Source organism: Streptomyces sp. NPDC015220 (assembly GCF_043079345.1).
Taxonomy (GTDB): domain Bacteria; phylum Actinomycetota; class Actinomycetes; order Streptomycetales; family Streptomycetaceae; genus Streptomyces.
In genome coordinates, this window is record NZ_JBIBUK010000002.1 from 736,088 (window position 1) to 793,478 (window position 57,391).

Annotated in this window: 51 protein-coding genes and 4 tRNA genes (2 of these 55 cut by a window edge); 17 read left to right on the top strand and 38 right to left on the bottom strand. The window is 69.5% G+C overall.

Going from position 1 to position 57,391, the window contains the following annotated elements; translation table 11 throughout:
• From ACF061_RS08190 to ACF061_RS08200, 3 genes are all read right to left on the bottom strand, one after another.
• Positions 1-1,101 carry the 5' portion of a hypothetical protein gene (locus ACF061_RS08190; protein WP_392265972.1) on the bottom strand. 213 nt of this gene lie to the left of the window's left edge, so 1,101 of the gene's 1,314 nt are visible here — the first part of the coding sequence; it begins with the start codon at positions 1,099-1,101; the stop codon falls past the left edge of the window.
• A gap of 76 nt (positions 1,102-1,177) precedes the next feature.
• On the bottom strand, positions 1,178-1,564 hold the full coding sequence (locus ACF061_RS08195) for a hypothetical protein (RefSeq protein WP_392265973.1): 387 nt from the start codon (positions 1,562-1,564) through the stop codon (positions 1,178-1,180).
• Positions 1,565-1,912: 348 nt separating this feature from the next.
• On the bottom strand, positions 1,913-2,728 hold the full coding sequence (locus ACF061_RS08200; protein ID WP_392265974.1) for a DUF4333 domain-containing protein: 816 nt from the start codon (positions 2,726-2,728) through the stop codon (positions 1,913-1,915).
• Positions 2,729-2,810: 82 nt separating this feature from the next.
• Here ACF061_RS08200 and ACF061_RS08205 point away from each other — a divergent pair, with 82 nt between their 5' ends.
• Complete coding sequence (locus ACF061_RS08205; protein WP_392265975.1) at positions 2,811-3,287, top strand: hypothetical protein; 477 nt, start codon at positions 2,811-2,813, stop codon at positions 3,285-3,287.
• A gap of 124 nt (positions 3,288-3,411) precedes the next feature.
• Here the strand turns inward: ACF061_RS08205 and ACF061_RS08210 are convergent, their stop codons facing one another.
• From ACF061_RS08210 to ACF061_RS08225, 4 genes are read right to left on the bottom strand one after another with little or no spacing between them, the layout of a single operon-like run.
• Entirely contained in the window at positions 3,412-3,621 is a 210-nt protein-coding gene (locus ACF061_RS08210; protein ID WP_392266189.1) for a DUF397 domain-containing protein, read from the bottom strand.
• Positions 3,618-3,827, bottom strand: coding sequence for a DUF397 domain-containing protein (locus tag ACF061_RS08215; RefSeq protein WP_392265976.1), 210 nt, complete (start codon positions 3,825-3,827; stop codon positions 3,618-3,620). The genes ACF061_RS08210 and ACF061_RS08215 overlap by 4 nt, the downstream gene beginning before the upstream one ends.
• The gene (locus tag ACF061_RS08220) at positions 3,824-4,033 is read right to left on the bottom strand and encodes a DUF397 domain-containing protein (RefSeq protein ID WP_392265977.1); all 210 of its coding nucleotides are present in this window, start codon (positions 4,031-4,033) and stop codon (positions 3,824-3,826) included. Before ACF061_RS08220 ends, ACF061_RS08215 begins: the two co-directional genes overlap by 4 nt.
• The gene (locus tag ACF061_RS08225) at positions 4,030-4,914 is read right to left on the bottom strand and encodes a helix-turn-helix domain-containing protein (protein WP_392265978.1); all 885 of its coding nucleotides are present in this window, start codon (positions 4,912-4,914) and stop codon (positions 4,030-4,032) included. Before ACF061_RS08225 ends, ACF061_RS08220 begins: the two co-directional genes overlap by 4 nt.
• A gap of 155 nt (positions 4,915-5,069) precedes the next feature.
• On the opposite strand from ACF061_RS08225, the gene ACF061_RS08230 reads away from it, so the two are divergent.
• The 3 genes from ACF061_RS08230 (at position 5,070) to ACF061_RS08240 (ending at position 7,619) form a co-directional block, all read left to right on the top strand.
• Complete coding sequence (locus tag ACF061_RS08230) at positions 5,070-5,549, top strand: ATP-binding protein (RefSeq protein WP_392265979.1); 480 nt, start codon at positions 5,070-5,072, stop codon at positions 5,547-5,549.
• 214 nt (positions 5,550-5,763) lie between these two features.
• Entirely contained in the window at positions 5,764-6,705 is a 942-nt protein-coding gene (locus ACF061_RS08235) for a helix-turn-helix domain-containing protein (RefSeq protein WP_392265980.1), read from the top strand.
• A 17-nt stretch (positions 6,706-6,722) separates the two neighbouring features.
• Positions 6,723-7,619 (top strand): hypothetical protein, encoded by an 897-nt coding sequence (locus ACF061_RS08240; RefSeq protein WP_392265981.1) that lies wholly within the window; start codon positions 6,723-6,725, stop codon positions 7,617-7,619.
• A gap of 293 nt (positions 7,620-7,912) precedes the next feature.
• On the opposite strand, the gene mycP is transcribed toward ACF061_RS08240, so the two are convergent.
• Positions 7,913-9,406, bottom strand: a complete 1,494-nt coding sequence (gene mycP / locus ACF061_RS08245) for a type VII secretion-associated serine protease mycosin (protein WP_392265982.1) — start codon at positions 9,404-9,406, stop codon at positions 7,913-7,915.
• A gap of 1,195 nt (positions 9,407-10,601) precedes the next feature.
• Between mycP and ACF061_RS08250 the strand changes: the two genes are divergently transcribed.
• Positions 10,602-11,108 (top strand): hypothetical protein, encoded by a 507-nt coding sequence (locus tag ACF061_RS08250; RefSeq protein ID WP_392265983.1) that lies wholly within the window; start codon positions 10,602-10,604, stop codon positions 11,106-11,108.
• A 6-nt stretch (positions 11,109-11,114) separates the two neighbouring features.
• On the opposite strand, the gene ACF061_RS08255 is transcribed toward ACF061_RS08250, so the two are convergent.
• Entirely contained in the window at positions 11,115-11,681 is a 567-nt protein-coding gene (locus ACF061_RS08255) for a hypothetical protein (protein ID WP_392265984.1), read from the bottom strand.
• A 278-nt stretch (positions 11,682-11,959) separates the two neighbouring features.
• Here ACF061_RS08255 and ACF061_RS08260 point away from each other — a divergent pair, with 278 nt between their 5' ends.
• The gene (locus ACF061_RS08260; RefSeq protein ID WP_392265985.1) at positions 11,960-12,334 is read left to right on the top strand and encodes a hypothetical protein; all 375 of its coding nucleotides are present in this window, start codon (positions 11,960-11,962) and stop codon (positions 12,332-12,334) included.
• 162 nt (positions 12,335-12,496) lie between these two features.
• On the opposite strand, the gene ACF061_RS08265 is transcribed toward ACF061_RS08260, so the two are convergent.
• A complete protein-coding gene (locus ACF061_RS08265; protein ID WP_392265986.1) occupies positions 12,497-15,640 on the bottom strand; it encodes a glycosyl hydrolase 115 family protein in 3,144 nt (1,047 codons plus the stop codon).
• Between the two features lie 225 nt (positions 15,641-15,865).
• On the opposite strand from ACF061_RS08265, the gene ACF061_RS08270 reads away from it, so the two are divergent.
• On the top strand, positions 15,866-16,867 hold the full coding sequence (locus tag ACF061_RS08270) for a LysR substrate-binding domain-containing protein (protein ID WP_392265987.1): 1,002 nt from the start codon (positions 15,866-15,868) through the stop codon (positions 16,865-16,867).
• Positions 16,868-17,173: 306 nt separating this feature from the next.
• Positions 17,174-18,568 carry a carbohydrate-binding protein gene (locus tag ACF061_RS08275; protein ID WP_392265988.1) on the top strand — a complete coding sequence of 465 codons (1,395 nt, stop codon included), beginning with the start codon at positions 17,174-17,176 and terminating at the stop codon, positions 18,566-18,568.
• 379 nt (positions 18,569-18,947) lie between these two features.
• Here ACF061_RS08275 and tuf read toward each other — a convergent pair whose 3' ends face one another.
• The 15 genes from tuf to ACF061_RS08350 all read right to left on the bottom strand — a co-directional run bounded on the left by tuf (position 18,948) and on the right by ACF061_RS08350 (position 38,049).
• Complete coding sequence (tuf, locus tag ACF061_RS08280; RefSeq protein WP_392265989.1) at positions 18,948-20,141, bottom strand: elongation factor Tu; 1,194 nt, start codon at positions 20,139-20,141, stop codon at positions 18,948-18,950.
• A 157-nt stretch (positions 20,142-20,298) separates the two neighbouring features.
• Positions 20,299-22,425, bottom strand: a complete 2,127-nt coding sequence (fusA, locus tag ACF061_RS08285) for an elongation factor G (RefSeq protein WP_392265990.1) — start codon at positions 22,423-22,425, stop codon at positions 20,299-20,301.
• A 39-nt stretch (positions 22,426-22,464) separates the two neighbouring features.
• The gene (gene rpsG, locus ACF061_RS08290; protein ID WP_003992340.1) at positions 22,465-22,935 is read right to left on the bottom strand and encodes a 30S ribosomal protein S7; all 471 of its coding nucleotides are present in this window, start codon (positions 22,933-22,935) and stop codon (positions 22,465-22,467) included.
• Between the two features lie 2 nt (positions 22,936-22,937).
• Positions 22,938-23,309 (bottom strand): 30S ribosomal protein S12, encoded by a 372-nt coding sequence (rpsL, locus tag ACF061_RS08295; protein ID WP_003948652.1) that lies wholly within the window; start codon positions 23,307-23,309, stop codon positions 22,938-22,940.
• An 818-nt stretch (positions 23,310-24,127) separates the two neighbouring features.
• Positions 24,128-28,027 carry a DNA-directed RNA polymerase subunit beta' gene (locus ACF061_RS08300; protein WP_392265991.1) on the bottom strand — a complete coding sequence of 1,300 codons (3,900 nt, stop codon included), beginning with the start codon at positions 28,025-28,027 and terminating at the stop codon, positions 24,128-24,130.
• A gap of 97 nt (positions 28,028-28,124) precedes the next feature.
• A complete protein-coding gene (gene rpoB, locus ACF061_RS08305) occupies positions 28,125-31,610 on the bottom strand; it encodes a DNA-directed RNA polymerase subunit beta (protein ID WP_392265992.1) in 3,486 nt (1,161 codons plus the stop codon).
• A 641-nt stretch (positions 31,611-32,251) separates the two neighbouring features.
• On the bottom strand, positions 32,252-32,638 hold the full coding sequence (gene rplL / locus ACF061_RS08310; protein ID WP_392265993.1) for a 50S ribosomal protein L7/L12: 387 nt from the start codon (positions 32,636-32,638) through the stop codon (positions 32,252-32,254).
• 116 nt (positions 32,639-32,754) lie between these two features.
• On the bottom strand, positions 32,755-33,285 hold the full coding sequence (gene rplJ / locus ACF061_RS08315; protein WP_392265994.1) for a 50S ribosomal protein L10: 531 nt from the start codon (positions 33,283-33,285) through the stop codon (positions 32,755-32,757).
• Between the two features lie 295 nt (positions 33,286-33,580).
• Entirely contained in the window at positions 33,581-33,925 is a 345-nt protein-coding gene (locus ACF061_RS08320) for a hypothetical protein (RefSeq protein ID WP_392265995.1), read from the bottom strand.
• Positions 33,926-34,140: 215 nt separating this feature from the next.
• The gene (locus ACF061_RS08325) at positions 34,141-35,052 is read right to left on the bottom strand and encodes a hypothetical protein (protein ID WP_392265996.1); all 912 of its coding nucleotides are present in this window, start codon (positions 35,050-35,052) and stop codon (positions 34,141-34,143) included.
• 168 nt (positions 35,053-35,220) lie between these two features.
• Entirely contained in the window at positions 35,221-35,946 is a 726-nt protein-coding gene (gene rplA, locus ACF061_RS08330) for a 50S ribosomal protein L1 (protein WP_392265997.1), read from the bottom strand.
• 97 nt (positions 35,947-36,043) lie between these two features.
• Complete coding sequence (gene rplK / locus ACF061_RS08335; RefSeq protein ID WP_037858373.1) at positions 36,044-36,478, bottom strand: 50S ribosomal protein L11; 435 nt, start codon at positions 36,476-36,478, stop codon at positions 36,044-36,046.
• A gap of 168 nt (positions 36,479-36,646) precedes the next feature.
• Positions 36,647-37,498 (bottom strand): transcription termination/antitermination protein NusG, encoded by an 852-nt coding sequence (gene nusG, locus ACF061_RS08340; protein WP_392265998.1) that lies wholly within the window; start codon positions 37,496-37,498, stop codon positions 36,647-36,649.
• A gap of 81 nt (positions 37,499-37,579) precedes the next feature.
• The gene (secE, locus tag ACF061_RS08345) at positions 37,580-37,867 is read right to left on the bottom strand and encodes a preprotein translocase subunit SecE (protein WP_392265999.1); all 288 of its coding nucleotides are present in this window, start codon (positions 37,865-37,867) and stop codon (positions 37,580-37,582) included.
• Between the two features lie 109 nt (positions 37,868-37,976).
• Positions 37,977-38,049 (bottom strand) — tRNA-Trp (locus tag ACF061_RS08350).
• Positions 38,050-38,330: 281 nt separating this feature from the next.
• Here ACF061_RS08350 and ACF061_RS08355 point away from each other — a divergent pair.
• Both ACF061_RS08355 and ACF061_RS08360 read left to right on the top strand, forming a co-directional pair.
• Positions 38,331-39,557 (top strand): pyridoxal phosphate-dependent aminotransferase, encoded by a 1,227-nt coding sequence (locus ACF061_RS08355; protein ID WP_392266000.1) that lies wholly within the window; start codon positions 38,331-38,333, stop codon positions 39,555-39,557.
• Between the two features lie 225 nt (positions 39,558-39,782).
• Positions 39,783-40,823 (top strand): adenosine deaminase, encoded by a 1,041-nt coding sequence (locus ACF061_RS08360; RefSeq protein WP_392266001.1) that lies wholly within the window; start codon positions 39,783-39,785, stop codon positions 40,821-40,823.
• A gap of 36 nt (positions 40,824-40,859) precedes the next feature.
• Here ACF061_RS08360 and ACF061_RS08365 read toward each other — a convergent pair whose 3' ends face one another.
• From ACF061_RS08365 to ACF061_RS08390, 6 genes are all read right to left on the bottom strand, one after another.
• Positions 40,860-41,915 carry a UDP-N-acetylmuramate dehydrogenase gene (locus ACF061_RS08365; protein ID WP_392266002.1) on the bottom strand — a complete coding sequence of 352 codons (1,056 nt, stop codon included), beginning with the start codon at positions 41,913-41,915 and terminating at the stop codon, positions 40,860-40,862.
• A 192-nt stretch (positions 41,916-42,107) separates the two neighbouring features.
• Complete coding sequence (locus ACF061_RS08370; RefSeq protein WP_392266003.1) at positions 42,108-42,536, bottom strand: MaoC family dehydratase; 429 nt, start codon at positions 42,534-42,536, stop codon at positions 42,108-42,110.
• A gap of 7 nt (positions 42,537-42,543) precedes the next feature.
• Positions 42,544-42,996: a MaoC family dehydratase N-terminal domain-containing protein gene (locus ACF061_RS08375; RefSeq protein ID WP_392266004.1), complete on the bottom strand. Its 453-nt coding sequence runs from the start codon at positions 42,994-42,996 to the stop codon at positions 42,544-42,546.
• A gap of 209 nt (positions 42,997-43,205) precedes the next feature.
• Positions 43,206-43,370 carry a 50S ribosomal protein L33 gene (gene rpmG / locus ACF061_RS08380; protein WP_003948671.1) on the bottom strand — a complete coding sequence of 55 codons (165 nt, stop codon included), beginning with the start codon at positions 43,368-43,370 and terminating at the stop codon, positions 43,206-43,208.
• A gap of 89 nt (positions 43,371-43,459) precedes the next feature.
• Positions 43,460-43,532 (bottom strand) — tRNA-Met (locus tag ACF061_RS08385).
• 46 nt (positions 43,533-43,578) lie between these two features.
• Positions 43,579-43,651: transfer RNA gene (locus ACF061_RS08390), tRNA-Thr, on the bottom strand.
• A gap of 457 nt (positions 43,652-44,108) precedes the next feature.
• Here ACF061_RS08390 and ACF061_RS08395 point away from each other — a divergent pair.
• Both ACF061_RS08395 and ACF061_RS08400 read left to right on the top strand, forming a co-directional pair.
• Entirely contained in the window at positions 44,109-45,362 is a 1,254-nt protein-coding gene (locus ACF061_RS08395; RefSeq protein ID WP_392266005.1) for an amidohydrolase family protein, read from the top strand.
• A gap of 152 nt (positions 45,363-45,514) precedes the next feature.
• The gene (locus ACF061_RS08400) at positions 45,515-46,171 is read left to right on the top strand and encodes an SDR family oxidoreductase (protein WP_392266006.1); all 657 of its coding nucleotides are present in this window, start codon (positions 45,515-45,517) and stop codon (positions 46,169-46,171) included.
• Positions 46,172-46,523: 352 nt separating this feature from the next.
• On the opposite strand, the gene ACF061_RS08405 is transcribed toward ACF061_RS08400, so the two are convergent.
• Entirely contained in the window at positions 46,524-46,736 is a 213-nt protein-coding gene (locus tag ACF061_RS08405) for a hypothetical protein (RefSeq protein WP_392266007.1), read from the bottom strand.
• A 347-nt stretch (positions 46,737-47,083) separates the two neighbouring features.
• On the opposite strand from ACF061_RS08405, the gene ACF061_RS08410 reads away from it, so the two are divergent.
• Genes ACF061_RS08410 through ACF061_RS08420 form a run of 3 tightly spaced genes read left to right on the top strand, consistent with a single transcriptional unit; the run spans position 47,084 to position 49,120 of the window.
• Entirely contained in the window at positions 47,084-47,761 is a 678-nt protein-coding gene (locus ACF061_RS08410; protein WP_392266008.1) for a hypothetical protein, read from the top strand.
• 31 nt (positions 47,762-47,792) lie between these two features.
• Positions 47,793-48,350: a SigE family RNA polymerase sigma factor gene (locus tag ACF061_RS08415; RefSeq protein ID WP_392266009.1), complete on the top strand. Its 558-nt coding sequence runs from the start codon at positions 47,793-47,795 to the stop codon at positions 48,348-48,350.
• Entirely contained in the window at positions 48,347-49,120 is a 774-nt protein-coding gene (locus ACF061_RS08420) for a hypothetical protein (RefSeq protein ID WP_392266010.1), read from the top strand. The genes ACF061_RS08415 and ACF061_RS08420 overlap by 4 nt, the downstream gene beginning before the upstream one ends.
• A gap of 515 nt (positions 49,121-49,635) precedes the next feature.
• On the opposite strand, the gene ACF061_RS08425 is transcribed toward ACF061_RS08420, so the two are convergent.
• Together ACF061_RS08425 and ACF061_RS08430 are read right to left on the bottom strand one after the other, a co-directional pair.
• Positions 49,636-52,077 carry a hypothetical protein gene (locus ACF061_RS08425; protein WP_392266011.1) on the bottom strand — a complete coding sequence of 814 codons (2,442 nt, stop codon included), beginning with the start codon at positions 52,075-52,077 and terminating at the stop codon, positions 49,636-49,638.
• Between the two features lie 339 nt (positions 52,078-52,416).
• Positions 52,417-52,498 (bottom strand) — tRNA-Tyr (locus ACF061_RS08430).
• Between the two features lie 456 nt (positions 52,499-52,954).
• Between ACF061_RS08430 and ACF061_RS08435 the strand changes: the two genes are divergently transcribed.
• Positions 52,955-53,443, top strand: a complete 489-nt coding sequence (locus ACF061_RS08435; protein ID WP_392266012.1) for a YajQ family cyclic di-GMP-binding protein — start codon at positions 52,955-52,957, stop codon at positions 53,441-53,443.
• Between the two features lie 89 nt (positions 53,444-53,532).
• Here ACF061_RS08435 and ACF061_RS08440 read toward each other — a convergent pair whose 3' ends face one another.
• Positions 53,533-53,799, bottom strand: coding sequence for a GlsB/YeaQ/YmgE family stress response membrane protein (locus ACF061_RS08440; RefSeq protein ID WP_392266013.1), 267 nt, complete (start codon positions 53,797-53,799; stop codon positions 53,533-53,535).
• A gap of 133 nt (positions 53,800-53,932) precedes the next feature.
• Here ACF061_RS08440 and ACF061_RS08445 point away from each other — a divergent pair, with 133 nt between their 5' ends.
• Positions 53,933-55,195 (top strand): APC family permease, encoded by a 1,263-nt coding sequence (locus ACF061_RS08445; protein WP_392266014.1) that lies wholly within the window; start codon positions 53,933-53,935, stop codon positions 55,193-55,195.
• 41 nt (positions 55,196-55,236) lie between these two features.
• Here the strand turns inward: ACF061_RS08445 and ACF061_RS08450 are convergent, their stop codons facing one another.
• The 3 genes from ACF061_RS08450 to ACF061_RS08460 form a co-directional block, all read right to left on the bottom strand.
• Positions 55,237-55,629, bottom strand: a complete 393-nt coding sequence (locus ACF061_RS08450) for a YccF domain-containing protein (RefSeq protein ID WP_392266015.1) — start codon at positions 55,627-55,629, stop codon at positions 55,237-55,239.
• Complete coding sequence (gene htpX / locus ACF061_RS08455) at positions 55,626-56,489, bottom strand: zinc metalloprotease HtpX (protein ID WP_392266016.1); 864 nt, start codon at positions 56,487-56,489, stop codon at positions 55,626-55,628. Before htpX ends, ACF061_RS08450 begins: the two co-directional genes overlap by 4 nt.
• Before the next feature lie 271 nt (positions 56,490-56,760).
• Positions 56,761-57,391 carry the end of an NADH-quinone oxidoreductase subunit N gene (locus ACF061_RS08460; protein ID WP_392266017.1) on the bottom strand. Its footprint extends 893 nt past the window's final position, so 631 of the gene's 1,524 nt are visible here — the last part of the coding sequence; its start codon lies off the right edge, out of view; it ends in the stop codon at positions 56,761-56,763.

Consider the following 57,391-nt stretch of genomic DNA (forward strand, 5'->3'; position numbering starts at 1 on the left):
ACCGGCCCACCCCTCGGCCGTCCCCCCGATGCCGATTCCGGCGATCTCTCCGCCCCCGGCGACGGTGCCCTTGGCCCCGGCGAACGCCTTCGCGCCGACCGTCAGCTCCTCCTTGGTCGCCTTGACGTTCACTCCGGCCTCGGCTCCGGCGAATCCCTCGGCCCGCCCGTAAGCACCGGCATAGGGCCCGTATTCGGCCCGGCCTTCGGCCAGGGCCCGCAGCCCTGCGGACGCTTCGGCCTTGCCGACGACGCCCTTGTTGTTGAAGCCGTAGTTCGCAGTGGCCCTGGCTCCTCCGTAGCCGTCGGCTATCCCGGCCAGCTTCCAGTTCTCCTTGGTCAGCGTCCCCTGGGCGGTCAGGTGGAAGAGGTCTGCGTATGCCTTGACCGAGCCCTCCTTGCCGTACTTGGGGTCGGTGGTGACGGAGAAACCAGCACCGGGTCCGGTCGCCGAGGTCTTGCCCTCTGACTTCCAGCCGTCGGTTCTCGTGTGGGTGTCCTGGCTCGTGTACTTGTCGATGTCGCTTTGGGCATGGCCGTTGAAGCCGCCCAGGGTGCCGTCGCTGATGTCCGTGTCGATCACCACGGCGGTGAGGGCGGTCTGGACGTCGGCGTCCGCGACGCCGACGTCCTTCACGAGCTGGTCGATGTACGTCTGCCACGAGGTCACAGACGTGCGCACGGACTGCTCGTAGTCAGGGTCGTGATGCAGGGCCATCCGCTCGCCCTCACTGAGTCTGGTGGTGTCGTAGGACACCACGCCCTGATCCGAGACCGCCATGCCGGCCTTCACCGCGTCCGCCCGGCCCGACTCCAGCTCCTTGCGGAGATTCACGAATCGGGTGTGCGCCTCGCGCAGTAGTGAAGCGACTGCCTTCGCCTCCACCTGGGCGTTCCGGAACTCCTGGAGCGTGACGGCGAAACGCCCCGCGGCCGCCTCGGCGCTGAGCCCGATCCAGGCCGGCCCCATGGAGATACTGGCCACATCCCGCTGGTAAGCGACCTCTTGCTTGTGGAATTCCTTCGCCATCCCGTCCCAGCGGTCCGCAGCCATAGTGAGTGCGGACAGATCGGTCGTCGTGATCTCGTGATACGTCGGCATGGGTCCCCGTTGTGTTCGCCGTGTCAACCTGTCGGCGCAGGTGGTCGGTGGGCGTCGAACGTGTGGAACGACGCGTTCAGTACTCGTCGATCACTGATACCGAGCGCGCCTTCGCCCCGGCTGCGCTGTCGGTCTTCTGCAGTGTGGTGTTGGCGCCCCGCAGTGCGCCCTTGTCCGATGCCAAGCGGTTCATGAGGTTCCGGACCTGCTCGTCCCACGTGTCGTGCGCCTTCTTCAAAGCCCCCGATGTGAGCCATCCGTGGCTGAACGCCTTGACCGCGGAGACTGTTTCCTCGTCGGCCCCGTCACCGGCCTTGCGGGTGTCGGGTTCGATGTGCTGCTCGATGGCTCTGGCTGCGGCTTGCTTCTCAGCCGGTGAAGAGGCGAGATCCTTCTGTCCTCCGGAGGTGCCCAAGAGGCCGGTGGAGCCGCCGAGGTCGCCCGGGACCTGGTTCAGTTGCATCCCGGCGGGCTGTGCCCCCGCTGTGTTCCCCATCTGGTCCAGTGCCGGCCCTGTCATAGCTTCGCCCTTCCAGCGCGTCGCGAGCGTTCACGGCAGTTCGACGTCAACAATCGGCCCTCACATTAACCTTTTTGGGGCATGCGTCTCATGGACTCTGCTCGTGGCTCGTTAGGCGCTGTCGCGTCACGGGCTACGTCGACATATCTCTCGGCTCCCTGGGCCTCCGTGCGCGCGGCGTCAGCGGTCACGGCCCGGCGGTGCCTTCCGGCTACACGGCGCGGAGCATACGAGGCCGGCCCGACGGCGGGGTGTGGTGGAGAGGGGTGCGGTGGAGCCCGGCCAGGCCGATCAGTTCGGAGCCGGTGTGGGCGTTTCGTCGGCCTGATAGTCAAAACCGATCCGCTGTCCCTTGACGGACGACACGGTGACCGTCACACCCAGGGTGCTGCCGTCGTCGGCTGTGAGCGTGCACCGGGTTTTCGCACCGACCTTGCCGACGAGGTCTTCGGGACAGGAGATACGGGGCTTCGGCTGCCCTGTCGTGGCAGCCAGTTTCTCGGCCAACGTGGAGGCCAGTTTGCTCGCGGACATCTTGGGCGCGGAGTCGCCCACGTGGACCGAGGCCGAGCAGCCGACGAGCAGTGCCCCGGCTGCCAGGACGAACAGGGCGGAGAGCGGTGCAGGAAGCCGTCTTGCAGGCATCGTGGACTCCGGTCTACTGATCGCGGCAATGGGCATGCCAAGCATACGTGGGTGCTGCGACAGCGGTCCCGCACCGCACCCCTCCCTGGGACGCACCCCGCACTTACGAATTCCGTCCGGCCGATCACCGACAACACTGGCGAGGCGGTCGGCCGCTACGTCGATCCACGGTCCTGGACGGCGCGCGGCTACGAGGCGGTCACGGGCGCGAAGAACCTGTACACGGAAGGCGTGCGCATCAGCACCGAGCCGGTCCAGTACGGACCCGAGAAGATCGGCCAGGCGCGTGAAACGGCGGGCGACGTCCTCGGCCGCCTGGCGGACGCTAACCCGCTTGGATGGCACCGTGGACAACAGCGCGCATTCGTTCCAGGTATCCGTGAACAACCCCGTTCCGGTGTCCGACCCGCTACTGGCGTACCTGCCGCCCGACGCCGAAATGACTTCGACGATCCGGCTCACGACCGCTGGCAGCCCTGGGGACTCCCCACTGGCTCGGATCTACGCTCCACGCACCGCTCAGCGTCTCCGCGGCCGGACGCCCGTGCCCTTCTGGATCCATCTCGGACCGGACGGCAGCTCGTGGTGCTCGGTCCGTCCCGCGGCTCCCGACGTCTACGACGTCCACACGGCCGACGGCGCGTCCCTGGCCCGCATCACCCGCCGACCCTCGCGCCTGCTGCCCGGTCCGCGGCGCGCCCGGTGGTCGGCGCAGTTCACCGACCCGCCGCAGTCGGTCACGGGCCCCGTGGGCACCTGGTACGCCTGGCTCGCCTATGTGGTGACCGCCCCCGTCTGGATCCTCTTCGCGCTCTGCGTGGTGGCGTACTCGTTGTTCGACGGCACTGCGGACGACTTCACGTTCCGGAGCCCGGCCCGAACCCGCTGGCGCACATCCGGCGCGGGTACGGTCCTGGACTACCGAGGCATCAGCAAGGTCTACCGCGTCAGCCACGCACGACTGGACGTTCGAGTCGCATACGCCCTGGCAGTCCTCCAGACCTGGGAACGCCAACACTGAGAGCCGGTCCACAGCGGCACCGCGGAGGGCGGCTGCCGTCAGCAACGGATGCTCCCCGTCCGAGCCGGACACCAACACGCCCCGCGCCCGGTTCCAGCCGGGGCCGGGGCGTGCTGCTGTGAGGTCAGCCTTCCGAGGCGTACGTCACGAAGTGAGCCCACGCGCCGGGCGTGAGCGCCAGCCGAGGGCCCTCGACCTGCTTGGAGTCGCGGACGTGGACGGTGCCGGGGGTGAAGGCGAGCTCGACGCAGGAGTTGCCGTCGTTGTCGCTGCTGTAGCTGCTCTTGAACCACGCCGGCTCGGAGGCGTCCTCGGCGGGAGCCTTGGGGATCACGATTCCGAGGCGTACGGGACGAAGCTCGCCCATGCCTCCGAGGGGAACGCGAGCCGGGGGCCCGCCGTGTCCTTGGAGTCACGGATGTGGACGGTGCCGGGGGTGAGGGCAAGCTCGACACAGGAGTTGCCGTCGTTACCGCTGCTGTAGCTGCTCTTGAACCACGCCAGCTCGGAGGCGTCCTCGGTGGGCGCCTTGGGGATCATGATTCCGAGGCGTACGGGACGAAGCTCGCCCATGCCTCCGGGGCGAGCGCCAGCCGGGGGCCTACAATTTTCTTGGAGTCGCGGACATGGACGGTGCCCGGGCTGGTGGCGATCTCGACGCAGGACTCGCCATTGGTTCCGCCGCTGTAGCTGCTCTTGTACCACGCCAGTTCGGAGCCGTCCCCGACGGATACCTTGCGCATCATGTCTCTCCCAGCAGTTGCTTGATGAAGGCCAGCGACTCCCGTGGAGGGAGGGCCTGCGCCCGGATGGTGCCATATTGCAACTCCAGGATGCGGAGGTGCTTCGGGTCAAAGACTGGCCGGCCGTTGAACAGGCCATCGGAGCGTCCTACCGCCGTACCATCCGGAAACTTCAGGACCTCAATCCTGCCGTCCAAACCTGGGTGTGCATCAGTGTTCGTCGGCATGACCTGAAGCGTGACGTTGTTCAACACCCCCACCTCCAGCAGACGTTCGAGCTGCTGTCGCCACGCCATTGTGCCCCCAACCTGCCGACGTAGCGGTGCCTCTTCCAGCACGAAGCGCATCGACGGGGCTGGGTCCCGTTCGAAGACCGACTGTCGCGCCAAGCGAGCCGCCACCATGCGCTCCACGTCATCTGGCGAGTACGGAGGCTGGGCGGCCTGGATCAAGGCATGTACGTGCTCGGGCGTCTGCAACAACCCGGCGATGATGTTGCACTCGTACACGCCGATCTCGACCGCCTTGCCCTCCAGCTTCCCCAGCTCCCGAACCTTCTTCGGGTACCGGACCCTCTTCACGTCCTCCCACGTCGCCACGATGAGCCCACCGGCGTCCAATACCTGGTCGGACATGACGAGATAGTCGCGCCGAGGGATCCGCTTGCCGCCCTCGACCTTGTAGACCATGTCCTCGCCGTAGCCGATGGCCTTGCCGAACTCGGCGGCCCGCAGCCCCGCCGCCTCCCGCCGCAGCTTCAACTGCCGCCCCACGGTGGTGATGACGGCGACACCCCACTCGTCGTCCGGGTCCACCCCCCACCCCGGCTCGTCCGCCCCGCCCGCCTCAGTCCCGGCCCGTACCGCCTCGCCGTCCACCGACATGCCGCACCCCGCCGTAGTCCCGCGTCGTACCGCGACGCCCTGCCCGGAGCAACGACGCCGACAGCCCGGACAGCACCGGACAACGAGCCGACAGTCACGGTACGCGACCGCTCGATCACTCCTCACGGTAAGCGCATGCGGCCACGCTGAGTGATGTGAATCAGGAAATCACCGCAACCGAGACCCCGGCCCGACCGGACGGTCAGATCCCCAACTTCACGGTGCTGCTGTCCTCCACCCGGCGCGGAGCCCGCCTGGCCCGGCTGCTCACGGAGGCGCAGCTACGCCGCTGGGGACTGCCCACCGACAGCGCGAGCCACATCGTGGCCGAGCTGGCGGCCAACGCCGCGACGCACGGCCGCGTCCCCGGACGCGACTTCCGGCTGACGCTCTACGTGATCGGCGGCACGCTCCGTATCGAGGTCGCCGACACACGCGGTGACCACCTCCCCGCCCTGCAACGACCCGCCGACGACGCGGAGTCGGGGCGCGGTCTGCTCCTCGTGGACGCGCTCGCGGACCGCTGGGGCGTCGCCGAGGACCGGTTCCCGCGCAAGACAGTGTGGGCCGAACTGCGCTGCTCACCGCCGGAACCCGCACCCACGGGCTCCGGCGCCGAAGGCCGTGACCACTGAGAGAACCCGGGGGAGAAAGCACCCCACCAAGCCCCACCCCTCCCGCCCGAGGTCGGCACTCACTCGGGCGGGTGAACATCACCGGCTCGGCTGGATTTCGGGACCCTCGACTGCCCTACTCTCAGCCCAAACAACCGCACACATGCATCGGCCCCCGGCCGGGACTCGCAATCCCGATCGAGGGCCTGACCACCGAGGAAGAGGAAGCTTCCCGATGGGTACCCAAAACCCTAGCGTGCCCCCGCACGCCCAGTCAGCCGTAGCCGCCAACGAACCCCCCGCCCGGGCGAATTCACGCACACACATCCGCCCCGGCAGGCACACCTACGGCGTCACCCACGACAACACCCGCCACACCACCCGCTTCACGGTGATCGGCAACCACCTCGCCCAGCACCCCGAGCTGTCCCTGGTGGCCATCGCGCTGGCCGTGCACATCCAGTCGCTGCCGACGCACGCCCCCGTGGACATCAAGACCCTCGCCGACCGCTTCCCCGAGGGCCGCACCCGCATCGCCGCCGGCCTGCGCGAACTGGAATCCCACGGCTACCTGCGCCGCGTACGCGAACACACCCCCACCGGCCGCATCGTCACCCGCACCATCAGCTGCAACCAGCCCGGGGCCGCCGTACACCGGCACGCCCCCACTTCCGCTCCGGCCGTCACGGACGAGGACGCGACCTCCGAGCAGCCCCCGAGCACGACCGGCAAGCCCCGCGAACCCCGCCCCCGCAAGAAGCATCGGCACCCTCTTCCCCCGGTCCCCCAGCCGGCGTTCTCCTCCCCCGCCCTCCTCCAACAGGCCACCGGCCTCCTCGCCACCCTCCACCGCGAGGACCCCCGCCTCCTGCTCTCCGCCTGCGACACGGCCCACCTGGCCCCCGGCGTCGCCGCCTGGCTGCTGCACGACGTGCCCCCCGGCGCCGTACGCCGCGCCCTGACCACCGACCTCCCACCCGAGGCCCTGCGCCGCCCGGCCGCCCTCCTGGCCCACCGCCTCACCGCCCAACTTCCGCCCCCACCCCCGTTCCGCGCCCCGGCAGCCGCACCACCCGTACGGCACCGCATGCAGAACTGCGACGGCTGCGACCGAGGCTTCCGCGCCCCCGGACCCGGTCGCTGCGCCGACTGCCGCACAGCCGCCTTCCGCCCCTGAACCCGAACAGGAACCACATGGTCACCTCGTCCCACGAGGCGATGCACCGCATCTTCCAGGCGTACCCCGGACTCTTCTCCCGCGTCTCCGAAGCGCTGAGCATCCCTTTCCCCAAGGCCACCGCAGTCAGCGTGTTGCCCAACGACGTCACCGAGACGAAGCCCGTCGACCGCCGCATCGACACGCTGCTGAGAATCGAAACGGAAAATCACGGATCCTTTCTCCTCGCGATCGAGGCGCAGAAGAAGAAAGACCCGGAGAAGCCGGCCAGGTGGGGTTACTACCTCGCGTACCTGCGCAACAGGTACCGCCTGCCCCCACTGCTGCTCGTGGTCTGCCAGGATCCGGTTACGGCCGAATGGGCGACCCGGCCCGAGCCCATCGAATTCTTTTCATGGCCGTCACTGACCGTACGTCCGATCGTCGCCGGACCGCACAACATGCCGGTGATCACCGACCCCGACGAGGCTCGTACCGACCTGGCGCTGACTGCCCTGGCGGCCATCACACACGCGGCCGACCCGGCCATCGGTGCCATACTGAAAGCACTGTCCACCGCGCTGCGGGACGTTCCCGAAGACGTCGCAGACCCCATCATCGAATTCACCGCTCAAGGGCTGGGTAACCGCCCGGCCAGAAATATCTGGAGGAACCTGGTGGCCGTGGACCTCTCCTTCTACAAGTCCTACATCTCCGAGGAAATCCGCGACGAAGGCCGCGAGCAGGGCAGGGCCCAAGGCAGGGTCCAGGGCAGGGCCGAGGACATCCTGCTCGTCCTCGAGCAGCGCGGCATCGATATCTCCGAGGAGGTCCGCAGCCGCGTGACGGGCTGCGGTGACCCCGAAGTCCTGCGGACCTGGTTGCTGCGAGCCGTGACCGCAGCAACCATCGACGAAGTGTTCGACAGCGAGTAGCGGTCGGCCTGGCACTGCCCGATTCCAGAGCGACGAGTACTGGCTGTCCGGAGCCCCGGACAGAACTGACGCGCTTGTCCCCACCCAGCTTCCGACAGCGATCCGTGCCGTGGTCCGGACCGCGGTACAGCCACAGGGCGATCCCACAGACCAGGAGCACGCACAGGGACACGACAACCACAAGAAGCATGCGTCCAGGGCGACGCAGGAGACGGTGCGTTCACGGAAACGACGCCGCCCTCAGGGTACGGCGTGCCGGTCAGTTGTCGACGAGGCCCACGGTGTCCTGCGTCTCACCGGTTCTGCACTGAAGGCTGGTTTCCCGCGGCGCACAGCTCCATGTACTGAGCTGTGGAAAGGTGCGTCGGCGGGAAGTGCGGGGCCTCTCCGGAGTGCGGGACGACGATGACGTAACCGGGTGACGTATTCGCCGGGGGAACCGTCTGCATCTGGGGTGCCCCGAAGCCGAACTGGAACGTCCAGCCGTAGGCGTACTCGACTCCCGAATCCGGGAGGGCGATGACGGTGCCGGCACGGTCCGGATAGGCGACCGTGTTCAGGTACCGGGTGGCCGCCGCCACGGCGTTCTCCTTGCTCACCTTTCCCGCCGCACCCGCGGACCGCCGTCGCCTGGCGAGCGCGAAGGCCGCAGCGGCTCCGCCGAGGACCACGACCACCCCGACGCCCGAGCCGATCCACAGCATGCTGTTGCCGTCGTCGTCCTTCGCGGCGGACGGGGCGGTGGTCGGGGCGCCCTTCCGCGCGGAGCCGTTCTTGTCCTCGGGTCCGGGACTTTGCGCGGTGGGCGGCGGCGACGCCGCGGCCGCCAGATCCGGGAGCGGGTAGACGTCGGCCGGCCCCGGGTCGCCGGGGGTCTTCAGCGCGATGCGCGGACGGACGATGCCGTAGCCGATGGAGTCGTTACGCTTGGCACCGTCGGTGGGGCCGCCGATCGTGTTGAGCATGACGCGCAGGACCTGGTTGTTGGTCCACGTCGGATGCTTGGACCAGATCAGGGCGGCACTGGCGGAGGCGAGGGCGGTGGCGTCACTGGTTCCGTGCCCCTTACAGAGGCCGGTGCTGCCCCCGCACGCATGGACCATCTGGTCGCCGGGTGCGGCTATGTCGACTTGGGGTCCGAACTCGGACTCGGTGGTGCGGCGGAGGTCTTTGCCCACAGCGGCGACGCCGACTACGCCGGGGGTGGCCGCGGGGTACTGAACCGGGTTTCCCCTGTCGCCGTCGTTCCCGACGCCTGCGAAGACGAGCGAGCCGTGAGACAAGGCGTATTTCACCGCAGCAGCGAGCTCCGGAGCGTCGAGGCGTTCTCCCATGGAGATGTTGATGACCTGCGCGCCCGAATCGGTCGCGTAACGGATGGCCTTGCTGAAGTACGAGGGTCCCGCGAAACCGTTCATATCGCTCGGTGCAGGCATGCGGACTGGGAGAATCTTGGCGCCTGGGGCGAGCCCGAACGCTCCTTTTCCTCCGCCGTACGCACCCGTGCCCGCGATGAGTCCAGCCATCCCCGTGCCGTGGCCGTCATAGTCCGTGTGTTCGTCACCAGCACGTTGTGCGGGAGCCAGATCTTTTCCATCCAGCACCCGCCCCTTCAGATCTGGATTGGTGGGGTCGACTCCGGTGTCGATCACCGCGACAGTGATGCCCTTGCCTGTGCTCGTCCGCCACATCTCCTCCGCGTGCATGGCGTCCAGGTGCCACTGCTGGGAACGAGTGGAGTCAGCGTGAGCCTGCGGTGCGGTTCCTCCCACCAGCAGCAGGCCCACGGCCGTTGAGGTGGCGGCACGGATCCCTCGTTGCCACATGTTGGCCGCAGGCATGCGCATGGCGTTCGTTTCCCCTGATCGTCAGTCGTTGGTCGGCCGGTCGTCTCTGCGGTCGTTCCTCTGCTTGTCCTTCCTCTGGCGCGCACGACCGGTCGATCCACTCGACGCGCCACGAGCGCCGCCCCGGGAACGGCTCTCGCTCGGCACACCGCCCGAGATGCCTCCCCGTGTCGGCGCGGAAGGTACCGACGCACCGGGCCGTGCCGGAGTACGCCCTGTTGTCTGGGGTGTACCGCCGACGATCCCTGGACGCGGTGTGGCAGCGGAACGCCCGGCGCCAGGACCCGTGGTTCGGGTGACCGGCTGCCCTGTCGCTCCAGCATTTGGCAGACGTCCGACCGTTCCACGACCGGCTGCGGACTCCCCACCGAACGAGGCGCCAGGCACCCGCCCCATCGACTTGCCAGTACCGTAAGGTGCAGCCGGACGCCCACCGGTGATGCCCGAGTTGGATGTGCCTCCTCGACCGGAGCCCGGTCCCTGACCACTCGGCATGGCGCGTCCCGTTGGTCCCCCACCAGAAACGGGCAGGTTCCGATTGGGGACCGGACTGCCGCCTGTGACTCCACGGCCACTAGCGCGCCCGATAGGCCCTTCCGCAGGCTGTGCGGGCAGGCGTGATCGACCGGTGAGTCTCTCGGTTCCTCCCGAAGACGAAGGCAGGCGCACAGGACCACGCGGCATCGGCGGAACCGGGCCGCTCGTCGGCAGCACAGGTCCGGTTTCCGGTCGGGCGGTCGTCGGAGGCGCCCCCACGGGACCTGTAGAACGCTGATGGACTTCCGGCGGCGCAGACACCGTGTCAATACCGACGTGCGTGGCGGGCTCGATCGTCGCGGGCTCGATCTTCGACGGACTCAGGCGATGGGGCGTGGACCCACGGGTAGACGCATCAGAGTGCGGCCCGGAGGCCACGACATCCTTGTGCTCAGTTCGTGCGGTACCAATGACTCCAGCCGGGCCCGAGGTGGAGCTTCCGCCGCCCGTGCCACGCACAGGGGAAGCGCCTGGGCGAGCCAGGTCCTCAGTTGATTCGATGGGCCTCGGAGGGCTGATAACCGTCGGCGGCGGCGGGAACTTGGGTCGTTCCAAGCCGTTCATATGGCTTGAGGACGCCTGGTAGGACTGAGCCAGCTTGCGCATCTGGTCCGCCGCTTCCTGGCGGACCTTCTCCTGGTTCGCCTTCAGCGCGGCCAGTTCGCTCGCGGACTTGCTACGGATCGCCGCCGCGTCCGGGTCGTTGTGGGCGGCCGTGGCCGCGTCCAGGTTGGCCTGGGCGCTCTTGGTGTCCCGGGGGATCGACGCCTGGGCCGTGGCGATCGCGTTCGACGCGTGGCCCAGCTGCTCCCCCGCCGCCTTGCTGAAGTCGGCCAGCCGAAGGGTGGAGTTGGCCAGCTCGTTGGCCCAGGAGCGGAACGCGTCCGCGCCCTCGCCCTTCCACTCCACCACCTGCGGACGGATCTTCAGCTGCTCGCCGATCTTCTGGATCTCCGTGGCGGCCGTCGCCAGGCGGCCGGCGGCGGCCTGCACCTCCCCGGAGTTCGCCTGGTCGAGCCAGGCGAGCATCTGCTCGTGGCTCATGCTCTCGAAGGACGTACCGCCGCTCCCACTGCCTGCCATCAGACCTCCCCCGTCACCATGAGAACCATCAGATCGTGCCGCCCGTGTCGCCCGTCGCCGGCTGCGCGGGCTCGTCCGGCCTCGCCGCGCCGTCGTGGCCGTGGCCGCCGGCGTTCTTCTGGTGCGAGGGGTCGTAGCTCCCGCCGTAGTGCTTGGTCGTCTCCACGCTGATCGCCGCCATCCGGTTGCGGACGTCCGCGTCGATGTTCTGGTAGCCCTTGTGCGAGGCCAGGACGGCGATGCCCATGCCCTCCATGGAGTCGGACAACAGCTTCGACAGCGTCTCCAGCTCGGTGATCACCGACTCGTACGCCGAGTACAGACCGGCCGCCTCGGCCCACGATCCGCCTCCGCCGCCGAACTGGTGGCGGGTGAGCTGGTCCCGTCCGACCTTGCCCGGACCCGCCTGCGACCCCTTCAGGTCGCGGATCAGGTCGTCGACCTTCTTCTGGAACTCCGTGAACGACGACAGCTCCGTGTACAGATTGGCCGCGGCTCCGCCCGCGGCGCCCGCGACACCGGGCAGACCGGCCAGGCCGGCCAGCAACGGCACCAACGGCGACAGCGGCGCGTCGGACCCAGGATCGCTCGACAACTCAACACCCTCCCCCGTGCGTTCGTGCGCAAGCCTGGTCACAACTTTAGTCACCCCGACCGACAGACCCGGAACCGGAAGGGGTTGAGCCGGGTGGTGCGGCCGGTGGTCGGCGCCGGCCGGTGCGGACCTCCATGCAACCGCCGCACGACGGGCGACGCATGAGCACTCGTACTCAGTTTCCCTCTCCTTCCCACCTCCACTCCGCCTCCGCGAGCCTGCCCGGTCCGACCCAGTAGGCTCCCTGCCTGTCGGAGTGTCGGGGGGAACTCTCACGCATGGAACAGCTACGTCAGGACGATCCGCCGTGGACAGGACCGTACGCCGCCCTGGCGCGTGTCGACAGTGTGCTTGAGCAGGCCCGGACGCCCGACCGTCGTTTCATCGCCCGGAGCGCGGACGGCCGGCGCACCGTCATGCTCTGCCTCCCGCGTGCCGACGTGGACCCCACCCGCTGGGCCGTCGAGGCGGAGGGCGCCGTCAACGTCCTGAACATGCTCGTCGGGAGCGGCGCCGATCTCAGCTCCACGAAGGCCCGGACCACCTGGAGCTTCCGCGTCATCAAGGCGAAGGAGACGTACTGGATGACGGGGGACGGCAACCGGGTGTTCCTCATGCACGGCGACACCCTCACGGCACTCCCGGTCTTCTGAACCCGCAAGGGCGGTCTTCTGAACCCGCAAGGGCGCCGGGTCCCCGGCCCGGGCCCGCCTCCCCCGGCCCACCGCTCCCCGCCCGCGCTGGAGACGCCGATGCCCTCCGACGTCTCGGCCGAGTGGTGGCCGGGGGCGCGTCGCCGTTCCCCCGGCAGGTCCCTACACCCGCCGGCTCTCCAGCGGCCCCAGGTACGTCCGCGGCAGACCGCCCGTGTCGATCAGCAGCCGCTGCACCACCACGGTCGGGTCGACCGTCCAGAACTTGAGGCGGTGCGCGCCCGCCCGGGTGATCCGGTGCTTCGTGGCGGTGCGGTTGACGTTGTCCGACGTGTTCCTCGCCCACTGGATGTTCATCGTGCCGTCGTCCGAGCCCGTGGCCGCGACGATGTCCACGGTCCGCGGCGCGTCGTCGTCGAAGGAGACGGCGTAGCGCAGGGCGCCGCCGCCGGCCGGCGGGGCCGGGTTGCGGGGGGACAGCTCGGCCCAGACCGTCACCTCGCCCGGCGGGGACAGCAGGGTCACCTCGTACTCCAGACGGGGGGAGCGCGCGCCGCCGGGGGTTCGAGGCGTGGCCGTCACCGGCCACGGGGTCATGCCCGCACCCGTGCGGCCGATGCCGTCCAGACGCCGCCACTGACCCACCGCGCGGTCATGGTGCTCGGCGTCGATCGCGACGTAGCCGCCCGCCTCGACGAAGCCGCGCAGACCCCGCGGCGACGGTTTCCGCGCCGTGCAGGAGACGGTCACCGTGCCGCCCGCGCCCGAGACCGTGAGGGTCGCCTCCGCGCCGTCCGCCGGGACCCTGGACCAGTCCGCCCGCACCTCCAGCCGCACCTGCTGCTCCACCGTGCCCCGCGGGCGGTCGACCCGCAGCCACGGAGCGGAGACCTCCACCCGGTAGTCGAACGGCGTACGGCCCCGGTTGAAGACCTCCACGTACTGCTGTGGGCGGGTCTGGTACGGGCTGAACTCCGGGAGCCTCGGCTCCTCGGCGCCCGCTCCGCCCGGCCACCATCTCCCCTCGTCCTCCGCGCCGTCCACCGACACCCCGAGCGCGGCCGCGGCGGGTACCTCGATCCGCTTCACCGCCGGGAACAGCACGTCCGGCAGGGCCACGTTGTCCTTCTCCGGCTGCTGCCAGCCCGCGTCGGGGCCGTAGCGGTCCACGTCGCCGTAGTCGATGTGCGGCTGGGTCTGGAAGCCCTTCCACTTGCCGTCCGCCACCTGCGAGCCGAAGCGTTCGGCCAGGGCGAGGTCCCTGTCCAGCGCCGCCTCCGCCTGCTGGGCCAGGCTGTTCGTCGCCGCCCTGCCCTGTGCGGCGTAGAGGAGGTTGGTGAACTCCGCCCGGCGCAGCTCGTAGAGGTTGGCCGTCGCGGCCACCTCGTAGCCGACCAGTTCGTACCAGGCGTCCCGCGTCCCGTGCGGCAGCTTCCGCGCCACCCGGTCGGCCTTCTTCGCCAGCTCCCGCCAGTCCTCGGTGACCCGCTCCAGCTCGCGGTGGGCGAAGTAGTAAGGGCTCCGCTCGTCGTCGTACACCACCTGGCCGTTCCGGACGGTGATGCGGCGGTTGAGGAGTTCCGGCTTGCGGCGGGCCTGGAGGCGGCCGTAGGCGGCGAGGATCTCCGCAACCGCGGCCGAGAGCTCCTCGCCGAAGTTCTGCCGGGCGTAGCGGCGTTGCCACTCGCCCAGCCTCTCCTGCGGCCAGCTCCCGGGGTTCCAGGCGTAGTTCAGGAAGAACTCGGTGGGCAGTTCGTTGCCCTTCAGATCGCCGACGTTGGCCACCCACAGGCCGTGGTTGCCGTAGGCGTGGGCCTGGTGGAGCTGGTCCCACAGGTTGGTGAGGTTGGCGGTGTCGACCCACTTGTAGTTGCGGCCCACGCCCACGTAGTCGAAGTGGTAGTAGAGGCCGTAGCCTCCGCCGCGTCCGGCCTCCGCCGGGTCCGGGTGCTTGCGGATGTTGCCCCAGTTGTCGTCCGTGAGGACGACCGTGACGTCGTCCGGTGCGCGCAGGCCGCGGTCCCAGTAGCGCTGCACCTCCTTGTAGAGGGTCCAGACCTGTGGAGTCTCGGCCGCGGGCCTGCCGGTGACCTCCTCGATGATGCGGCGCTGCTCGGCGATGATCTCCTGCATCAGCTCGATGCCGTCGCCGTCCGGGAGGCTGGTGTCGCCGTTGCCGCGCATGCCGAGGGTGACCACGCCCTCGAAGCCCTGGTTCACCATGCGCTGGACGCCCGCCCGCCAGTACGCCTTGAGCGCCCGCGCGTTGCGGCGGTACGACCACTCGCCGGTGCCGCCGTAGGGGTCGTGGCCCGGGGTGAGGACCGTGCCGGCGGAGTCGCGCACCGCCGGGGTGGCGTGGCGGTTCCACTCCTCGATGCCGCGCATCATCGGGGCCTCGTGGGAGGTGCCCATGACGATGCCGTACTCGGCCGCCCGCCGGTGGTTGTCCGGGTCGTCCTCCGCGAACGCCCGGCCCCACACCGCCGGCCAGAGGTAGTTGGCCTTCAGGCGGAGCAGCAGTTCGAAGACCTTCGCGTAGAAGTCGGCGTTGAAGCCGCCCGGGTAGCCCTCCGCCTCGCCCGGGCCGAAGTACTCCGGCGCCCAGGTGCCGAGCGCCGGGTTCTCGTCGTTGACGAACACGCCCCGGTATCGGACCGCCGGGGTGCCCTGGGTGTGCCGGCCCGGGAGGATCCACACCCGCTCGCGGCGCACCGGCGGTACGTCGTCCCACCAGTACCAGGGGGAGACGCCGAGGCCGTACGAGACGTCGTAGGCGCCGAAGATGGTGCCGCGCGGGTCGCTGCCCGCGATGACGAGGGCCTGCTCGACGCCGGGCATCGGATGGTCCACCACGGCCTCAAGGGAGGTCTCCCACCGGCCGCGCACGCCCGTGACGTCCAGCTTCCCCGAGGTCACCAGGGCGTCTATCAGGGGGCTGCGGCCGATCGTCCCGACGAGCACGGCACGGCGGGCGACGGTGCCGCCCGGCCGCACGCCCGTGACCCGGCCGATGTCGGCCCGCAGGTCGGCCGCGACCCGGACGACCCCCGGGTGGTCGTCCGCGCTGACCAGGACCGGAGCACCGACCAGCGGGAAGGCGCCCGGACTCGGGGAGGCGGCTGCGAAGGAGACGTACGCCCCGGGGTCCGTGACCCGCGGCCCGCCGGTCGCGGACCCCGTCGCGGACCCGCTCCCACCGCGGCTCTCCCCTCCGGCCGCCCACGCGGCTCCGGACGACGACAGCACGGGCACCGCGGCGAGACCTGCCCCCAGGAAAACCCTGCGACCGACGTGCGCAGACATGGCACACACCCCTCACTCGAATTTGGTCAGCGGCATGACAAATGGTGGGGTGAGTGCCCCCTGGGGGCCAGGGGTCGTACGCGCCGAATAGTTTCGTGATCCGGGCACCAGGGCCGCACCCGGACCGCCCGCCGCCGTCTCCCGGCACGGACGCGCGCCGTCCGTGCCTCCAGTGGTCCGGACCAAACCCTTGCCCCACCGCCGTCGGCGTCGCAAGCTCCCCCCATGGAGCTGGAGTTGCGGCATCTGAAGACGGTCCGGACGATCGCCGAGGCGGGAAGTCTCACCCGGGCGGCGACGGCCTTGGGACTCGCCCAGCCCGCGCTGAGCGCACAGCTCAGGCGGATCGAGCGGGCCCTGGGCGGCGAGCTGTTCGAGCGTGGGCGGCACGGTGTGCGGGCGACGGCGCTGGGCGAGCTGGTGCTCGAACGCGCGCGGATCGTGCTGCCCGCGGTCAGCGAACTCCAGCAGGAGGCGGTGCGGTTCGCGCGGGCCCGGGCCGACCGGGAGAGCGAACGGCTGCGGCTGGGCGGCACACACGGGCCGCTGCTGGGCGCCCTGGTCGACCTGCTGGCCGCCGCACCCGACGCACAGGTGACCACCCACGCCTCCTGGTCCGAGCGGGAGCTCGCCACGCTGCTCGCCGAGGGCCGCCTCGACTTCGCCGTCACCGGCGCCTGCGGCACCGCCCCGCCACCCGACGTCGAGCACCTCATCTGGCAGGAGTTCGCCGTCGACCCGGTCTTCGTCATGCTCCCCGACGGGCACCCGCTCGCCGCCGCGCCCGAGGTGGAGCTGGCCAAGCTGGCGGACGAGGAGTGGGCCTGCGTACCCGGTGACGGCTGCTTCGCCGACTGTTTCACCGTCGCCTGCGCCCGCGCCGGTTTCACCCCCGGCCGGATGTACGAGACCGACGTCGCGTCCTGCACACACCTGGTCCAGGTGGGTCGGGCGGTGGGGCTGTGCCGGGCCACCTTCCCCACCACGCCCGGCGTCACCACCCGACCGCTGGCCGGCACTCCGCTGCTCTGGCGCCACCTGCTGGGCTGGCACCCGGCCACCCAGCGCGCCGAGACCGCGGCCAACGTCCTGACCCACGCCCGCAGCGCGCACGCCGACGCGGCGGCCCGCAGCGAGAGCTACGCCGACTGGCTCGCCGCGAGCGGCAGACCGGACGGCGTCCTCCCCCGGCGCCCGGGCCGGGAACCGGACGGGGGCCTCCCCTGACACACGGGAGGGAGCCGGACGCGACCGCGCCCGAACCCGGCGGCACCGGAAGGGACTTCCGCCGCACCGGGAGGCCCCGGGCACAGCCGCCTGCCCCTGACGCCGACGAGGACGCCGGGCGGACGGCGCACGCCTCCCCGGCTCCTGCGCGGGACACCACCCGCCGCCCTCCGGCGCGGCCTGGGTGGATGACGCACGCGCCCCTTCCATAACGCCGGGCAAGGGGGTCAACCGAAGTCTTACGCCGCCCAGTTGCCCCTCCCTACGGTTTCGGCACCTCCCCCACCGAAACCGAGGAGATCCCCCATGCTCCACCGACACACCAGAGCCGCCTGCGCCGCCGCGGCAGCGACCGGCGCCCTGGTCCTGGCCGGACTGAGCGGCACGGCGAGCGCCGGGACGACCGCCTCCGGCACGACCGGCGCCGCACGGTCCGGGGCGTCGGCCCCCTCGGCCGCCGAGACGCTGCGCACCGCCGACACCTCCGCCGCCGTCCTGCACGCCATGCAGCGCGACCTGGGCATCGACCGGCAGCAGGCCGAGCGACGGCTGTCCAACGAGGCCGCGGCGGGGGCCACCGCGGGCCGACTGCGGAACGCGCTGGGCGCCGACTTCGCGGGCGCCTGGGTGCACGGCGCCGACTCGGGCACGCTGACGGTGGCGACCACCGACGCCGCGGACGTGGCGGCCATCGAGGCACGCGGCGCCGTGCCCGCTGTCGTGGAGCACTCCCTCGCCTCGCTGGACGCGGCCAAGGCCCGCCTCGACCGGGCGGCCGCCCACCGGAACACCACCGACACCCCGGTGTGGTACGTCGACGTCCGCACCAACACGCTGGTGATCCAGGCCGTGCGGCCCGACGCAGCCCGCTCGCTGCTCTCCGCGGCCGGCGTCGCCCCCTCCCTCGCCAAGGTGGTCAAGTCGGCCGAGCGGCCCCGTCCGCTGTACGACCTGCGGGGCGGCGACGCGTACTACATCAACGGCAACACCCGCTGCTCGATCGGCTTCCCGATCACCCGGGGCACCCAGCAGGGCTTCGCCTCGGCCGGTCACTGCGGGCGGGCCGGTTCCAGCACCACCGGTTCCAACCAGGTGGCGCAGGGCACCTTCCAGGCGTCGGTCTTCCCCGGCAACGACATGTCGTGGGTGGCCGCCAACTCCAACTGGACCGCCACCCCGTACGTCAACCAGAGCGGTCAGAACCTCCAGGTGACCGGGTCCACGGTGGCGGCCGTCGGCTCGTCGGTGTGCCGCTCCGGCTCGACCACCGGCTGGCACTGCGGCACGGTCCAGCAGCTCAACAGCAGCGTGACCTACCAGGAGGGCACCGTCTCCGGGGTGACCCGCACCTCGGTGTGCGCCGAGCCCGGCGACTCGGGCGGCTCGTTCATCTCCGGCAGCCAGGCGCAGGGCGTCACCTCGGGCGGCACCGGTGACTGCACGAGCGGCGGAACCACCTACTTCCAGCCGATCAACCCGATCCTGAGCAGCTACGGGCTCACCCTGAAGACGACCACCGACAACCCCGGCCCCGGCGACCCCGGTCCCGGCAACCCGGGCGGCACCTGGGCGGCCGGCACCGTCTACCAGGCGGGCGACACGGTGACGTACGGCGGCGCCACCTACCGCTGCCTCCAGGCCCACCAGGCACAGCCGGGCTGGGAGCCGCCGAACGTGCCCGCGCTGTGGCAGCGGGCCTGAACCACCGGGTCGCTGAGCCGCTGAACCACTGACCACCGTGGGGGTGGGCCGGGTCCGGGTGCACCGAGGGGGGCACCCGGGCCCGGTCGTTTTCGCGTGCCCGCCCACGGCGGGCGCGCATCCCCATCCGACCGCGGGTGTCCACACCCGGTCATGGGTGTCCACGGGCGGCCACGCGTTCCACGCCCCGCCACAGGTGTCAGGGCCGGCGCCACAAGGGCGCGTACGACACGTGCGCCGCGCTGCCGGACCGAGCATGGCCCGCGGGGCCGGCGCACGGTCGTCCGGGACGTTCGCGGGCATGCCAAAGGGCCCGTACGACCGAAGTCGTACGGGCCCTTCCCGGTGCTCAGCTCACGCTGCGGCTACCGGACCGGGATCACTTGTTGATCTTGGTGACCTGGCCAGCGCCCACGGTCCGACCACCCTCACGGATGGCGAACTTCAGGCCCTCTTCCATGGCGACGGGCTGGATGAGCTCCACCGTCATCTCGGTGTTGTCACCCGGCATGACCATCTCGGTGCCCTCGGGGAGGGTCACCACGCCGGTCACGTCCGTCGTGCGGAAGTAGAACTGCGGGCGGTAGTTGTTGAAGAACGGCGTGTGGCGGCCACCCTCGTCCTTGGAGAGGATGTAGGCCTGCGCCTCGAACTCGGTGTGCGGGGTGACCGAGCCCGGCTTGATGATGACCTGGCCGCGCTCGACGTCCTCGCGCTTGATGCCGCGGAGCAGCAGACCGACGTTCTCACCGGCCTGGCCCTCGTCGAGCAGCTTGCGGAACATCTCGATACCGGTGACCGTGGTGGTGGTCTTCTCGGTCTTGATGCCGATGATGTCGACGGTCTCGTTGACCTTCAGGACACCACGCTCGATACGGCCGGTGACGACCGTACCGCGACCGGTGATCGTGAAGACGTCCTCGATCGGCATCAGGAACGGCTTGTCGACGTCGCGCTCCGGCTCCGGAATCGCGGTGTCGACGGCGCTCATGAGGTCCAGGACGGACTGGGTCCACTGCGAGTCGCCCTCGAGGGCCTTCAGCGCGGAGACACGGACGACCGGCAGGTCGTCGCCCGGGAACTCGTACTCGGAGAGGAGCTCACGGACCTCGAGCTCGACGAGCTCCATGATCTCCTCGTCGTCCACCATGTCGGCCTTGTTCAGGGCGACGACGATGTACGGAACGCCGACCTGGCGGGCCAGGAGCACGTGCTCCTTGGTCTGCGGCATCGGGCCGTCGGTGGCGGCGACCACCAGGATCGCGCCGTCCATCTGCGCGGCACCGGTGATCATGTTCTTGATGTAGTCCGCGTGACCCGGGCAGTCGACGTGGGCGTAGTGACGCGCCTCGGTCTGGTACTCGACGTGCGCGATGGAGATGGTGATACCGCGCTGGCGCTCTTCGGGGGCCTTGTCGATGTTGTCGAACGGGGTGGCCTCGTTCAGCTCCGGGTACGCGTCGTGCAGCACCTTGGTAATGGCGGCCGTGAGGGTCGTCTTACCGTGGTCGATGTGACCGATGGTGCCGATGTTGACGTGCGGCTTAGTCCGCTCGAACTTCGCCTTCGCCACTGGGGTCCTCCTGTGGAGTGGTTCTGTACGCCTTACTTCATCGGCGCCAGGTGATCTTTGCTGGATGGCCCGGATCCCGGGGGCATTCCGGTCGCGATTGCGGTGGAATGCCCCACGAGGCTCCGGAGTCAAGCCTAAGGGCTGGAACTCGTCTGAGTTACTCGCCCTTGGCCTTCGCGATGATCTCCTCGGCGACGTTCCGCGGAACCTCGGCGTAGGAGTCGAACTGCATCGAGTAGCTGGCGCGACCCGACGTCTTGCTGCGGAGGTCTCCGACGTAGCCGAACATCTCCGAGAGGGGCACGAGGCCCTTCACGACGCGGGCACCCGCCCGCTCCTCCATGGCCTGGATCTGGCCACGGCGGGAGTTGATGTCGCCGATGACCTCACCCATGTAGTCCTCGGGCGTGGTGACCTCGACGGCCATCATCGGCTCGAGCAGCACGGGGCTGGCCTTGCGCGCGGCCTCCTTGAAGGCCTGCGAACCGGCGATCTTGAACGCGAGCTCGGAGGAGTCGACCTCGTGGTAGCCACCGTCGATGAGCGTGACGCGGACGCCCGTCATCTCGTAGCCGGCGAGGATGCCGAACTGCATGGCCTCCTGCGCACCGGCGTCGACCGAAGGGATGTACTCCTTCGGGATGCGGCCACCGGTCACCTTGTTCACGAACTCGTACGAGGCGTCGCCGCCCTCGATGGGCTCGATCGCGATCTGCACCTTGGCGAACTGACCGGTACCACCGGTCTGCTTCTTGTGGGTGTAGTCCACGCGCTCGACGGCCTTGCGGATCGTCTCGCGGTAGGCGACCTGCGGCTTGCCGACGTTGGCCTCGACCTTGAACTCACGGCGCATGCGGTCGACCAGCACCTCGAGGTGCAGCTCGCCCATACCACCGATGATGGTCTGGCCGGTCTCCTCGTTGGTGTGCACCTGGAAGGAGGGGTCCTCCTCCGCGAGACGCTGGATGGCGACACCCAGCTTCTCCTGGTCACCCTTGGACTTGGGCTCGATGGCGACCTGGATGACCGGAGCCGGGAAGTCCATGGACTCCAGGATCACCGGCTGCTTGTCGTCGGACAGCGTCTCACCGGTGGTGGTCTGCTTCAGGCCCATGACGGCGACGATGTCGCCGGCGCCCACCGAGTCGATCTCCTCACGCTTGTTGGCGTGCATGCGGTAGATCTTGCCGATGCGCTCCTTCTTGCCCTTGACGGAGTTCAGCACGGCGGTGCCGGACTCCAGGCGGCCCGAGTAGACCCGGACGAAGGTGAGCTTGCCGAGGTGCGGGTCGCTCATGATCTTGAACGCGAGGGCGGACAGCGGCTCGTCCTCGGACGGCTTGCGCTTGATGACGACCTCGGGGTCCTTGACGTCGTGGCCCTCGATGGCCTCGACGTCGAGCGGGGTCGGCAGGTAACGCACGACCGCGTCGAGCAGGGGCTGGACGCCCTTGTTCTTGAACGCGGTACCGCAGAACACCGGGGTGACCGTGGTGTCGCTGGACTTGCCGGAGGCGATGGTGATGCGGCGGATGGCCGCGTACAGCTGCTCCTCGGTGGGCTCCTGGCCCTCCAGGAACAGCTCCATCATCTCCTCGTCGTTCTCGGCGACGGCCTCGACGAGCTTGCCGCGCCACTCCTCGGCGGCCTCGGTGTGCGTGGCCGGGATGTCGACGACGTCGTACATCTCGCCCTTCGCCGCCTCGGCGGACCACACGAGCGCCTTCATGCGGACCAGGTCCACGACGCCCTTGAAGTCGGCCTCGGCACCGATCGGCAGCTGCATGACGAGCGGCTGGGCGCCCAGGCGGTCCGAGATCATGTCCACGCAGCGGTGGAACTCGGCGCCCGTGCGGTCCAGCTTGTTGACGAAGCAGATACGCGGAACGCCGTAGCGGTCCGCCTGACGCCACACCGTCTCGGACTGGGGCTCGACGCCGGCAACGCCGTCGAACACCGTCACGGCACCGTCGAGCACACGCAGGGAACGCTCCACCTCGACGGTGAAGTCGACGTGGCCCGGCGTGTCGATGATGTTGATGGTGTGGTCGACGTCGTCCAGCGGCCAGTGGCAGGTGGTGGCAGCAGAGGTGATCGTGATGCCACGCTCCTGCTCCTGCTCCATCCAGTCCATGGTGGCAGCGCCGTCGTGGACCTCACCGATCTTGTACGAGACGCCGGTGTAGAACAGGATCCGCTCGGTGGTGGTCGTCTTGCCCGCGTCGATGTGGGCCATGATCCCGATGTTGCGGACCCTGGCCAGGTCAAGTGAAGTGGTAGCCATAAGGCTTCAGTCTTCTCTCGGTCTCGATGGGGGAAGCGACTACCAGCGGTAGTGCGCGAAGGCCTTGTTGGACTCGGCCATCTTGTGCGTGTCCTCGCGCTTCTTCACAGCGGCACCCAGGCCGTTGGAGGCGTCGAGGAGCTCGTTGAGCAGACGCTCGGTCATGGTCTTCTCGCGACGGGCGCGGGAGTAACCGACCAGCCAGCGCAGCGCGAGCGTGTTGGCACGACCGGGCTTGACCTCGATCGGGACCTGGTACGTCGCACCACCGACACGGCGGGACTTGACCTCGAGGGTCGGCTTGATGTTCTCCAGCGCGCGCTTCAGCGTGATGATCGGGTCGTTGCCCGTCTTCTCACGCAGACCCTCCATGGCGCCGTAGACGATGCGCTCGGCGGTGGAGCGCTTGCCGTTCAGCAGCACCTTGTTGATGAGCGACGTGACCAGAGGAGAACCGTAGACCGGGTCGATGATGACCGGGCGCTTCGGGGCGGGGCCCTTACGAGGCATTCTTACTTCTCCTTCTTGGCGCCGTAACGGCTGCGAGCCTGCTTGCGGTTCTTGACACCCTGGGTGTCGAGCGAACCGCGGATGATCTTGTAACGAACACCCGGCAGGTCCTTCACACGGCCGCCACGCACGAGCACGATGGAGTGCTCCTGCAGGTTGTGTCCCTCACCCGGGATGTAGGCCGTGACCTCGATGCCGCTGGTCAGACGCACACGCGCGACCTTACGGAGGGCCGAGTTCGGCTTCTTCGGGGTGGTCGTGAACACACGCGTGCAGACGCCACGACGCTGGGGCGAACCCTCGAGTGCCGGCGTCTTGTTCTTCTCGACCTTGTCCTGCCGGCCCTTGCGGACCAGCTGCTGGATCGTAGGCACTACTTCTCCGGTTTCTGTGTGCCGATAGGTACAGCTAACCTGGAACATCTCCGACCCACGCGGTCGGGTGTGTCGGACCCTGCGCACTCCCGCCGCAAGGACAGAAAGAGGCGCGGATCACGGTGGCCGATGAACAGCCCCCGATACGGTTGAAGGCACGCACGAGGGCCAGGGCACACCCCAGGCACAAGGTCTGAGCGTACCTATCGCATTCGCTGCGGTCAAAACAAATGGAACCCGCGCCCGCGCTCCGTCGGTCGGACCGGGCTCGCGCGTCCCGCCGATCTTCGATCACATGTCCGCCGGCGGCCCCCGACCGGCCGCAGCGGCCGATCGCCGCCCGTTCCGGGCCCGGGCACTTCGAACCGCGTCGACTCGTCGCCCCGCGCGGGTTCGAGCGGATGTCGAAGGGCACCACGGTGCCGCTGAGCTGCCTGCGGGGCGTCGCGGTCCTCGCGCCGGCCTCCGCCACCTACGGACCGGTCCCGTTCCCGCCGGCGACGCCGTACCCGGCGGCCACCGTCGCCAGGCGGTCCGAGCTCCGGGCCGACGAACATTCGGCCGGTCCCGGCTTCGCGCCTCAGCTGATCGCGGTGCTCTCCGAAGAACACGGCCGCGAGGAAGCCGCACGGACCGGCCGCGCGGACCCGAGTGGCCCGTCCGAGAGGCGGAACGGGGTCGCGCGACTCCTCGAACACCATCCCGACGTCCCGCCCGGCTCCATCGCCTCCGGGCCCACCTGGACGGCGGGCACGGGGACGCCGAAGGACGGCCACCCCCGAGGAGGTGACCGCCCTTCAGTGCGTCAGACGCACGCCCTACTGGTTGTACGGACCGTAGTCGTAGTCCTCCAGCGGAACGGCCTGGCCGGAGCCGGTGCCGAACGGCGAGTAGTCGATGTCGTCGTAGCCGACGGCCGAGTACATCGCGGCCTTGGCCTCCTCGGTCGGCTCGACCCGGATGTTGCGGTAGCGGGACAGACCCGTACCGGCCGGGATGAGCTTACCGATGATGACGTTCTCCTTGAGGCCGATCAGGGAGTCGGACTTGGCGTTGATCGCCGCGTCCGTGAGGACCCTGGTCGTCTCCTGGAAGGACGCCGCCGACAGCCACGACTCGGTCGCCAGCGAGGCCTTGGTGATACCCATGAGCTGCGGACGACCGGAGGCCGGGTGACCGCCCTCCTGGACCACACGACGGTTCTCGGTCTCGAACTTCGAGCGCTCGACCAGCTCACCGGGCAGCAGCTCGGCGTCACCGGACTCGATGATCGTCACGCGGCGGAGCATCTGCCGGATGATGATCTCGATGTGCTTGTCGTGGATCGACACACCCTGCGAGTTGTACACCCGCTGGACCTCGCCGACCAGGTGGACCTGGACGGCACGCTGACCCAGGATGCGCAGCACGTCGTGCGGGTTGGTGGCACCCACGGTGAGCTTCTGGCCCACCTCGACGTGGTCGCCCTCGCCGACCAGCAGACGGGCGCGCTTCGAGATCGGGAACGCCGTCTCGTCGCTGCCGTCGTCCGGGGTGATGACGATCTTCTTGGTCTTCTCGGTCTCCTCGATGCGGACACGGCCGGCCGCCTCGGAGATCGGGGCGACACCCTTCGGGGTACGGGCCTCGAAGAGCTCGACGACACGCGGCAGACCCTGGGTGATGTCGTCACCGGCCACACCACCGGTGTGGAAGGTACGCATCGTCAGCTGGGTGCCGGGCTCACCGATGGACTGGGCGGCGATGATGCCGACCGCCTCACCGATGTCGACCAGCTTGCCGGTGGCCAGCGAACGGCCGTAGCACATCGCGCAGGTGCCGACGGCGGACTCGCAGGTCAGGACCGAGCGGGTCTTGACCTCCTCGACGCCGCGGGAGACCAGCTCGTCGATGAGCACGTCGCCCAGGTCGGTACCGGCCGGGGCCAGCACCTGACCGTCGACGACGATGTCCTCGGCGAGGCAGCGCGCGTACACGGACGTCTCGACGTTCTCCGCCTTGCGCAGCACGCCGTCCGCGCCCCGCTCCGCGATCTGCAGCTTGAGGCCGCGCTCGGTGCCGCAGTCCTCCTCGCGGATGATGACGTCCTGGGAGACGTCCACCAGACGACGGGTGAGGTAACCCGAGTCGGCGGTACGCAGAGCGGTGTCCGCCAGACCCTTACGGGCACCGTGCGTGGAGATGAAGTACTCCAGCACGGACAGACCCTCACGGAACGAGGCCTTGATCGGACGCGGGATGGTCTCGTTCTTCGCGTTCGACACCAGACCACGCATACCGGCGATCTGCCGCATCTGCATCATGTTTCCTCGGGCGCCCGAGTCAACCATCATGAAGATGGGGTTCGTCTTGGGGAAGTTCTCGTTCATCGCCTCGGCGACCTCGTTGGTCGCCTTGGTCCAGATCGCGATGAGCTCCTGAGTGCGCTCTTCCTTGGTGATCAGACCGCGCTCGTACTGCTTCTGGACCTTCTCGTCCTGCGCCTCGTAGCCGCGGACGATCTCCTTCTTCGCCTCGGGAACGACGACGTCGGAGATGGCCACGGTGACACCGGAACGGGTCGCCCAGAAGAAGCCGGACGCCTTCAGGTTGTCGAGCGTCGCCGCCACGATGACCTTCGGGTAGCGCTCGGCCAGGTCGTTGACGATCTCGGAGAGCTGCTTCTTGCCCACCGAGTAGTCGACGAACGGGTAGTCCTCGGGCAGCAGCTCGTTGAAGAGCGCGCGGCCCAGGGTGGTGCGCAGGCGGAACGAGTCACCCTGCTGCCACTCGGGCTCGCCCTCCTCGCGGGCCGGCGGGGTCCAGCCGCGCGGCGGGATGGTGCCCACCGGGAAGCGGATGTCGATCGGCGACTGCAGCGCCAGCTCGCCGGCGTCGAACGCCATGATCGCCTCGGCCGTGGAGCCGAACGCCCGGCCCTCGCCCTTGGTGTCGCGCAGCTCGCCGTCGGTGGTCAGGAAGAACAGACCGAGGACCATGTCCTGGGTCGGCATCGTCACCGGACGACCGTCGGCGGGCTTGAGGATGTTGTTCGAGGACAGCATCAGGATGCGGGCCTCGGCCTGCGCCTCCGCGGACAGCGGCAGGTGCACGGCCATCTGGTCACCGTCGAAGTCCGCGTTGAACGCGGTGCACACGAGCGGGTGGATCTGGATGGCCTTGCCCTCGACCAGCTGCGGCTCGAAGGCCTGGATGCCGAGGCGGTGCAGGGTGGGAGCACGGTTCAGCAGGACCGGGTGCTCCGCGATGACCTCTTCCAGCACGTCGTACACGACCGTGCGGCCGCGCTCGACCATGCGCTTGGCGCTCTTGATGTTCTGCGCGTGGTTCAGGTCGACCAGACGCTTCATCACGAACGGCTTGAAGAGCTCCAGCGCCATGGCCTTGGGCAGACCGCACTGGTGCAGCTTGAGCTGCGGGCCGACGACGATGACGGAACGCGCCGAGTAGTCGACTCGCTTGCCGAGCAGGTTCTGACGGAAACGGCCCTGCTTGCCCTTGAGCATGTCGGACAGCGACTTCAGCGGACGGTTGCCGGGGCCCGTGACCGGGCGACCGCGACGGCCGTTGTCGAAGAGCGCGTCGACGGCCTCCTGGAGCATGCGCTTCTCGTTGTTCACGATGATCTCGGGCGCGCCGAGGTCGAGAAGCCGCTTCAGGCGGTTGTTGCGGTTGATGACACGGCGGTACAGGTCGTTCAGGTCGGAGGTCGCGAAGCGGCCACCGTCCAGCTGCACCATCGGACGCAGGTCCGGCGGGATGACCGGCACGCAGTCCAGCACCATGCCCTTGGGGCTGTTGGAGGTCTGCAGGAACGCGGAGACGACCTTCAGACGCTTGAGCGCACGGGTCTTCTTCTGGCCCTTGCCGGTGCGGATGATCTCGCGGAGCTTCTCGGCCTCCTCGTCGAGGTCGAAGGACTCCAGGCGCTTCTGCAGCGCCGCGGCGCCCATCGAGCCGTCGAAGTACGTGCCGAACCGGTCGCGCAGCTCGCGGTAGAGCAGCTCGTCGCCCTCGAGGTCCTGGACCTTGAGGTTCTTGAACCGGGTCCACACCTCGTCGAGACGGTCGATCTCGCGCTGCGCGCGGTCGCGCAGCTGCTTCATCTCGCGCTCGGCGCCCTCGCGCACCTTGCGGCGCACGTCGGCCTTGGCGCCCTCGGCCTCCAGCTCGGCCAGGTCGGTCTCGAGCTTCTTGGCGCGGGCCTCCAGGTCGGCGTCGCGTCGCTGCTCGATCTGCTGGCGCTCGACGGAGACGTGGGCCTCCAGCGAGGGCAGGTCGCGGGTGCGGCGCTCCTCGTCGACGTACGTGATCATGTACGCCGCGAAGTAGATGACCTTCTCGAGGTCCTTGGGAGCCAGGTCGAGCAGGTAGCCCAGCCGGCTCGGGACGCCCTTGAAGTACCAGATGTGCGTGACGGGGGCGGCCAGCTCGATGTGGCCCATCCGCTCACGGCGCACCTTGGCGCGGGTCACCTCGACGCCGCAGCGCTCACAGATGATGCCCTTGAAGCGGACGCGCTTGTACTTGCCGCAGTAGCACTCCCAGTCCCGGGTGGGACCGAAGATCTTCTCGCAGAAGAGCCCGTCCTTTTCCGGCTTGAGGGTGCGGTAGTTGATGGTCTCGGGCTTCTTGACCTCGCCGTGGCTCCACTGACGGATGTCGTCAGCGGTGGCCAGGCCGATCCGGAGCTCGTCGAAGAAGTTGACGTCGAGCACTATGCGTCAATCCCTCTCAGGGTTGTGAAGTCTGTGGTCTGAAACGGGGGCCTGGGGGTCGGCGGGCCTCCTGGTCAGGAGGCCCGCCGGACTCCCGTCAGACCTCTTCGACGCTGCTCGGCTCGCGCCGGGACAGGTCGATGCCGAGCTCCTCCGCAGCGCGGAAGACATCCTCGTCGGTGTCACGCATCTCGATGGACATACCGTCGCTGGACAGCACCTCCACGTTCAGGCAGAGAGACTGCATCTCCTTGATGAGCACCTTGAAGGACTCGGGGATGCCGGGCTCGGGGATGTTCTCGCCCTTGACGATGGCCTCGTAGACCTTCACGCGGCCGGTGACGTCGTCGGACTTGATGGTCAGCAGCTCCTGGAGGGCGTAGGCGGCGCCGTACGCCTCGAGTGCCCACACCTCCATCTCGCCGAACCGCTGGCCACCGAACTGGGCCTTACCACCCAGCGGCTGCTGGGTGATCATCGAGTACGGGCCGGTCGAGCGGGCGTGCAGCTTGTCGTCGACCAGGTGGTGCAGCTTCAGGATGTACATGTAGCCGACCGAGATCGGGTCCGGGAACGGCTCACCGCTGCGGCCGTCGAACAGCCGCGCCTTGCCGGACGGGAGCACCATGCGCTCGCCGTCGCGGTTCGGGATGGTGTGCTGAAGCAGACCCGCCAGCTCGTCCTCGCGGGCACCGTCGAAGACCGGGGTCGCGACGTTGGTGCCGGGGGCGACCTGGTCGGCGCCGATGACCTGCAGACGCTGGGCCCACTCCTCCGCGAGGCCGGAGACGTCCCAGCCGCGGCTGGCGAGCCAGCCGAGGTGGATCTCCAGGACCTGTCCCGGGTTCATTCGGGACGGCACACCCAGCGGGTTGAGGATGATGTCGACCGGGGTGCCGTCCTCCAGGAACGGCATGTCCTCGATCGGCAGGATCTTGGAGATGACACCCTTGTTGCCGTGCCGGCCGGCGAGCTTGTCACCGTCGGTGATCTTGCGCTTCTGCGCGACGTAGACGCGGACCAGCTGGTTCACGCCCGGCGGCAGCTCGTCGCCCTCCTCGCGGTCGAAGACGCGCACGCCGATGATCTTGCCGATCTCGCCGTGCGGCACCTTCAGCGAGGTGTCGCGGACCTCACGGGCCTTCTCGCCGAAGATCGCGCGCAGCAGGCGCTCCTCGGGGGTCAGCTCCGTCTCGCCCTTGGGCGTCACCTTGCCGACGAGGATGTCACCGGCGACGACCTCGGCACCGATACGGATGATGCCGCGCTCGTCGAGGTCGGCGAGGACCTCCTCGGAGACGTTCGGGATGTCCCGGGTGATCTCCTCGGGGCCGAGCTTGGTGTCACGGGCGTCGACCTCGTGCTCCTCGATGTGGATCGAGGAGAGGACGTCGTCCTGCACGAGGCGCTGCGACAGGATGATCGCGTCCTCGTAGTTGTGACCCTCCCACGGCATGAACGCCACGAGCAGGTTCTTGCCCAGCGCCATCTCGCCGTTCTGGGTGGCGGGACCGTCGGCGAGGACCTGGCCCTCGATGACGTGGTCGCCCTCGTTGACGATGACCTTCTGGTTGACCGAGGTGCCCTGGTTGGAGCGGGCGAACTTGGCCAGGCGGTACGTGATGTACGTGCCGTCATCGTTGGCGGTGGTGATGTAGTCCGCGGAGACCTCCTGGACCACACCGGCCTTCTCGGCCTTGACGACGTCGCCGGCGTCGACGGCGGAGCGGTACTCCATGCCGGTGCCGACGAGCGGGGCCTCGCTCTTGATGAGCGGAACGGCCTGGCGCATCATGTTCGCGCCCATGAGGGCACGGTTGGCGTCGTCGTGCTCGAGGAACGGGATCATGGCGGTCGCGACCGACACCATCTGGCGCGGCGAGACGTCCATGTAGTCGACGTCCTCGGGGCTGACGTAGTCGACCTCACCGCCACGGCGGCGGACCAGGACACGCGCCTCGGCGAACCGCAGTTCGTCGTTGAGCGTGGCGTTGGCCTGCGCGATGACGAAGCGGTCCTCCTCGTCGGCGGTCAGGTAGTCGACCTCGTCGGTGACCTGGCCGTCGACGACCTTGCGGTACGGGGTCTCGACGAAACCGAACGCGTTGACCCGGCCGTAGGAGGCGAGCGAGCCGATCAGACCGATGTTCGGGCCTTCAGGCGTCTCGATCGGGCACATGCGGCCGTAGTGCGAGGGGTGCACGTCACGGACCTCGAAGCCGGCCCGCTCACGGGAGAGACCACCCGGGCCCAGCGCGGACAGACGACGCTTGTGCGTCAGCCCGGAGAGCGGGTTGTTCTGGTCCATGAACTGGGACAGCTGGCTGGTGCCGAAGAACTCCTTGATGGAGGCGACGACCGGCCGGATGTTGATCAGGGTCTGCGGCGTGATCGCCTCGACGTCCTGCGTGGTCATGCGCTCGCGGACGACGCGCTCCATACGGGCCAGGCCGGTGCGGACCTGGTTCTGGATGAGCTCGCCGACGCTGCGCAGACGACGGTTGCCGAAGTGGTCGATGTCGTCGGTCTCGACGACGATCGTGTCGCCGTTGTCCCCGGTGGTCTCGGTCTCGCCGGCGTGCAGCTGCACCAGGTACTTGATCGTCGAGATGATGTCCTCGACGGTCAGGATGCCCGCGTCCAGCGGAGCGTCGGCGCCCAGCTTCTTGTTGACCTTGTAGCGGCCGACCTTGGCGAGGTCGTAGCGCTTGGGGTTGAAGTAGAGGTTCTCCAGCAGCGTCTGCGCGGCCTCGCGGGTGGGCGGCTCGCCCGGACGCAGCTTGCGGTAGATGTCGAGCAGCGCGTCGTCCTGGCCCTGGGTGTGGTCCTTCTCCAGGGTGGCGCGCATCGACTCGTAGTCGCCGAACTCCTCGAGGATCTGCTCGTTGGTCCAGCCGAGCGCCTTCAGCAGGACGGTGACGGACTGCTTGCGCTTGCGGTCGATGCGGACACCGACCATGTCGCGCTTGTCGATCTCCATCTCCAGCCAGGCACCCCGGGAGGGGATGATCTTGGCGGAGAAGATGTCCTTGTCGGACGTCTTGTCGATGGAGGAGTCGAAGTAGACACCCGGCGAACGGACCAGCTGGGACACCACGACACGCTCGGTGCCGTTGATGACGAAGGTGCCCTTGTTCGTCATGAGCGGGAAGTCGCCCATGAAGACCGTCTGGGACTTGATCTCGCCGGTCTCGTTGTTGGTGAACTCGGCCGTGACGAAGAGCGGGGCGGCGAACGTGAAGTCGCGCTCCTTGCACTCGTCGATGCTGTTCTTCGGCGGCTCGAAACGGTGGTCGCGGAACGTCAGCGACATCGACCCGGAGAAGTCCTCGATCGGGGAGATCTCCTCGAAGATCTCCTCGAGACCGGACTTGGTGGGGACGTCCTGACCGGACTCCAGAGCCGCCTCGACGCGAGCCTTCCACGCGTCGTTGCCGAGCAGCCAGTCGAAGCTCTCGGTTTGCAGCGCGAGAAGGTTCGGAACCTCGAGGGGCTCCTTGATCTTTGCAAAGGAAATGCGCAGCGGGGCGGTGCTGGCGCCGTTGTTCGTATTCGCGGTCGAGGCGTTGCGCGAGGCGGCCAAGAGGGGGTCCTTCCGAGGGCTCGGACTCACTACGCGCGTACCGGCCCCTCTCCCGGACAACGGGACAGACGGTGCCTGAAGTGGCCTAAGGCCAGGTCAGGTGCGGTCCGGTCGTCGATGCTCGAGCGAGGGCATGCCCCTGGTGACGGGCAGGGGACAGCTAACAGGCAGCGCAAAGGGTCAGTGTAGCCACTTGGCCCACTGATGTCCAGTGCGGGTTTCCGCGCCCCTCTGCGAACCTCGTTGTCGTCACCGCCTATGGCCTGCTGCCCTCAACGCAGGTTGATACTGCCCTCTTCGCCGTCGATCCATGCCTCGGATTCGGATCGTTGTGACGACGCGTCCTGAGAATTGCGCGCTGCGTGCGGTTCGTCAAGGCCTCCCATGCCCGAACCGAATGCTGCCCTCGTCACTTGCGGCCTGCCGCCGGGGGCCTCTCAAGGCACAACGAAGATCACCATACCCCTCCCCGTCACGGGTGCAAGGCCGCCACAGCCACCCCCCGGGAACGCCGAAGAGCGACCACCCGGATGGATGATCGCTCTTCGGTGCGTTCGCGTTACAGCCCTACGTGACCCGTCCTAGGGGACGGTCACGGGGCCGCCGTCGGCACGCGGGAGTCCATGCGGACCGAGGAGGTGTTACTTGACCTCGACGGAGGCGCCGGCGCCCTCGAGGGCCTCCTTGGCCTTGTCCGCGGCCTCCTTGTTGACCTTCTCCAGGACGGGCTTCGGCGCACCGTCGACCAGGTCCTTGGCCTCCTTCAGGCCCAGGGAGGTCAGCTCACGCACGACCTTGATGACCTGGATCTTCTTGTCGCCGGCGCCGGTGAGGACGACGTCGAACTCGTCCTTCTCCTCGGCCTGCTCGGCGGCAGCGCCACCGGCGGCACCGGCGACGACGACCGGGGCGGCCGCGGCGGCGGTGACGTCGAACTTCTCCTCGAAGGCCTTCACGAACTCGGAGAGCTCGATGAGGGTCATCTCCTCGAACTGCGCGAGCAGGTCTTCCTGGCTGAGCTTCGCCATGACGGGCGGTCCTTCCACTAATTCGGCTGGTGCCGGATGTACATGAATGGCGGGCGTACGTCGGCCCGCTGCGATCCGTGCCGCCTCAGGCGGCGCGGATCAGAAAGCGAGCCGAATTACTCGGCACCGCCCTGCTCGGCCTGCTTGGCGCGCAGCGCGTCCACGGTGCGGACGAGCTTCGACGGCAGCGCCTGGAAGAGGGAGGCAGCCTGGGACTGCTTCCCCTTGAAGGCACCGGCCAGCTTGCTGAGCAGAACCTCGCGGGACTCGAGGTCCGCAAGCTTCTTGATCTCGTCGGCGGACAGCGCCTTGCCGTCAAGGACACCGCCCTTGATGACGAGATTGGGGTTGTCCTTGGCGAAGTCACGAAGACCCTTCGCCGACTCCACCGGGTCACCGGTGACGAAGGCGACAGCCGTCGGGCCAGCGAAGAGCTGGTCGTCCAGCGTGATCCCGGCCTCGTTGGCCGCAATCTTGGTCAGCGTGTTCTTCACCACGGCGTACTGGGCGTTCTCACCGAGCGAACGGCGCAGCGTCTTGAGCTGCGCCACGGTGAGACCGCGGTACTCGGTCAGCACGGCGGCGTTGGAGCTGCGGAACTTGTCCGTCAGCTCGGCAACCGCGGCAGCCTTGTCGGGCCTCGCCATAGAGCCTCGGCCTCCTTCCGGGTGATTCGGACCGCGCGGACCCGAAGGAGGACTGGGGAAAACGAAACGCCCCGGCGCAGGCGCTCGGGGCGGACTCGACCGGTCGGACGCACGGCGTCGGCGTGCGCACTCCGGGAGTTCTACCACTGTCACCTGCGCGGGTCGTCCGCATTTTCAGCGGATCCTTCGGCCACCGCGCCCTCTGACGAGTGCACGGCAACGACCAGCGGTCTTTGGCTTCTCAAGGAGAGTACGGGAGCGGGACGCCATCGAGCAAATCCGCCCGTACGGCGGCTCAGCCCTTGCCGGCCTCCTTGAGCATCTCGGACAGGTCGGCGGTGTCCTTCGCCGGCGGAGCGGTGACCTTCACGGGCTGGTTGAGGTCGAGGAAGGTGATGGTGAGGTCGAGCGGGCCCTGGGTGCCGTCACCGCGCCTCCGGAACTGCTTGGTGTGGTCCCGGCCGTCGATCCACGTGTCCATGGTGAGCTGCTCGACGCCCATCTCCCGGTACCGGTCGAGACCCTTCTCGTGCTGTTCCCGGACGGCCTCGTCCTTGCCCTTGTCCCGCTCCCGGAGGGCCTTTCGCAGCCCGTCGAGGGTCTCGGCGCCCTGGTGGTGGGTGGTCCGGACGCCGTCCACGGTCTCGGTCCCACCTCGCGCACGTCCTTGGCACCGGAGAGGAGGCCCGCCTCGTCGGCCGGGTTCCGGTCGGCCTGGGAGGAGACGGCGCCCATCCGGTCGAGCTCCGTGTCCGTGCCCGTCCCGGACAGGCCGACTTGAGCCTATCCGAGCGGTGATCGAACAGTCTTTGGGTTTTCTTGACCGGGGCAGGCCCCCGCCGGGCGTGCCCCCGCTCAGGAGCCGGTGCCCGCCCCGCCGGCCGCGGCGCCCTTGGCGGCGCCCAGTTCCTTGAGCAGCTTCGTGAAGTCCTGGGTGTCGTTCGCCGGGGGGGCGGTGACCGAGACCTTCGCGCCGTAGTCGCGGAAGTAGGTGGTGTTGGTCATGGGGCCGTTCGCCGTGTCCGCCTTCTCGACCTTCTTGACCAGCAGGTTCTGGTCGTTGATCCAGATGTCGACGGTCTCCGTGGTGATGCCCTGCTGGCTGAGCTGCTTCTTCAGTGAGGAGAGCTGGGCGGCGGACAGATCGTGGTTCGCCTTGTCGGCGAAGTCGGCGATCCGGACCGTCCCCGTGTAGTGCGTGGTGTGCTGCCCGGAGACCTGCTCCTCGCCGGCCCTCTTCACGTCGCCGGAGGCGAGCAGCATCCGCACGCCCTGGTTCGGCGTGCTGTTCTGCACCTGGTCCTTGAGGTACGCGCCCGAACCGCCGCCGAGCTCGGCGATGTCGTCGTAGGAGTACCGGAGCCAGTGCTTGCCGCCCGCCAGGTTGGCGTACTGCTCGCTCATCCTCGTGTAGTAGCCGTCGCTCAGGTAGCGCGCCTGCATCGTCGCGGTCCCGAGCTTGCGCATCGTCTCGGCCGCTCTGCCGCCGGTGTACGTGATCGTGAGCGTGCCGGTCATGCCGTCGCTCCAGCCGAGGACACCGTCCGTCTTCATGGACATCAGCGTGCCCATGCTGAGGGTCGTCCGGACCCGGGCCGAGTCGGCCTTCGCGGTGGACGCGTCGGCCATGCGCAGGGCCGCCACGGGGCTCACGTGCGCCGCCCCGCCCCCGTCGCCCGAACCGCCGGAGCCGCAGGCCGCCACCCCCGTCAGCGCGGCCACCGCCGCGATCGAGAGCGTCGTCCGGCGCACGGTCGTGTTCGTCATACGTCCCACCCCTAAGCGATTGCTGTGCCCCGCACGCTAGCGCAGGCCACCGACACGCGTACGGAGGGCCGCACAGGCGGTCCCACGGAAAAAGGGACGAAAAAAAGGGACGAGCCCCGCACCGTGAAGATTGCGGGGCTCGTCGCCGACTTCTGGCGAGCCAGGGGCTCAGACCGCGGCCGGGTCCTCCTCGACGAGGAGGTTGCGGGTGCGGTTCGGGTCGAGCTGGATGCCGGGGCCCATCGTGGTGCTGATGGCGGCCTTCTTGATGTAGCGACCCTTGGCGGCGGACGGCTTCAGACGGAGGATCTCCTCCAGCGCGGCGCCGTAGTTCTCCACCAGCTTGCTGTCGTCGAACGACGTCTTGCCGATGATGAAGTGCAGGTTCGAGTGCTTGTCGACACGGAACTCGATCTTGCCGCCCTTGATCTCGGTGACGGCCTTGGCGGTGTCGGGGGTGACGGTGCCGGTCTTCGGGTTCGGCATCAGACCACGCGGGCCGAGGACGCGGCCGAGGCGGCCGACCTTGCCCATGAGGTCCGGGGTGGCGACGACGGCGTCGAAGTCCAGACGGCCCTTCGCCACCTCGTCGATCAGCTCGTCGGCGCCGACGATGTCGGCACCCGCGGCACGCGCGGCCTCGGCACGGTCACCGGTCGCGAAGACCAGGACCCGGGCGGTCTTGCCGGTGCCGTGCGGAAGGTTCACGGTGCCACGGACCATCTGGTCGGCCTTGCGCGGGTCGACACCCAGACGGAAGGCGACCTCGACGGTGCCGTCGAACTTGGTCGTGGAGGTCTCCTTGGCGAGACGGACGGCCTCGAGCGGGGCGTACTGCTTGTCCCGGTCGACCTTGGCGTCCGCAGCGCGAAGGGCCTTGCTGCGCTTGCTCACAACTGCTCCTGTGGGTTCTGAAAAGGAGTCGTGGTACGGGCCGAGCAGGCCCTGCCACGTGCGGCCTTTCAGGGCCGCATGACTACGGGGTGGGGAATCAGCCCTCGACCGTGATGCCCATGGAACGGGCGGTGCCGGCGATGATCTTCGACGCGGCGTCCAGGTCGTTGGCGTTGAGGTCGGGCAGCTTGGTCTGGGCGATCTCGCGGACCTGCGCCTCGGTGATCTTGGCGACCTTGGTCTTGTGCGGCTCGCCGGAGCCCTTCTCCACGCCCGCGGCCTTGAGGATCATCTTCGCGGCCGGCGGCGTCTTGGTGACGAAGGTGAAGGAGCGGTCCTCGTAGACCGTGATCTCCACCGGGATCACCCAGCCACGCTGCGACTCGGTCGCGGCGTTGTAGGCCTTGCAGAACTCCATGATGTTGACGCCGTGCTGACCCAGCGCCGGGCCGACCGGCGGGGCCGGGTTCGCCGCACCGGCGTTGATCTGGAGCTTGATGAGCCCCGTGACCTTCTTCTTCTTGGGAGGCATAGCTCTCCGGGTCCTTTCGATTCGGGTCCTGCCCGCGCTCGGGAAACCACCCGGACGCAGGCATACCGCACAACGATAACGGGTATGGATGCGCGGCTTAAAACCGCGCAGGTCAGACCGGCTACCAGAGCCAGCCTGACCTGCGCGGAAGCGATACGCCCAGAAGGACTAGTTCTTCTGGATCTGGTCGAAGCTCAGCTCGACCGGGGTCTCGCGGCCGAAGATCTCGACGAGGCCCTTGACCTTCTTCGAGTCGGCGTTGATCTCGTTGATGGTCGCCTGCAGCGTGGCGAACGGGCCGTCGGTGACGGTGACCGAGTCGCCGACCTCGAAGTCCAGCACCTGGACCTCGACCTTGCGCTGCGGGGCCGGCTTGCCCTCGGCCTCGGCCGCCTCGCGGGCCGCCTTCTCCTCCGCCTCCGGGGCGAGCATCTTCACGATCTCGTCCAGGGACAGCGGGTAGGGGTCGTAGGCGTTGCCGACGAAGCCGGTGACACCCGGGGTGTTGCGGACGACGCCCCAGGACTCGTTCGTGAGGTCCATGCGGACGAGCACGTAACCGGGCAGCTTGTTCTGCCGGACCGTCTTGCGCTCGCCGTTCTTGATCTGGACGATCTCTTCCTCGGGCACCTCGGCCTGGTAGATGAACTCCTCGACGTTCAGCGAGACGGCGCGCTGCTCCAGGTTGGCCTTCACGCGCTTCTCGTATCCGGCGTAGGTGTGGATCACGTACCACTCGCCGGGCAGCGTGCGCAGTTCCTCACGGAGCTTGGTGACCGGGTCCACCTCGGGCTCGGGCTCAACGGCCTCAGCCTCGGTGGGCTCTGCCTCGGTGGCCTCGGCAGCCTCTTCACCGTCGGTGTCGTCCTCGACGTGGACGGCGGCCTCCTCGGCCGGCTCTCCCGCGGCGGCCTCGGCAGCCTCCGCCTCGTCCACCTCGTCGGCACCCTCGACGATTTCGAGCTCGTCATCCACGGACTCGGTCGGCTCGACGGCGTCGTTCAGGTTCGGGTCAGACACGGTGGCTGCTTCTTCCTGGATACATAGGGGTGGAACATGCGAAAACGGGCGCCGGTAACCACGGCGCCCTTCGCTCTTGGCTCAGCCGAAGACGTACTTGGCCGCGTGGTTGAGCCCATAGTCAATCACGGTCACCAGGGCGATCATGATGAGGACGAAGAAGATCACCACGGTGGTGTAGGACGTCAGCTGGTTGCGGGAGGGCCAGACGACCTTGCGGAGTTCCGCGATGATCTGGCGGTAGAAGAGGGCAAGACGCTTCAGCGGGCCCTTCTTGGCGCGCTTGCCGCCCTTGCGCGGCTTCTTCTTGGACTCCGCCACCTCGTCCTGGGCATCAGGCGTGTCGATGGAGCCCACGGCGTCCGTCATTCGTCCTCACCTGATTCCGGGGTCGTGGCCGTGCCGCGCCCGGTGGAGCCGCACGGCGGTGCATTTCTGTACGTACATGCGCACACATCCCTGGCGAAGGTGTGTGTAGCAGGGCCGGAGGGACTTGAACCCCCAACCGCTGGTTTTGGAGACCAGTGCTCTACCAATTGAGCTACGACCCTTTGTGTGTCCCCCAACGTACCGCATCCGACCGGATGCCCGGTGCGCACCGGGTGCGGCGGCTGCTGAAGGCCAACGAGGTGAGAGTGTACGTGGTCCGGGGCCGGGCGTCGAACAGAAAGTGTTCCCCGGTCCCCTCCGAACGGGAGCCGGCGGGCGGTCCGACGGGAAGATCGCCTGGCCGGAGCACGGATCCGGACGGGTGTTCAGTGCTTGGCCCGCGGCTGTTCAGTCCGTGAAACCCGCGTGCCCGGGGCGTTTCCGGTCTGGAACGATGGGCCTCATGAGCGCTGCAACCCCTCCCACCGAGCGCCGGGTCTCCGCCCGGGTCGGTGCGATCTCCGAGTCCGCCACCCTCGCCGTCGACGCCAAGGCCAAGGCCCTGAAGGCCGCCGGGCGTCCGGTGATCGGCTTCGGCGCCGGTGAGCCCGACTTCCCGACCCCGGACTACATCGTCGAGGCCGCGATCGAGGCCTGCAGGAACCCGAAGTACCACCGCTACACGCCGGCCGGCGGCCTTCCCGAGCTGAAGGCAGCGATCGCCGCGAAGACGCTGCGCGACTCCGGCTGGGAGCCGGACGTCTCCCAGATCCTGGTCACCAACGGCGGCAAGCAGGCCATCTACGAGGCGTTCGCCGCGATCCTCGACCCGGGTGACGAGGTCATCGTGCCGGCGCCGTACTGGACGACGTACCCGGAGTCGATCCGCCTGGCCGGCGGTGTCCCGGTCGAGGTCGTCGCCGACGAGACCACCGGCTACCGGGTCACGGTGGAGCAGCTGGAGGCCGCCCGCACCGAGCGGACCAAGGTCGTCCTCTTCGTCTCGCCGTCCAACCCGACCGGCGCGGTGTACTCCGAGGCCGAGACCGAGGCGATCGGCCGCTGGGCGCTGGAGCACGGCCTGTGGGTGCTGACCGACGAGATCTACGAGCACCTGGTGTACGGCGACGCGGTCTCCGTGTCCCTGCCGGCGCTCCTGCCCGAGCTGCGCGACAAGTGCGTCGTCGTCAACGGCGTGGCGAAGACGTACGCCATGACCGGCTGGCGCGTGGGCTGGGTCATCGGCCCGAAGGACGTGGTCAAGGCCGCGACCAACCTCCAGTCGCACGCCACGTCGAACGTGTCGAACGTCGCCCAGGCGGCCGCTCTCGCCGCCGTCTCCGGCGACCTGGAGGCCGTGGCGAAGATGCGCGAGGCCTTCGACCGGCGCCGCCGGACCATCGTGCGGATGCTCAACGAGATCGACGGCGTGCTCTGCCCGGAGCCCGAGGGCGCCTTCTACGCCTACCCCTCGGTGAAGGCGCTGATCGGCAAGGAGATCCGCGGCAGGCGCCCGCAGAACTCGGTGGAGCTGGCCGCGCTCATCCTGGAGGAGGCCGAGGTCGCGGTCGTCCCGGGCGAGGCCTTCGGCACCCCGGGCTATCTGCGCCTGTCCTACGCCCTCGGTGACGAGGACCTGGTGGAGGGCGTGAGCCGGATCCAGAAGCTGCTGGCGGAGGCGCGGGACTGACGTCCGGCCTCCTTCCGGGCGCCTGCCCGGCCTGCCCGTGCGCAGGCCGGGCAGGCGCCCGTTCGTCTGTGCGGGCAAGAGCACGAACGGGGAAACGGCTACCGGTACGCGCCTGCCCGGCCTGCCCGTGCGCAGGCCGGGCAGGCGCCCGTTCGTCTGTGCGGGCAAGAGCACGAACGGGGAAACGGCTACCGGTACCCGGGGGACGTGCGGCAGGATCCTGGGATGGAGCGTGTACGTGATGTCTCTGAGCTGCCGAAGGCCCATCTGCACCTGCACTTCACCGGGTCGATGCGGCCCGCCACCCTGCTGGAGCTGGCCGACAAGTACGGCGTGCGGCTGCCCGACGCCCTGACCGAGGCCCTCACCGGCGGCGAACCGCCGAGACTGCGGGCGACGGACGAGCGGGGCTGGTTCCGCTTCCAGCGGCTCTACGACGCGGCGCGTTCCTGCCTGCGGGAGCCGGAGGACATCCAGCGGCTGGTGCGGGAGGCCGCCGAGGAGGACGTCCGGGACGGCTCGGGCTGGCTGGAGATCCAGGTCGACCCGACGTCGTACGCACCGCGTCTGGGCGGGCTGATCCCGGCAATGGAGATCATCCTGGACGCGGTGGACGCGGCGTCGCGCGAGACCGGCCTGGGCATGCGGGTCCTGGTGGCGGCGAACCGCATGAAGCACCCGCTGGACGCCCGTACGCTGGCCCGTCTCGCCGTGCGCTACCGCGACCGCGGGGTGGTCGGCTTCGGCCTGTCCAACGACGAACGCCGGGGCATGGCCCGCGACTTCGACCGGGCGTTCGCCATCGCCCGGGACGGCGGTCTGTTCGCGGCCCCGCACGGCGGTGAGCTGACCGGCCCGGCCTCGGTCCGTGACTGCCTGGACGACCTGCGCGCCCGGCGGGTGGGCCACGGGGTGCGCGCGGCGGAGGACCCGCGCCTGCTGAGCCGCCTCGCCGACAAGGGCGTCACCTGTGAGGTGTGCCCGGCCTCCAACGTCGCCCTCGGCGTCTACGACAAGCTCGATGACGTCCCCCTGCGCACCCTCTACGAGGCAGGCGTCCCGATGGCCCTCGGCGCCGACGACCCCCTCCTCTTCGGCTCCCGGCTGGCCGCCCAGTACGACATCGCCCGCCGGTACCACGCCTTCACCGACGCCGAACTCGCCGAGCTGGCCCGCCAGTCCATCCGCGCCTCGGCGGCCCCGGAGGACGTGCGGACGAAGCTGCTGTCGGGTGTGGACGACTGGCTCGGCGCGCCGGACGCCTGACGTGGACGCGCCCGCCGGCCCGCGGCGGGCGCGCGGTCAGAGGGTCACGCCCACCGTGACCGGTTCGTTCCGCAGGGTGATCCCGAAGGCGTCGCGGACTCCCTCGACCACCTCGCGGGCCAGGCCCAGCAGGTCCTCGGTGGTGGCGCCGCCGCGGTTGGTGAGGGCGAGCGTGTGCTTGGTGGAGATGCGGGCGGGTCCGGTGCCGTAGCCCTTGGTGAAGCCGGCCCTGTCGATCAGCCAGGCCGCCGAGGTCTTCGTGTGTCCCTCCCCCGCCGGGTAGGCGGGCGGCTCGACGCCCTCGCCCAGCCGCTCCCGCACCCGCGTGCGGAACACGGCGAAGTCGGTGTCGGTGAGGATCGGGTTGGTGAAGAAGGACCCGGCCGACCAGGTGTCGTGGTCCTCGGGGTCCAGCACCATGCCCTTGCCGGCCCGCAGCTTCAGCACGGTGTCACGGGCGGTGCCGAGCGGTACCCGGTCGCCCGCCTCCACGCCCAGCGCCCGGGCCGTCTCGGCGTACTTCACGGGCGCGGACAGCCCGTGGGCGTCCTCCAGCTCGAAACGGACGCGCAGGACGACGTACCGCTCGGGGGCGTCCTTGAAGCGGCTGTGCCGGTAGGAGAAGGCGCACTCGTCGTTGGTGAGGGTCACCGTCCCACCGGCCGTGCGGTCGTAGGCGACGACCTCGGTGATCGTGGCGGAGACGTCCTGGCCGTACGCCCCCACGTTCTGGATCGGGGTCGCGCCCGCGGAGCCGGGGATGCCGGACAGGCATTCGATGCCCGCGAGTCCGGCCTCCACGGTGCGGGCGACGGCGTCGGTCCACACCTCGCCCGCGGCCAGTTCCAGCGTCGTACCACGGAGTTCGAAGCCGCTCGTGGCGATGCGCAGGGCGGTGCCGTCGAAGCCCTTGTCACCGATGACCAGGTTGGAACCGCCGCCGATGACGAGCAGCGGAGTGCCGGCGGCGTCGGCCTCGCGGACGGCGTCGACCACCTCGGCGTCGGTGGTCGCGGTGATCAGCCGGGTCGCGGGGCCGCCCAGCCGGAAGGTGGTCAGCGGGGCGAGGGGAGCGTCGTGGAGTTCCTGCACCCGCCCAAGACTACGAGACCCCGTCGACGGCCCCGTACGCCGCCGACCCGCCCGCGCCGGCGGGTCGGCGGCCCACCGGCCCCGAAGGGCGCGCCGAGCCGGCCGCGCCCGCGTGCCGCCGTGCTCCCGCGCGTGGGCGGGGGCGCGTGCCGGCCGCTGCGCCGGGCGGCCGGCTCGTCCGCTCCGCGGTCGTCAGGCCAGCCGTACGACGGCGCGGGACATCCCGAGGACCTTCTGCCCGTCGCTCGTGGCGGTCAGGTCGACCCGTACGGTGTTGTCGTCGAGCTTGGCCGCGACCTTGCCGACGACCTCGATCCGGGCGCCCTGGTCGTCGTCGGGGACGACGACCGGCCTGGTGAAGCGGACGCCGTACTCGACGACGGCGCCGGGGTCGCCCGCCCAGTCGGTGACGACACGGATCGCCTCGGCCATGGTGAACATGCCGTGCGCGATCACGTCCGGCAGCCCGACCTCCTTGGCGAACCTCTCGTTCCAGTGGATGGGGTTGAAGTCCCCGGAGGCGCCCGCGTACTGGACCAGGGTGGCCCGGGTCACGGGAAAGGTCCGGGCCGGCAGTTCGGTGCCGACCTCGACGTCCTCGTAGGCGATCTTCGCCGTCATCGGTTCCTCACGCCTCCTCGGCCGCACGGGCCACCAGCTTGGTCCACGCGGTCACGACGTGCTCGCCCGCCTCGTCGTGCACCTCGCCGCGGATGTCCAGGATGTCGTTGCCGGCCAGGGACTTGATCGCCTCGATGGTCGAGGTGACGGTGAGCCGGTCACCGGCGCGCACGGGGCGGACGTAGGCGAACTTCTGGTCGCCGTGCACCACGCGGCTGTAGTCGAGGCCGAGCTGCGGGTCCTGGACGACCTGGCCCGCGGCCTTGAAGGTGATCGCGAAGACGAACGTCGGCGGGGCGATCACGTCGGAGTGGCCGAGCGCCTTGGCGGCCTCCGGGTCCGTGTACGCCGGGTTGGCGTCCCCCACCGCCTCCGCGAACTCCCGGATCTTCTCCCGGCCCACCTCGTAGGGGGCGGTGGGGGGGTAGGACCGCCCCACGAAGGACTGGTCGAGCGCCATTGGCCCGGCACCTCCTGGTGTCAGCTGTGGTCGTGCGTGTGCGGGTGAAGCGGGTGTCCCTGCCCGAAGCGGATGCTCGAGCCGAGCAGATTGATCTGATCAACAGATGAACCCGGTGTGAGACGGCTGGATCCGAGGAAACCGATGAGGCAGGTGAAACAACATAAGGCCGCCCCCGGTGTGGGGGCGGCCTCATGTATGAGCCTGATTTATCGCGTCTCGCGGTGCGCGGTGTGCGCATTGCAACGCGGGCAGTGCTTCTTCATCTCAAGACGGTCCGGGTTGTTACGCCGGTTCTTCTTGGTGATGTAGTTCCGCTCCTTGCACTCCACGCAGGCCAGCGTGATCTTCGGGCGGACGTCGGTGGCAGCCACGTGAGTGCTCCTTGACGAACGGGTAGGCTAGTTCAACGCAAGAAAGAGTAGCCGATCGAAGGACCGACCCCGCAATCGGCTACTGTTAGTAGCGGTGACCGGACTTGAACCGGTGACACAGCGATTATGAGCCGCTTGCTCTACCGACTGAGCTACACCGCTTTGATGAGATCGGCCCCCGTCTCGCGACGGGAACCTCTCACACCAGAGCCCCAAAACGGAATCGAACCGTTGACCTTCTCCTTACCATGGAGACGCTCTGCCGACTGAGCTATTGGGGCGAGCGATGAAGACATTACACGGTCCGCGGCCGTTCGCCCAAATCCGTTTCCCGCCCGCTCGGCTCCGGCTCCCGCGGGCTCGGCTCCGGGCCCCGTCCGCTCGGCCCGGCCGCCCGGCGTCCCGGTGATCGCGGGGCCACACCGGTACGACTATTGCGCTCCTCCGCCGTCCGGCCGGGCCGCCGCCCTAGGCTCGACCCACTCGGCACGATCTTGCGCCGGCCCGTGTCGTCGTCCGTCGTCCGCCCGTCGTCCGCCTCCGCCCGCCTCAGTCCGCGTCGCGCGTGTTCCGCACGGCGCCCACCGTGTACCGCGTCGCGCGGGTTCCGCGTCGTCCGTCGTCCCGTCTCTCCGCCCGTCTCGTCTCCGTCGTCGATTCCCCGGCTCCTCCCCGTCTCCCCCGTCGTCCGCCGTCATCCCCCGTCGATCCTTCGTCGTCCGCCGTAGCTGGAGTGCGATGCCCCCCGGTAAGCCGCAGCCGCCCCCCTCGTCCTCCGCGCCGGAACCGGCGGGGCCGTCGGCCCCGGACGGCCTGCTGCTGTGCGGGGCCCGGCTGACCGACGGGCGGACCGTGGACGTACGCCTGTCCGACGGGCGCATCGAGGCGGTCGGCACGGCCGGCAGCCTGGACACGACCCGAGGGGCACGTGTGGATCTCACCGGCTACCTGCTCCTGCCGGCCCCCGCCGAGCCCCACGCCCACGCCGACACCGCCCTGACGGCGGACGGCGGCGGACCGGTCTCGTACGAGGCGGAGGACGTCCAGCGCCGGGCGACCGAGGCCGCCCTGCTCCAGCTCGGCCACGGGGCGACCGCGCTGCGCGCGCATGTGCGCGTGGGCGACGTCCAGGGACTGGGCGCCCTGACGGCGGCGCTGCGGGCCGGGCGGGCACTGCGCGGGCTCGCCGAACTGACCGCGGTGGCGGTGCCGCGCGTGCTGACCGGGGCGGCCGGCGCGGACGGGCTGGCGATGCTGCGGGACGCGCTGAAGATGGGCGCGGGCGTGGTGGGCGGCTGCCCGGACGTGGATCCCGACCCCACCGGCTACGTCGAGGCCGTCCTGGAGGTCGCCTCCGAGCACGGCTGCCCCGTGGACCTGCACACCGACGGCGCCGATCCGGCCCGTCTGGCGCGGATCGCGGCGATGGCGGGCGGGCTGCGCCCCGGGGTGACGCTGGGCCCGTGCGGCGGCCTGGCCCGGCTGCCCGCCGAGGCGGCCGCGCGGGCCGCGGACCAGCTCGCCGCGGCCGGGGTGACGGTGGTGTGCCTGCCGCAGGGCGGCTGCGGGGGCGCCGAGGGCCCCTGGCCGGCGCCGGTGCGGCTGCTGCGGGCGGCCGGGGTGCGGGTGGCCGCCGGCAGCGGCGCGCTGCGGGACGTGTCGAACCCGGTGGGGCGCGGGGACCCGCTGGAGGCGGCCTATCTGCTGGCCTCCTGCCACGGGCTGCGCCCCGAGGAGGCGTACGACGCGGTGAGCGCGTCGGCCCGCGCGGTCCTCGGTCTGCCCGAGGTGCGGGTGGAGGCCGGCTTCCCCGCCGAACTCCTCGCGGTGCGCGGCGACCGGCTCGCGGGGGCGCTGTCGCTGTCGTACAGCCGGATCGTGGTGCACCAGGGGCGCGTGGTGGCGCGGACCAGCGCGGTGCGGGAGTTCTGCGACTCGGCGGCCGCGGTGGAGCTGGGCCTGCCGCGGCAGGGGCGCGGGGAGCTGTCCTGACGGGCCGGCCGCCGGGAGGGCGGGGCGCGCGGGGTTCGGGAGCGTGCGTCCGGGGCGGTGCGGGAGGCGGGTGAGAGCGCCGACGGGCGCACGTCCGGGGTGTCGCCGAAGTCGTGCGGCGGATGGGGCCGTCCGGGCGTACGGTCGGAAACATGCGCATTGTCATCGCTGGGGGTCATGGTCAGATCGCGCTGCGGCTGGAGCGGTTGCTCGCCGCGCGCGGGGACGAGGTGGCGGGGATCATCCGCCGTGCCGAGCAGGGCGACGACCTGCGCGCTGCCGGCGCCGAACCGATCGTGCTGGACCTGGAGTCCGCCTCGGTCGAGGAGGTGGCGGAGCGGCTGCGGGGCGCGGACGCGGCGGTGTTCGCGGCGGGCGCCGGGCCGGGCAGCGGGGCGGCCCGCAAGGACACGGTGGACAAGGGCGCGGCGGTGCTCTTCGCGGACGCGGCGGTCCGGGCGGGCGTACGGCGGCACGTGGTGGTGTCGTCGATGGGTGCGGACGCGCGGCACGAGGGCGACGAGGTCTTCGACGTGTACCTGAGGGCGAAGGGCGAGGCGGACGACCACGTGCGCCGCCAGGAGGCCCTGGACTGGACGGTTCTGCGGCCCGGTTCCCTCACCGACGAGCCCGGCACCGGGCAGGTCCGGCTGGAGGCGCACACCGGCCGCGGCTCGGTCACCCGCGACGACGTGGCCACCGTCCTCGCCGAGTTGGTGGACACCCCGGCGACGGCCGGCCTGACGCTGGAGCTCATCGCCGGCTCGACCCCGGTGTCGGTGGCGGTGAAGTCGGTCGCGGGGAACTGAGGCGGGCCGGGGGCGGCGACGACGTCCGGGGCGGTGGAACGGGAAACGCCGCCGCCCCGGACGCACCCGCACCTCTCCACCGACGAGCGGGACGCCCGGCCCTCCCCCGCCGCCCCACGCCCGACGATCCACGTCCGACGATCCACGCCCGACGCGGACCGGTCGAACGTCCGGGCGGGCGGTCCGGGATCCACGCTCCGGGAACCGCGCACGCCCAGGACAGATCCAGGTCATGCGCTCCGGGAACCGCGACCGCCCAGGACCGCGACCGCCCAGGACCGCGACCGTCCAGGACCCCGACCGGTCAGGACCCCGACCGGTCAGGACCCCGACCGGTCAGAACCGCGCTCGCCTAGAACAGTGGGAGCTGCCCGGGGAACTCGGGAACGACATACCCGTCCAACGAGGGCTGTTCGGCACCGAGTTGTGCCGTCCGGCGGGAGCCGGGACAGGATGTCAGCTCGCCGTTCCCCCGTGCGCCGGGCGGGTCGTGGCGTGCGAACCGCCCGGCTACGACGGCGATCTCCCGACGGCACACGGGACAGGATCTGCGACGCGAGGACATGGGCCAAGTGTGCACCGGGGCACCGACAACGGTCCGTCGGCGGAACTCGTCCACCATGCCGGTGCTCCCTCCGGCGTGCGCTGACCTCCGCGGCCCGGCGTGACGGGTCGGCCTCCCGTTCGAACGAGCCGGAGCGCCGCGAACTCCGGAGCGAGCCGGGGTGCCGTGAACCGATGTCGCGCGGCGTGCAACCCGCCGTGAGTGTCCGGGAGTACCTACGGGTGGACGTCTAAGCCGCGGCCACCACTCCCGGTGGCCGCGGCAGGCGGGCACGCGGGCCCAGCGCGCCGGCCGTCGACGACCGTCCGGCGTGGTGCCGGGCGGCAGCTCTGAAGGAGAAACGCCCCATGGCTCTCGGATTCGCCAGGAAGGCGGCCGTGACGGCCGCCGCGGTCGCCGCGCTCGGAGGAACGTCGTTCGCAGCCTCCGCGGTCGCGGCGACGCCGGGCTCGACCGCCCACCCGGCATCCGCGCCCGTCTCCGCCGTCGCGAAGCGCTCCGCCACCGCTCACCGGCCAGTGCCGCAGGTGGTCACTCAGGTGATCGGCAAGGGCCGGGTGGACGGACAGCGCTGGTCGGTGGCGCTGGAGTTCCACCGGACACTGCCCAAGGGCTACGTCCTGCCCACGCGCCCCGACGGGACCGCGGTCCCGGGCACCTCACTGCTGTGCCAGCGCATGTACATCGGCGGCGTCCGCATCGACCACCAGGGCGGCCCCTGGGCCGACTGCCAGCCCGTCACCGGCACCAACGACCCCCAGGCCGCCGGGAACACGGGACTGTGGGGCCTGCACGACAAGGGCACCAGCGGCAGCCGCCTGATGGTCGCCAACCCCGAAGCCGACGTCGCCTACGGCATCGTCACCCTCACCGACGGCACCCGCATCAAAGCCACCACCACCGCCCTCGCCGGCACCACCTACCGCGCCTGGGCCGCACCCATCCCCGACGGACACACCATCAGCTCGGTCGACCAGTACGACACCCACCACAACCGACTCAGCCACGACACCTACTGGCGCTGACCACCCAGACGAAGGACGGGCACCTCCTGCCGTGCAGCCAAGTGACCGCAGGGCCGCGGACAGCGGACCGGATTCGGAGTTCACCCGGTTCGTCGCTGCCCGCTGGCGGGCCCTGACCCACACCGCGTACCTGCTCACCGGCGACTTCCACGAGGCGGAGGACCTGGTGCAGACGACGCTGGCGAAGGTGTACCCGCACTGGCGGCGACTGGAGCCGGAGCGCGCCGAACACTACGTCCGACGGGCACTGGTCAACACCAACCGCAGCCGGCACCGCCGCCGCAGGATCACCCACCTCCTTCTCCCGTCGCTGCCCGACACCCGCCCCGCTCACGACGACGGGGCGGGTGTCGGGGGCGTGGACGTGTACGACGCCCTGGCCCGCGAGCTCGCCGGCCTGCCCGAGCGACAGCGGGCGGTCGTGGTGCTGCGCTACTGCGAGGACCTGTCCGTCGAGGAAGTGGCGGACGTCCTCGGCTGTTCGGTCGGCACGGTGAAGAGCCAGGCATCCCGGGCCCTGGCCAAGCTGCGCAGCCGTTCGTCCCTCGCCCGCAACCACCTGTCCGGCCGCCCCGCAGAGGCACGATGACTCCCGACCACGACCAAGAGGACTGGCTGCGCGCCGCCTACACCCGGTCACGCGACGCCTATCCCTCGTCCCAGGCCCCCGTCGACCAGATCCTGACCGCCGCGCGCGCCCGCAGGAGACGCAGCCGCGCCGCGGCCGTCACAGCCGGTGCCGCCTGCGTCCTCGCCCTCTGCCTGACGGTCCCGTTCCTGAAGCCGTCGCCCGACGCCGTCGGCCCCACGCTCCGGCCCACGCCCGCGGCGAGCCCCACCCACACCCCGGCTCCCAGCACGGTCGGTGTCCAGGTGATCGGCGAGGGCCGGGTGGACGGACAGCGCTGGTCGGTGGCGCTGGAGTTCCACCGGACACTCCCCAAGGACTACGTCTCCCCCGCCGCTCCCCACAGAACCGCGGCACCGGGCACCTCACTGCTGTGCCAGCGCATGTACATCGGCGGCGTCCGCATCGACCACCAGGGCGGCCCCTGGGCCGACTGCCAGCCCGTCACCGGCACCAACGACCCCCAGGCCGCCGGGAACACGGGACTGTGGGGCCTGCACGACAAGGGCACCAGCGGCAGCCGCCTGATGGTCGCCAACCCCGAAGCCGACGTCGCCTACGGCATCGTCACCCTCACCGACGGCACCCGCATCAAAGCCACCAGCGCCACCCTCCCCGGCACCACCTACCGCGCCTGGGCCGCACCCATCCCCGACGGACACACCATCAGCTCGGTCGACCAGTACGACACCCACCACAACCGACTCAGCCACGACACCTACTGGCGCTGACCAGGGCTTGCCGGAGCGCAGGCAGTCCGTGGTGACCGTCGCGCCGCGGGAGCGGCCGGCCGGTGGGCGCGCTCCCGCGGCCCCGGCGCGGGACGCGGTGCTCAGCCCGATGCCGGCGAAGGGGAACACCGCGAGGCCGAGCGGTACGGCGACGGATCCCCGGCACCGGTGCCGGGGGGTGCGCGGTCGCGGAGCACGCCGGGCACCAAGTCGGTCACCGGGCCGGCCGGCACGTCGGGCCCTTCGCCGCGCGCGGGAGCAGACCGTGAACACGGCCACCGCGACCACCAGCCCCACCGCGGTGGCCATCGGGTCGGCGAGCAGCCGGTCCACATGAGGTCGCAGCCGATCGACCGAGGTGAACGCCACGGCCGATCCGGAGACCGCGGCCACCAGACCTGCGCTCCAACGACGGTGCCTGCCGTTGAACCACCGGCCCAGCACCATCGCCGTGGGCGCGGCGACCGGGGCGTTCCAGCAGCCCGACCCTTCCGAGGCGTCGACCCGACGGCCAGTCAGCTACCCCTTTCCTGCCGGTGATCGACCGTCTCTGTTGCAGGGCACTCACCGTTCCGTCGTCCGGAAAAAGCCTCCGCGATCAACCGCTGGAATCGGCTGACTGATCTCACGCACGCCCGAGAGAAACCACGGAACCGCGACTCCCCTTCCTTCGACACGGACAAGCCACGTACAAGGACCGCGACCCCGATACCGAATGCGACGACGAACAAGGCCAGCCATAGCGCATGCACTTGATACCAGTGCGAACCGGCTTCCATGATCTGGGCGACGCCGGCCACCCCCAGGGCGGCGAGTAGCGCCAGCACCACGGTCACCTTCGCCGCTTGCCTGTTCCTGTCTTCCTCCACGTATTGCTGGGTCACCTTGTCCACGGTCGTCCCCAGCTCTTCGTTGGACACCCCAGCCATTGCGGCAAACAACTGCTCTACTCTCTTGAAGTAATCTGACAGCTCCAGCAGGCAGTGCAGCATAGCTGCCGCTGACGGTGAGGCGACCAGGCACCGGGAAGAGAACAAGGCCGCCTTGTCGTGAACAATAAGAGAAAGAGTGTCGAGATCCACGCTCTCCGCATCCAATTTCGCCGAGAGTTCGCGCAGGCTGGCTGAGGTGACAGCCTTCCTCCCTGTGATCACACCGAAAAAACGCCCGTGCAGGATGTCGCTCAGGAAGTGCCTTCCCTTTGCGGCAGGCCGCTGCATATCCGCCCATTGGACTTTCAGGTCCATCGAGGCTTTGTGGTGTTCCAGCAGTTCATTGGACCATCCCTCGAGCAAGCCCTCCAGTGACGCAGTTAATTCTGCGACCGCCCTCCATGTACCCCTTACAAAATTGGGGAGCCCCACCGTGAAGAGGGATATGGTATTGCAGGACCTCGCAACCCACTCCTGGGATGATCCCGTCAGGTAAGACGAGCTGGAGTTCAGCGTGGCATACCTCGCCCACTCGGCCGGCGATCCCACAAGGCACGGAACCGGGTTGGTCAGCACCTGGGTGCCCATGGCGCCGATCAGCTCACCGACACTCAACACATCCTGTGGGTCACGTTCCCTCACCGGTCCGCTCGAAGTTGAGGCAGCACCGATGCTGGCAACGACTTGGTACATACCGCGCCGACACATCAATGGGCTTCCGGGTGGAATGCGGAGATGGGAGCCCGAGACTCGGTCCGCCGTGTCGGCTGTCAGGTCCAAGTTCTCACCGGCGCCCAGGTCCATCACCATCTGGACCGCGAGGTCGCACAACCTGTGCCAGCGAAGCGGCCTGACATTCCGTTCGAACATGACGCACAGCTCACCGCACTCCGGCGCCGCGTACAGCATCTTGGCGAATAGTTCGAATGCTGGTACGCCTTCCAGCTCTGTCGAGAATCGAACATAGTGGTTACCCAGATTTGATATGACGATCCCGGACTTCAGTCTGGTGAGCACCGCGGCCCCATCCGCGCTTTTGATCAGAACGTCAGGCGTTTCGAGGTAGACGCCGCCGTACCAACGCTGCAGCGGGTCATCGCTCGCCCAGATGTCGTCGAGGTCCAGAGACGTGTGCGGCTTCGTTTCGACGCCGACCATCTCCCAGTGCTCGACCTTTTTCGCCTCTTCTACTACACACTCCGGCGCCATGCAGTCGGATCGCACAGAGAATGGGTAGATGTAGACCAATTCCCCATGCTCTACATGAAGCCAGCGCGCATCTTTCTGCGCATGCAACGCGGCCAGGCTCACCCTATTAGCTCGCAGTTCACTGGCCATGACAGGGTCCATCACATCGTCACACTCGGCCGCATGGAGTCGATGGATGACGGTTTCCAGAGGCGCCCCGTGACGGTAGTAATTCGACAGGCCGCGCGCCGCTTCGGCGACGGCCGCGTAGCATGTCTGATAGCAGTCGGCATATTCTTCTATATGCGTTCGTATGTCGTCCGAGAATGTCTCCGGAATCTCGTCGACAGCATCGATCGCCCTTTGGGCGTGTTTGCTGGCATTATCGGCCGCATCAGCACGCGCCTCGAGAACTCCACTGACCATGGCGTCCTCGGCCCGGATTTGGGAATCGAGGCTCTCGATCAGTGCGAGTGCGGCCTGGGTGGCTCTAGCTGCGTGATCTTCTCTGCTTAGAAGCGGATCACCGCGCACACATTCCCGTGCCCCCGTCAACGTGTCCCAGAGCGGATGGAAGAGGTATGAGACCTCCCATGCTTCCTCAACTGCTTCGAGCACCAGGAGCAGGAGATAGGCGACTCCAGCTGGGATACTTCTTGCACGTTCGAGCTGCTCGCCGATGATGCGGGCCGCCCTCTTTCCATCGTCCGAGGGAATCTCACGCGTGGGAGGTTTTCTCGGACCGCAACCCTCCGTAGGTTGCCCGGCTGTTTCCCACCGCGGCAACCGATGCAGTTCGTCAGAGTGCAGAAGCTCCCGTACCTCCGTCGGGATCACGACATCCAGGATACTGCGAATGCCATCTGCACGCCTGATTCAGACGTCCCGATATCGATATCCGTTCGCGTCTGGTGCGCATGGAACAGGTCCCGAGGCACGGCGGCCCCACTGAACGGCGTGGCGTCCGGAGTGGCACTGGGGGGAAGTCGGGTTCGCGATCCAACGCCAAGATCTCCGCGCGACTGGGCCAGCACGGATGACCCCGTGGATGCCGTCCACGGCACACAGCCCGGTACGAACGCGAGACAGCGTGAGTCGGCGAGCTGATCATGTGAGCGCATGCCAAAGGACCCGTGACCTGCGTTCTACGCTGGTCACGGGCCCTTTGTTCCCGTGTGGCGGCGCCAGGATTCGAACCTGGGAAGGCTGAGCCGGCAGATTTACAGTCTGCTCCCTTTGGCCGCTCGGGCACACCGCCGGGTTTGCTGCCGTTCGAACCGCCCTTCGGCGGTGCTCCCTGGCAACGACGTAAACAATACCCGATGCGCGGGGGTGCTCCGCCACCCGGTTGATCCCCGCCGTCGGGGTGAGGGACGGCTGGTACCGCGGCAGGCGACGTTCGTCCGTCAAGGAGCGGCGACCGGTGTCTGCTCTGGGGCCCTCCTGCCCGAAGGCTCGGGCAGGTGCCCGCCGGAAGTCCTCGTACTGGACGTACTCGGGCTTCCCACCGGTGCGGCGAGTGGGGGTCCCCCTGCTCAACGAGCCCGGGGGGAGGCGTGCCGGGCAGCGCGACGGGGCGAACCTCGCCTGAGGCGGCACTAGGCTTGGGCGGATGCGGACCCGGACCGCGAGGCCCGGCCCGGCGGTTCCCCCCACCCGCCGGCACGCAGCTGACACGCATCCCGACACACCCCGATACAAGGAGCCACAGGACATGGCCGACTCCAGTTTCGACATCGTCTCGAAGGTCGAGCGGCAGGAGGTCGACAACGCCCTCAACCAGGCCGCCAAGGAGATCTCGCAGCGCTACGACTTCAAGGGCGTGGGCGCCTCGATCTCGTGGTCCGGTGAGAAGATCCTCATGGAGGCGAACTCCGAGGACCGGGTGAACGCTGTCCTCGACGTCTTCCAGTCCAAGCTGATCAAGCGCGGCATCTCGCTGAAGGCCCTGGACGCGGGCGAGCCGCAGCTTTCCGGCAAGGAGTACAAGATCTTCGCGACGATCCAGGAGGGCATCTCCCAGGAGAACGCCAAGAAGGTGGCGAAGCTCATCCGCGACGAGGGTCCGAAGGGCGTCAAGGCGCAGGTCCAGGGTGAGGAGCTGCGGGTCAGTTCCAAGAGCCGGGACGACCTGCAGACCGTGATCGCCCTGCTGAAGGGCCAGGACTTCGACTTCGCGCTGCAGTTCGTCAACTACCGGTAGGACCGGTACGGGCGACCCATGAGCCCGGTACGGACGAGGGGCGGGCGCCCGGTGGGCGCCCGCCCCTGTCGTTCCTCGGCCGGGTACGGCTAGTCGCGCGAGTTGCCGAACAGGAGCCGGTAGGCGATCAGCAGCACCAGCGAGCCGCCGATCGCCGCGGCCCAGGTGGCGCCGTCGTAGAAGTGCTTCGAGATCGGGTGGTCCAGCCAGCGCGCCGAGATCCAGCCGCCGATGAAGGCGCCCGCGACGCCGATCAGGGTCGTGCCGACGAAGCCGCCCGGGTCGCGGCCCGGCAGCAGGAGCTTTGCGATGGCTCCGGCCACCAGCCCCAGGAAGATCCAGCTGATGATGCCCATGCCCTGACCCTTTCCTTTCCGGGGCCGTTGATGCTCGCGTCGTCGTGCCTGCCCCACGCGTGTTCGTGCCGTGTTGCCGAGAAGGACGCCACGGCCCCACCCCACGGTTGCACCGATCAGTAGGGTCCGGGCCATGACACGCTCCACCGCCTCGTCCTCGTCCGCTCCCGGGCTGCGGCGCACCCTGGGCGTCGGGGACGCCGTGGTCGTCGGCCTCGGCGCGATGATCGGGGCCGGGATCTTCGCCGCGCCGGGGCCGGCGGCGCGCGCGGCGGGCTCCGGGTTGCTGCCCGGGCTGGCGGTCGCCGCCGTGGTGGCCTACTGCAACGCCGTCTCGTCGGCACGGCTGGCCGCCCGGTACCCGGCCTCGGGCGGCACCTACGTGTACGGGCGCGAGCGGCTGGGCGAGTTCTGGGGCTATGTCGCCGGCTGGGCGTTCGTGGCCGGGAAGACGGCCTCCTGTGCGGCGATGGCGCTCACCGTCGGCGCGTACGTCCTGCCGGAGCGGGCGCACGCGGCGGCGGTGGCGGCCGTGGTGGCGCTGACGGCGGTGAACTACGGCGGCATCCAGAAGTCCGCCCGGCTGACGCGGGCGATCGTCGCGGTGGTGCTGGTGGCCCTGACCGCCGCGGTCGTGGGGTGCCTGAGCTCCGGCGCCGCCGACCCGGGACGGCTGGCGCCCGGCGGTCCCGGCGGGGCGGGTGGCGTGCTGCAGGCGGCCGGGCTGCTGTTCTTCGCGTTCGCCGGGTACGCGCGGATCGCGACCCTCGGCGAGGAGGTGCGGGATCCGGAGCGCACCATTCCCCGCGCCGTCCGGCTCGCCCTGGGCATCGCTCTGGTGGTGTACGCGCTGGTCACGGTGGCCCTGCTGGCGGTGCTGGGGCCGGACGGCCTCGCCCGCGCGAGCGCGCCGCTGGCCGATGCGGTGCGGGCGGCGGGGGCGCCGGGCCTGGTGCCGGTGGTGCGGGCCGGCGCCGCGGTGGCCGCGCTGGGGTCGCTGCTGGCGCTGGTCCTTGGCGTCTCGCGGACCACGCTGGCCATGGCCCGGGACCGGCATCTGCCGGCCGCGCTGGCCGCTGTGCACCCCCGCTTCCGGGTACCGCACCGGGCGGAGCTCGCCGTGGGCGCGGTGGTCGCCGTCCTGGCCGCCACGGTGGACGTGCGGGGGGCGATCGGCTTCTCGTCCTTCGGCGTGCTGGCGTACTACGCGGTCGCCAACGCCTCCGCCTGGACCCTCGACCCCGCCCCGGCCCGGCGGGTGGTGCCGGTGGTGGGACTGGTCGGGTGCGGAACGCTGGCGTTCGCGCTGCCCTGGGTGTCGGTGGCCGTGGGCGCGGGGGTGCTGGCGGCGGGGATGGCCGTGTACGGCGTACAGCGGTGGGCGGCGGCGCGGTAGCACGGCCTCGAAAACGGCCCCGGGCCGCCCTCCCCCACGGGTCAGCGGGTCGCGAACGGCTGGTCCGTGCGCACGATCTCACGGCCCAGCGGGAGCAGCGAGACCGGGATCAGCTTGAAGTTGGCGATGCCGAACGGGATGCCGATGATCGTGACGCAGAGCATGAAGCCCGTGACGACGTGGGCGATCGCCAGCCACCAGCCGGCCAGGACCAGCCACAGGACGTTGCCCATGCAGGAGGGCGCGCCCGCGTCCCGGCGTTCGACGGTGGTGTACCCGAAGGGCCACAGGGCGTAGACGCCGATGCGGAAGGCGGCGATGCCGAAGGGGATGCCGATGATCGTGACGCACAGGAGTACGCCTGCGAGGAGGTAGCCGAGGAACAGCCAGAAGCCGCTGAGGACGAGCCAGATGACGTTGAGGATTGTCTTCATCGGTGGCGACCTGCCATTTGCTCGAGTCGGGCGATGCGCTCCGCCATGGGCGGGTGGGTGGAGAACATCTTCGACAGTCCCTGGCCCGGGCGGAAGGGGTTGGCGATCATCATGTGGCTCGCGGTCTCGATGCGCGGCTCGGGGGGCAGCGGAAGCTGCTGGGTGCCCGCTTCGAGCTTGCGCAGCGCGCTGGCGAGGGCGAGCGGGTCGCCGGTGATGCGAGCTCCGGAGGCGTCGGCCTCGTACTCCCGGGAGCGGCTGATGGCCAGTTGGATGAGGGTGGCCGCGAGCGGTCCCAGGATCATGATGAGGAGCATCCCGAGCAGGCCGGGGCCGTCGTCGTCGTCCGAGCGGCCGACCGGGATCAGCCAGGCGAAGTTGACCAGAAACATGATCACGGAGGCCAGGGCGCCGGCGACGGACGAGATCAGGATGTCGCGGTTGTAGACGTGACTGAGCTCGTGGCCGATGACGCCGCGCAGCTCCCGCTCGTCCAGGATGCGCAGAATGCCCTCCGTGCAGCACACGGCGGCGTTGCGCGGGTTGCGGCCGGTCGCGAAGGCGTTCGGCGCCTCGGTCGGGGAGATGTAGAGGCGGGGCATGGGCTGGCGCGCCTGGGTGGAGAGGTCGCGGACCATGCGGTACAGGGCCGGGGCCTCGAACTCGCTGACCGGTCGGGCGCGCATGGCGCGCAGGGCCAGTTTGTCGCTGTTCCAGTACGCGTAGGCGTTGGTGCCGATGGCGATGAGCACCGCCACGATCAGGCCGGTGCGGCCGAAGAGACTGCCGATGACGATGATGAGTGCGGACAGTCCCCCGAGGAGTACTGCGGTCCTGAGCCCGTTGTGCCGGCGGTGCACGGTACGCCCTCCAAATGGTGCGGCAGGGGAACCCTTCGCTTGCTGCTGTTCGGTGCCACTGGTGTCGTGACGTGTTCCGGTGTCACGTCCAGTGGACCCTTCCGTACTGGTCAACGCCAGGCGAGGGCCCCGGGTTCCCCGGCGTGCGCGACGGCGCGCGGGCCGTCCGGGTGAGCGGGGCACCGAAACCGGGCGGCACGCGCGTGTGGATCGGGTGCCCCGCGCGGGCGCGCCGAAAGCCTGGCGGTGTGCCGGGCCGGCGCCGGCCGGGTCAGAACAGGCCGCTGCCCGCGAAGCGCAGCACCAGCTGGGGTGCGCCGGAGAGGGCGACGCCGATGACGCCGGCCAGGGTGATCGCGGCGGTGAGGGGGGCCGGAACACGGTGCCGGACGGGTTCCCCCTCGGGGGCGCGGAAGAGCAGTGCCGTCCACTGGAGGTAGTAGAACAGCGCGATGACGACGTTGACGGCCATGACGACGGCGAGCCAGCCGAGTCCGGCGTCGACGGCCGCGGAGAAGACGGTGACCTTGGCGAACAGGCCGATGACGCCCGGGGGGAGCCCGGCCAGGCAGAGCAGGAAGAAGGCCAGCAGGAGGGCGGTCAGCGGGTTCGTGGCGTACAAACCGCGGTAGTCGGTGACGCGGTTGCGGGTTCGGGTACGGCCGACGAGGGCGGCCACGGCGAAGGCGCCGAGGTTGACGGCGGCGTACATGAGGGCGTACGCGACCGTGGAGCCGATCGACTTCTGGGCGTCCCCGGAGTAGCCGGCGGCGGCGATCGGCACCAGGAGGTAGCCGGCCTGGCCGACGGATGACCAGGCGAGCAGCCGGACCGCGCTGTACGCGCGCGTGGCCTGCTGGCGCAGGGCGCCGACGTTGCCGACGGTCATGGTGAGGGCGGCG

Bases quoted from the DNA above. Each gene is read 5' to 3' on its own strand.
- ACF061_RS08195 (WP_392265973.1), bottom strand. From the start codon at position 1,564: ATGCAACTGAACCAGGTCCCGGGCGACCTCGGCGGCTCCACCGGCCTC.
- ACF061_RS08215 (WP_392265976.1), bottom strand. From the start codon at position 3,827: ATGATCCCCAAGGCGCCCACCGAGGACGCCTCCGAGCTGGCGTGGTTC.
- ACF061_RS08220 (WP_392265977.1), bottom strand. From the start codon at position 4,033: ATGATGCGCAAGGTATCCGTCGGGGACGGCTCCGAACTGGCGTGGTAC.
- ACF061_RS08225 (WP_392265978.1), bottom strand. From the start codon at position 4,914: ATGTCGGTGGACGGCGAGGCGGTACGGGCCGGGACTGAGGCGGGCGGG.
- ACF061_RS08235 (WP_392265980.1), top strand. From the start codon at position 5,764: ATGGGTACCCAAAACCCTAGCGTGCCCCCGCACGCCCAGTCAGCCGTA.
- ACF061_RS08240 (WP_392265981.1), top strand. From the start codon at position 6,723: ATGGTCACCTCGTCCCACGAGGCGATGCACCGCATCTTCCAGGCGTAC.
- ACF061_RS08260 (WP_392265985.1), top strand. From the start codon at position 11,960: ATGGAACAGCTACGTCAGGACGATCCGCCGTGGACAGGACCGTACGCC.
- ACF061_RS08265 (WP_392265986.1), bottom strand. From the start codon at position 15,640: ATGTCTGCGCACGTCGGTCGCAGGGTTTTCCTGGGGGCAGGTCTCGCC.
- ACF061_RS08270 (WP_392265987.1), top strand. From the start codon at position 15,866: ATGGAGCTGGAGTTGCGGCATCTGAAGACGGTCCGGACGATCGCCGAG.
- ACF061_RS08275 (WP_392265988.1), top strand. From the start codon at position 17,174: ATGCTCCACCGACACACCAGAGCCGCCTGCGCCGCCGCGGCAGCGACC.
- fusA (WP_392265990.1), bottom strand. From the start codon at position 22,425: ATGGCTACCACTTCACTTGACCTGGCCAGGGTCCGCAACATCGGGATC.
- rpsG (WP_003992340.1), bottom strand. From the start codon at position 22,935: ATGCCTCGTAAGGGCCCCGCCCCGAAGCGCCCGGTCATCATCGACCCG.
- rplL (WP_392265993.1), bottom strand. From the start codon at position 32,638: ATGGCGAAGCTCAGCCAGGAAGACCTGCTCGCGCAGTTCGAGGAGATG.
- rplJ (WP_392265994.1), bottom strand. From the start codon at position 33,285: ATGGCGAGGCCCGACAAGGCTGCCGCGGTTGCCGAGCTGACGGACAAG.
- ACF061_RS08325 (WP_392265996.1), bottom strand. From the start codon at position 35,052: ATGACGAACACGACCGTGCGCCGGACGACGCTCTCGATCGCGGCGGTG.
- rplK (WP_037858373.1), bottom strand. From the start codon at position 36,478: ATGCCTCCCAAGAAGAAGAAGGTCACGGGGCTCATCAAGCTCCAGATC.
- secE (WP_392265999.1), bottom strand. From the start codon at position 37,867: ATGACGGACGCCGTGGGCTCCATCGACACGCCTGATGCCCAGGACGAG.
- ACF061_RS08355 (WP_392266000.1), top strand. From the start codon at position 38,331: ATGAGCGCTGCAACCCCTCCCACCGAGCGCCGGGTCTCCGCCCGGGTC.
- ACF061_RS08360 (WP_392266001.1), top strand. From the start codon at position 39,783: ATGGAGCGTGTACGTGATGTCTCTGAGCTGCCGAAGGCCCATCTGCAC.
- ACF061_RS08370 (WP_392266003.1), bottom strand. From the start codon at position 42,536: ATGACGGCGAAGATCGCCTACGAGGACGTCGAGGTCGGCACCGAACTG.
- ACF061_RS08375 (WP_392266004.1), bottom strand. From the start codon at position 42,996: ATGGCGCTCGACCAGTCCTTCGTGGGGCGGTCCTACCCCCCCACCGCC.
- ACF061_RS08395 (WP_392266005.1), top strand. From the start codon at position 44,109: ATGCCCCCCGGTAAGCCGCAGCCGCCCCCCTCGTCCTCCGCGCCGGAA.
- ACF061_RS08400 (WP_392266006.1), top strand. From the start codon at position 45,515: ATGCGCATTGTCATCGCTGGGGGTCATGGTCAGATCGCGCTGCGGCTG.
- ACF061_RS08405 (WP_392266007.1), bottom strand. From the start codon at position 46,736: ATGTCCTCGCGTCGCAGATCCTGTCCCGTGTGCCGTCGGGAGATCGCC.
- ACF061_RS08410 (WP_392266008.1), top strand. From the start codon at position 47,084: ATGGCTCTCGGATTCGCCAGGAAGGCGGCCGTGACGGCCGCCGCGGTC.
- ACF061_RS08420 (WP_392266010.1), top strand. From the start codon at position 48,347: ATGACTCCCGACCACGACCAAGAGGACTGGCTGCGCGCCGCCTACACC.
- ACF061_RS08435 (WP_392266012.1), top strand. From the start codon at position 52,955: ATGGCCGACTCCAGTTTCGACATCGTCTCGAAGGTCGAGCGGCAGGAG.
- ACF061_RS08440 (WP_392266013.1), bottom strand. From the start codon at position 53,799: ATGGGCATCATCAGCTGGATCTTCCTGGGGCTGGTGGCCGGAGCCATC.
- ACF061_RS08445 (WP_392266014.1), top strand. From the start codon at position 53,933: ATGACACGCTCCACCGCCTCGTCCTCGTCCGCTCCCGGGCTGCGGCGC.
- ACF061_RS08450 (WP_392266015.1), bottom strand. From the start codon at position 55,629: ATGAAGACAATCCTCAACGTCATCTGGCTCGTCCTCAGCGGCTTCTGG.